A 57671-nucleotide genomic window follows, 5' to 3' on the forward strand; every position below is an offset into this window, starting at 1 on the left:
CATTTGTGGGTGTCTCCTTTGAACGATGATTTGTCAACCGGCCAGTTAACAATCATTATTCTATGGGTGGCACTCATTTTTTGCAAACCGGTTATTTGTTACTTAACAGGAATGCTCCTAAAATACGCTATATGGATCCCCGATACTTAAACAGGTCACTATGTTTGTACCGTTCGGGATTCTGCTACATCGTTTCGTAAATAACTATACCCATACGATCGGATTCACAGGCAGGTGAATGGTGTAGTTATTTCAAAAACGATGTACCCGTATGCATCTCTCCGGTCCTGTCTTAAGATACATCCGTAAAATTTATCATATCATTTGATTAGTTGTAACTAACTTATGTTTATAATAGCTAATCTATTTAGTTTCGTCAAGAAGATTTTTCATATTTTTTATCTTACTTCTTTTTTTGCTAAGAATATGCTACAATGTTGTGCAGAAATCGGTCACTGCATATGCAGCAGACCATCACACAAACAAAAGGAGGTCTATCATGGCTCAAAATCCAATCATCACATTTGAAATGGAAAATGGCGATATCATGAAAGCGGAACTTTATCCGGAAATCGCCCCAAACACTGTCCGCAATTTTATCAGCTTAGTAAGCAGCGGATTCTATGACGGTCTGATCTTTCACCGTGTTATCAACGGTTTTATGATCCAGGGCGGCGATCCGGAAGGAACCGGTATGGGTGGCCCGGGATACAGTATCAAAGGCGAATTTGCACAGAACGGTTTTGCAAATGATCTTAGACATTCTGCCGGAGTTTTATCCATGGCCCGTTCCATGATGCCGGACTCTGCCGGAAGCCAGTTCTTCATCATGCATAAAAATGCCCCACACTTAGACGGTGCCTATGCAGCTTTTGGCAAGATCACAGAAGGTATGGACGTTGTCAATAAGATTGCTGAAACAGCAACAGATTACAACGACCGTCCAATGGAAGATCAGCGTATGAAAAAAGTAACTGTTGAAACATTCGGAGAAGCTTACACAGATCCGGAGAAATGTTAAGATACACACAGGAGGGAGTTTTCAATGAATAACGAAGTCGAACCGATCCGTGATGCCACCACGCTTGGTATTCCAAAAATGTTAATCTTAGGTCTTCAGCATATGTTTGCCATGTTTGGCGCAACCATCTTAGTACCGATCTTAGTCAATACTTATTTTGAAGGCGAAGGATTATCCATTCAGGTTACTCTGTTTTTCGCCGGAGTCGGAACTTTATTCTTCCATCTTTGTTCGAAATTAAAAGTTCCTGCATTTTTAGGTTCTTCATTTGCATTCTTAGGTGGATTTTCTACCGTTGCAAATTTAGACACCGGAATTTTTAAAGATATGACAATGGGTGAAAAATTACCATATGCCTGTGGCGGAATCGTTGTAGCAGGACTGCTTTATCTGATCCTTGCACTTGTGATCAAACTTGTCGGTGTCAAAAAGGTCATGACTTTCCTTCCACCGGCTGTTACCGGTCCGATCATTATCTGTATCGGTTTAAGCCTTGCACCATCGGCTGTTTCTAATGCTTCGACGAACTGGATATTAGCACTCATTGCACTTGCAACGATCATCATCTTTAATATCTGGGGAAAAGGAATGTTTAAGATCATCCCGATCCTGCTTGGTGTTGTGATCTCTTACTGTGCAGCTTTAATTATGAATGCCTGCGGTCTGACAAATCCTGATGGTTCTGCTATTTTGGATTTCACTAACGTCGCTTCTGCATCCATACTTGGTGTTCCACAGTTTCAGATCTGTAAATTCAATCTGACTGCCATCTTAGTCATGGCTCCGATCGCTCTTGCTACCATGATGGAGCATATCGGTGATATGTCTGCGATCTCTGCAACTGTCGGAGAAAACCTGATCGAAGATCCGGGTCTGCACCGTACATTGATCGGTGACGGACTTGCAACTTCTTTCTCCGCATTGTTTGGAGGTCCTGCTAATACTACTTATGGAGAAAATACCGGTGTACTGGAACTTAGCAAGGTATATGATCCCAGAGTCATCCGTTTAGCTGCCGTTTACGCAGTCATTTTAAGCTTCATGCCAAAATTCGCTGAAATCATCGGTTCCCTGCCATCTGCGATCATCGGTGGTGTCAGCTTCATGCTCTACGGAATGATCTCTGCGATCGGTGTACGGAATGTCGTAGAAAATCATGTAGATTTCACAAAATCCAGAAATCTGATCATTGCTGCTGTCATTTTAGTATCCGGTCTTGGATTTGCAAATGGCCTGACATTTACGATTGGTACAACTTCTATCACATTGACAGGTCTTGCCATTGCTGCGATCGCAGGTATTCTTTTAAATGCGGTCCTGCCAGGCAAAGATTATGTATTTGGTGAAGATCCGGAAGCAGATGCTAACCGCGGCTTAGACATGAACCCGATTCCTTTACAAAGGAAATAGGCTGAAATTGTCTATCCTGTCATTTCATATTATGGTGTATTCCTGATGGAAAAACATCAGATAAAAAACCTCCGTCTTATCCTGTTTGAACATGATTCGTTCTTACCGGATAAAACGGAGGTTTTCTCTATTTACTGATCTTTAATGCTTCAATCCCTGCTGCAAGATATGGATTCTCGGTTTCATAGAATTTACCGGCATCCGCTGCTTTTGCAAGTTCCGGCTCGATCGGCAGTTTGCCGAATACCGGGATGGATAATTCTTTTGCCACATCATCCACATGGCTCTCACCGAAAATACGGATCTCTTTTCCACAGTCCGGACATTTTACATAGCTGAAATTCTCTACTAACCCAAGTACCGGAATATCCATCATCGTTGCCATGTTATAGGCTTTCTTTACGATCAACTGTACTAACTCCTGTGGAGAAGTAACGATCACGATCCCATCTACCGGGATTGACTGGAAAACGGTCAATGGAACATCACCTGTTCCCGGCGGCATATCCACAAACAGATAATCTAAATCTCCCCAGATCACATCTGTCCAGAACTGCTTGACAGCACCTCCGATCACTGGACCTCTCCAGATCACCGGTGCTTCTTCATCATCTACTAACAGATTGATCGACATGATCTTTGTTCCGTTTTCTGCTGCGATCGCATACATTCCATCATCTGTTCCATATGCCGGTCCATGTACTCCAAACATCTTTGGAATGGAAGGACCTGTGATATCCGCATCCATGATCCCCACCTGATAGCCCGCTTTCTGCATGGCTACAGCTAGAGATGCTGTCACGAATGATTTTCCGACACCACCTTTTCCACTGACAACACCAATGACTTTTTTTACAGATGAAAGTGGATTGATCGGTTCTACTGCTATCGGAGAACCTGCTGTTTTATTATGACTTGGACAGCCTTCGCAGCTTTCCCTTGAACATGAAGATGCACTGCTGCATGAACTATTTTCTGGCATATTCTATTCCTCTTTTCTTTTAACATTCTCTGCAACTACTCCGTATCTATATCGTTACCCTTTTCGTATCTCAGTTATTCATTACCCTCATAGTTACATCTTTATCATTATAAACAGAATACCTGCTTTTCGCAAGAGAAAAAGGTCACAGTCCGCAGAATACCCGCTGACTGTAACCTTTTTATTTTCGTATAAAAGCTGATCTTATTTCTTGATCTTCACTTTCTTTACCGCACTGTAAGAACCATATACTTTACTATTGGCAGAATCCTTTTTATATGCCCTTACTTTTACATAGTAGGTTTTACCTTTTTTCAGCTTCTTAAATCTTACAGAAGTCTTTGTTGTGGTAGATTTCTTCACATTTTTCTTGAATTTCTTATCTGTAGCGATAATGTATTCGTACCCTGCTGCGCCACTCGTCTTTTTCGCTTTTACAACTAATGTCTTTTTCTTGCTGTTCTTTGCACTACTTAATTTTGCTTTGCTGACAGATACTTTTGCCCATTTTGCTGTAATCGTAAGATCTGCTGTTACAGGTGCTGCAAAATCATATGCTGTTGTTCCTAAATACCAGCCTTTAAATGTGTACTTCTTTCTGGCTGGATCTGCCGGTTTTGCTACTGCTGTCCCTGATGTAACTGTCTGTGTTGCAACGACTGCATTATCTGCTCCTACAAATGTTACTGTGTAGTTTGCCGGTGCCGGCTGGGTGTTATTGCTGTTGTTATTGTTATTATTGTTGTTATTGTCTGTTGGCGGTATTACGACCGGATCTAATGCTTTTACAGTCACTGTAAATGTCTTTGTACAGCCTTCCTGTCTACGCACATCACCATTGCCATTGATCGCAAATACTGCTGTTAATTCTACTGTTGCATCACCTGCAGTTGCTGCCGGTCTTGTTACCTTTCCTGCTGCACTTACGACTGCTTCATTAGAGGATGTCCATGTGATCGCATTTCCTTCTGTTGTTTCAGCCGGAAGTGTGATATCACTTGTTACATTTGAAGTATCAGGTAAGCTGACTGCTTTATCCACTAATTTTTTGATAGCTGCTGTGTATTTCCTGCTGTTATACTTCTTCATCAGGTTATCATATTCTTCTGATGTGATCGGCATAATCGTTCCATGGCTTGCTGCCGGTTCCGGCATGGAATAAAGCGGAGTTCCGTTTATACTTGCATTTGCAGTTGTTCCTAATACATTGAACTGACCGGTTGTGATATCATCAGAAAGCCCAGGGAATATTGTCACACCTGTTGCATCTGCGACCAGTGCAAAGATACGCTCTCCTTTTAATTCATAACCTTTTAATGCTGCGATCTTTTTCGCATTCTCTACATCTTCTGTATTGATCTCAAAGATACATCCGCCTTCGATCTGTCCACCACCTACATTCAGACAGTTGTTATATACTAACTCCCAGTCTTCTGCCGGTGCTGTTAATGATGTGCTTTTTTCACAATAAATCCTCTTGCTCGGTGTACCATAGGTATTCGTATTACCATCTTCATTCTTTGTATAACGATAATACCAATCATCTACTTTGATCACAGTTGTATCGATCACTGATCCGTCTTCTTCGAACCATACCTGTGCATCAGAGAAGGTATAGAAATCTCTTGTGGTCGCATAGTATAATCTCTGTTTTCCACCGGTTTTTAACTTAGATGCCCAGAATACAACATACTGCTCTGTATCATCGTCCCAGTATGCTTCCGGTGCCCATGTACATCCTGCATCATCTGCTGCAACTTTGCACATACGCTGCTCGGACCAGTTCACAAGATCCGTAGATTCCCATACCATGATGCTCTGGCTTCCTTCTGTCTGATTATGATCCCAATTCTGTCCCGGGTAAGTCACACCATCCTGTGTAACACCTGCTACCGTAAGGTCTGTTGCGATCAGATAAAATTTATCCCCTTCATGGGAACGGATGATAAACGGATCGCGGAGTCCATGTGTACCTAATGTAGACTCGATCACCGGTTTGCTGTCATTTAATGCTGTAAAGTTCAGACCATCCTGGCTGATCCCAAAATAGATCCTCTCATCTTTTACTCCTGCATATGGGAAATATGCAAAGAGATAATCTGTTAATTCTACATCTTCTGCTTCTTTGATAACTGTACAATCAAACTTTTTGGTAGTACTTGCTTCACCTTTTGTCAGTGTTGCTGTAAGTGTTACCTTCGTATCTTCTTTCTGACGTGTTACCTGTCCCGGAAGGATATTTCCGTCTGCTGTTGTACGGATCACGTTTTCATCAGAAGATTCCCATGTGATCGTAGAATTCATATCACCTGTGTCCGGTAATGTGATATTTCCTCTGACAGCATCTGCTGTAGGGATATCTAATAAGTCTGCGTCCCATGCAACAATTTTTTCATCAGTTGCATCACCCTTTACGGTGAACTTCAAGTCTTTATCTACGGTACGTCCGTTTAATGTAACAGATGCTGTCATTGTTACATCCATATCTTTGACTAAACGTGTTACTTTACCGTCATCTGTGATCACGTTTGTATTGCTGCTCTTCCAGGCTGTGATATCAGCTTCTTTTGTAATATCTTCTACAGCGATATTTGTCTTTTCCGGAAGTGTCAGATCAGTTGTAACTTCGTCTGCTGATGTATTCTCACCAAGGCAGTCATCTGCTGTCAGTACGATCTCGGATGCACCAAAATCACTTAATTTTAAGTTCTTTAATGTTTCATTGATGCCGGAATAAAGATCTGTGATTTCATCCTGTGTCATTGCTTTTTCATAGATACGGAAATCTGCTACCGCACCCTGGAAATTCGGATCTGCTGAATAGAAAGAATCTCCCATGTAACCGTCTAAGCCATCTCCTGCTGTCATCAGATCCTGTAATGTACAAGCACCTGCAGCACCTGTTGTAACATCAATGGATGCCTGTTTTACACCATTTAAGTAAAATGTATAATCTCCACCTTCTACAAAGGTAACTGTGATATTCTGCCATTCATTGACAGATAACGCCTGTGAACCACCGATTACAGATTCAAAACTCCATCCGTTTCCATTATCATTTGGAACATAGCAGAGTCCACCACGCATCTTGCTGTCCTGATTTGCACATCCTGTCAGATAAATATAACGTTTGTTTGATGTACCAAGACACCACATCCATGAAGATTTTACATTCTGTGGGATCTTCACTAACATATTGATAGTTACTTCTTTTGCACTGGTGCTGATCGATCCATCCGGAATCGTTACTGTTCCACCATTCAGGTTCACTACAGGTGTATGGTCAATGTCTGAAAATTCCACATCACCATTTGCGATACCGTTGTGTCCGTTTCCGGTCACATCCTTTAAAGTTCCGTCTGCATCCTGTGTCATATTCCAATGTAACACCGGATCAAGTGTTGCTGCCGCATCTGTACCTGCATCCTGTGTTTCTGCAAGCAGATTCACCGGTACAGAGGTTGCTGCTACTGCAAATGCCATGACTCCGGCAAATACAGTTTTCATACATTTTGTAAATTTCATATGTATCCTCCCTCTACTTGAATGAAATTTTTACTAAATTTTACCCTGACATCATATCATATTTTATCCTATATATACAATTTATTTTTTTCTTAAATTTGTTCTTTTTCTTACGAAAGTTTTTCAAACTGTTTCTTCACACTCCGGAAAGTTTCAAGCAGTTTCGGTGAAAAAGCACCGCACTCGCCGTTCATGATCATATGGAAGGCTTCTTCCTTAGAATATGCATCCTTGTAACAGCGTTCATTGATCAATGCATCATACACATCTGCAACAGAAACGAGCTGTGCAGAGATCGGGATCTCATCTCCTTTTAATCCATCCGGATAGCCTTTTCCGTCATATCTCTCATGATGGTGGCGGATGATCTCAAGACTGATCTTTTTCATTGCCGGATTCCATTCTACTTTCATGGATTCTAGTATCTCACAACCGCGTATCGTATGGGATTTCATATATTCAAATTCATCTTTGTCTAATCTGCCCGGCTTAAGCAGGATCCTGTCCGGTATTGCGATCTTTCCTAAATCATGCAGCGCACTTGCCGCTACAATCGTATCAATTGTATTTTCTGTCAATCCATATTCCGGATACTGCACACGAAAAGCTTCTGCTAAAATTTTCGTATATCCTTTCACACGCTGGATATGCTCACCACTCTCAACATCCCGGTATTCAACGATTGCTCCTAATACTTCAATGATATCCTGATTTCTTTTTTCAAGTTCTTCTGCCTGCATCTTTACAGTTTCATATGCTTTCCTAAGAACTGCGGTCTGTTCCTGTACTTTTTCCTCTAATCGGTTCTTATAGACATACTGATTGACCATATTTTTTACACGCAGTTTTACTAAAACAGAATTAAACGGTCTTCCGATAAAATCATATACTCCGTAATCAAAACACTTTTTTTCATTCCTGCTCGTATTATCTCCGCTGATCACTAATACCGGTATCTTCCCGACGACTTTCCGTTCCTGCAATCCTGCAAGCACTTCAAATCCATCCATGACCGGCATGACAAGATCTAACAGGATAGCGTGAATGTGCTCCCATTCTTTATCTATGATTTCAAGTGCCATTTTTCCATTATCTGCTTCTAAAACATCATACTCATCCAGCAGCATTTCTTTCAGAATTTCCCTGTTCAGTTCTGCATCATCTACAATGAGGATCTGATACTTCATTTTGTTTCTCCTCCTATCAGTATGCTGCGGACTGCCTTTGTCAATCTGTTATATTCTTTTTCCACTTCCAGAAATAAGGTGTTGCAGCCTTCTGTGATCCGACCATCCCTTAGTGCTTCTGTAATTTCAGCACAGGGTTTATACAGGGTATCAAAACTTAAATTTAAACAAATTCCTTTTAAGGTATGTGCTGCACGAAATGCCTTTTCTCCATCATTCTCCTGCAAGCCGTCCCTTAGTCTTGTAAAACTTGCATCATCTAAAAATCTGATCACAAACTTTTTGATGAGTGCATCACTTCCTAACCTTCCCGATACATCTTCATATCCCATTCCCAGCTGTTCATAAAATGTCTTTACTTCCATATGCCGCCTCCTTACTTATACAGACTGATTGATATTTTGCTGCACAATCTGCTTACCGTTATGTGCTATACCGCATAATTCAGTAAAATCTATAGCTTTTTCTTTTGCTGATGTTTTACGGCTGCGATCAGCATATTCTGTGGGATAAATCTTCCGCATGTGGTTGCTGCTTTTAATGCAAACGTCGGTATGATGATCGTTTTTCTCTTTTTCATCCGGGTAATGGCGTAATAAGCACAATATTCCGGTGTGATGCCGGGAAGTGCAAATTCCACATTTGCAACGTTATTAAATTCCGTATCTACCGGTCCCGGACATAACGCACCGACATAGACATTACTCTCAGACTGTTTCTCCTCTGCTGCAACTGCCCTTGTCAGGCTCGTCACATAAGCCTTTGTTGCATAATAAGTCGCCATATAAGGACCTGCCGGAAGCAGTCCTGCCGAAGATGCTACATTTAAGATATAACCGCCACCCTGTTCTCTCATCTGCAACAGCATCCGTTTCATCAGAAGATGCATGGCTTTGATGTTCACATCGATCATCTCTAATTCTTTTTTGGCATCTGTCTTTGTAAAACTTCCGCAGTCGCCAAATCCTGCATTGTTGATAAAAATGCCGACCGGAAGTTTTTTCAATTCCTCTAATAAACGGAGGCATTCCTCCTTTTTAGACAAGTCTGCGGTGATAATGATACTTTCTGTTCCGTTTTCCCTTAATTTCTGTGCTAATTCTTCTAAACGCTCTTTACGTCTTGCCACAAGTACCAGACGGTAGTCTTCATTTGCCAGTTCTTTTGCAAATGCCCTTCCGATGCCGGAACTTGCACCTGTGATGACTGCATAATGTTTTTTCAATCGTTATTCACTCCTTTTTCGGATTTGTAACTATCCGGTGGATTGCTAATCTTAAAAATATTGTATGCCTTACGCTATGTTTTTACAAGGAAAACCCCCTGTGTTTTTGTTTATGTGCATTAACTATATGACTGTTTACCGGTTTTCTCTTTTTAACAGCTTCTTATAGGTGCTGTCTATTGCCAAAGCTCCAAGCGGTGCTGTCAGTACGATTGCGAGAACTGCAACTGCTAATACGACATCTCCACAGGCAAAACCCATTGCAAGCGGTATCCCGCCAATCGCTGCCTGTACGGTTGCTTTCGGTGTATATGCCAGCATCGTAAAGAGTTTTTCCTTCTTTTCAAATCCGGTATGAAACAGGCATACCAAAACACCTGCCATCCGAAACAGCAATGCGCCACAGATCACAAGGACAGCCTTGATACCTACTGTTCCGATATAATTGATATTGACGGCTGCACCGACTAATACAAATAGGAATACTTCTGCTGCCACCCAGAGTTTTCCATATTTTACAGACAACCGTTCTGCCACTTCCTTACGGTAGTTCTGCAATCCTACCCCGGTAAACATGATCGCGATCAATGCGGAAAAGGTAAGTGGTGTATAAAGTGCATCTTCAATGACTACCAGCAAAAATGAGGCACTTAAGATCAACAGCACTTTCGTAGTGTCCCGTATATGGATTTTTTCAAAATAGACTGCAAAAAACCTGCCTGCAAGCAGTCCGACCGCTATTCCTGCAAAAATGGAAAACGGGATATTGATAAACCGCATCACAGATACCGTTTCTCCCTGCATCATGCCGGTAAATGTGGAAAAAAGCACGATCACATACACATCATCTACCGATGCTCCGGCTAGGATTAACTGTGGAATTCCACTCTTAGTTCCATATCCTTCTTCCATTAACTTCACCATTCTCGGTACGACAACTGCCGGTGATACGGCGGCTAATACAGAACCTAAAATGGCTGCCTCTAATAAAGATAGACCCAGCAGTTTTGGTGCGATCAACATCATACCTGCCAGTTCACAAGTTGCCGGCACAAAACACATCATGACCGCCGGTCTGCCGATCTTTTTTAAACCTGTCAGATCAAGTCCCAAACCTGCCCTTGTCAGGATGATAATGAGGGCGATCTTTCTAAGTTCTGCGGATATGCCAAGAACAGACGCATCGATCAGATTACTGACATATGGACCTAAGAGGATTCCGGTCAGCAACATGCCAAGCAGTGACGGCAATTTTATTTTCCTGCACAGCCACCCCATAAACATTCCTACAACAAGTATCAGTGCAACACTAAGTAACATAAATTTGTTCCTCCTCTATTTTGGATATGGTATACGAACTGCTCTGTTGCTAGGCAACTCCCACAATTCTACACATATGCATTAAAAAAGCTGATGGCATCTGCGTAAATTGCAGAAGTCATCAGCTGTTTCAGCGGTTTTCGTATTTCTACTCTGGGAGAACTTCATTCCCGAAAATCATCTTAACATATTACTTCGTTTGTTTCAACGTTAAATTCCATCGTTCAATTTTGAAAACACTGCATCATTCTTCGCCTCGCTTTCTACAATCTGCTTTACCATTTCTACATATACTTTCTTGATGGGTTCGCGTTTCGGTATTGTAATCGGTCTACAGCCCTGCTTTCTAAAAGTGTAATGACTGCTGTTTATTGTATTACCCTTATGAACGTGTAGTTCTATTTCTCAATTTCAGCCCTTTGGCATGATAATTTCGATCAGATGCTTATCTAACATGATCGTACGGTTCCATGGATTTAAAATAACTCCTTTGATCTCTGGTACCGAAAGTGCTGTCTGAAACAGCTTATCTATATCTGTAAGAAATGTCGATTTGATCTGGTCAGCCCCTTTTAATTCTTCTTCAAAACTTGTAAAAGCTGACCACCAGACTGCTCCATCTGTCGTCTTGACCGTCTGCAGGTTCATCTGGGTTCCCTGCACAGACGGCTCCACTGCAACGATCAGCTGACCGCCTTCTTTCATACGCCGTCGAATGACTGTCAGTGTATGGGCGAGCAGTTCTTCCGTTGCGTTGCTTTGGAGTGCAGCGATCGCATCTTCGATTTTTTCATTGCCTTTTAAGCCTTCGTCCTGATTTTCGTTCTTTGCTGGTGACATGTTTTTATCTCCTCATGTACGAATTTTCCTCTATTTTAACAGACTATTCTCTGATTGTACAAGGATTTCCTTTATTTCCAGCCTCCTCCTATTGTTTAAATATTACACATTTGTTACAATCACTTTGTCGTTAGGAAATATGTTTGTAACATATCACAAACCGCTTTGTAAATACCGGTTAAAAGCACTTCCTTACGGCAAATAAAAATAAGGAGGTCGTTACTATGTGTTTTACAACTAATAATTGCGCTGAATTATTTCATCTTATCTGCAAGTATTTAAAATTCGGTTGTTAATCATTCCAAAATAAAGTTACTTAAAAAATGCGACAGCTTCGGCTGCCGCATTTTTATTGTTATCCTACAGACAGACCATGATCAATTTACCTGCGTATATAAGCATCATCGGCTTTTATTCTTAGTAAAGTCCTGTTTTTTCATTGCATAATTTTTTTTAAGTAGTATACTGCATAATTGAAATACGAATTTACTGAATATTGATTTACTATACGAGGAGGCTTACTTATGCGTCACACATCTAAAAAACAGATGTCCGAATCTTTTCTGACGGCTGCTTTTTTATCGATATCCGGCGGACTGCAGGATGCTTATACCTACATATTCCGTGGTAAGGTATTTGCCAATGCACAGACCGGTAATATTGTTCTTTTAAGTCAGAGCATTACGGAAAGGGACTATGCGAAATCCATTCACTACATGATTCCGCTGTTATCATTTGCATTTGGTATCATCATTGCAGAACTGATCCGCTTAAAATACCAGAAGATCAGACACTTTCACTGGCGGCAGCGTGTCCTTTTGATCGAGATACTACTCTTATGCTTTGTTGGTTTTCTTCCGGTTAAGTATAATGTCCTTGCAAATGCAATGGTTTCTTTTTCCTGTGCAATGCAGGTGCAGACATTCCGGAAAGTAAACGGTTACGCTTTTGCAAGTACCATGTGTATCGGAAATATCCGAAGTGCCATGGAGTCCTTATGTGCCTATGGAAAAACGCATGAGTCACAGACTTTTTTAAAATCACTTTGCTACTTGGGCATCATTCTTATGTTTGCCGTTGGTGCGGGACTTGGCGGACACCTTATTACCCTGTTTGGAATGTATACGATCTGGTTTTCATGCCTGTTTCTTTTTATCAGTTTTATGTGTATGTTTATCAAAGAAGAAGTGGAACATGAAAGCATGGGTTGATTTCCCAACATTTTTCTGCTAAAATCAATGCGGAATAAAAAATCTGAAACAAATCATAACGGAGGTGAATTTTCATGGATAGTTGCGGGAGTATAGGACAAAGTAATCTATATCCGATATGCGATGTACAAGTCTGCAATCTGCGAATGTGGCTGTCTATGAAGATCTGATACTCACATTCTATCTTTGTTGTGCACCTTTTTATACATCGCATGAAACACCGCGATGTATTTTTTATGCCCATTTTTCCATGTACCCCTGGAATTCTTCTAAATAAAGTATTGCAGGAGTACATCTATGTCAAAAAAGGAGGTCACAATGAGAAACGTATTTATTTCCAAAAAAGATTATGTAAAAGAACTTTTAAAGATCATCCGTTCCACCAAAAATGCACAAAAGCTGCAGGATCTGTTATCTGATTACCATGAAAAAGATATTGCAGAAGCGATCACGCATCTGACAAAACCGGAACGGAATACATTGTATCATATGTTAGATCCGCATATGATCGCAGAAATTTTTTCCTATATAGATGATGTAGAACCTTATTTAGAGGAACTGCCATTAGCACAGGCTGCAAAAGTCATTTCCTATATGGATGCAGACGATGCCCTCGATATCCTAGATGAACTCTCGGAAAGCAAGAAGAATGAATTAGTAAACCACTTAGATATCGATGCAAAAAAAGATGTCCAGAAACTGCTCTCCTATGAAGAAGATGAGATCGGAAGCTGTATGACAAATAACTTCATCTGCATCCCTAACCACCTGTCCGTCCGGGAGGCAATGAGTGAACTGATCCGGCAGGCTGGCAGGCATGATAACATTTCCACGATCTATGTTGTAGATGATGATGAAAAATTTGCAGGTGCGATCGATTTAAAAGACCTGATCATCGCAAGGGAAAATGATTCCTTAGAAGATATCATCAGCAGTTCTTATCCATATGTTTTTGAACACGATAAGATCAGTGACTGCATGGAAAAAATTGCTGATTATGAAGAAGATTCCATTCCGGTATTAACCCCTGACGGAAAATTATCCGGTATCCTGACTTCAACCGATATCGTAGAACTTGTTGAAGATGCCATGGGTGATGATTATGCAAAATTAGCTGGTTTAACTTCTGAAGAAGATTTAAAAGAACCAACGCTTGTCAGCATGAAAAAAAGACTTCCATGGCTGATTGTTTTACTGTTTTTAGGGATTGCTGTATCTTCTGTTGTCGGTATGTTTGAATCCGTCGTAGCTGTACTGCCGATCGTGATCTGTTTCCAGTCACTTGTCCTTGATATGGCTGGCAACGTCGGCACACAGTCTTTAGCTGTTACGATCCGTGTACTGATGGACGAAGATCTGACTGCGAAAAAGAAAGTCATGCTGCTCTTTAAAGAAATGAAGATCGGATTTTTAAATGGTGCGAGTCTTGGCATTATGGCACTTGTGATCCTTGGTATCTACATCCATCTATGCAAAAACTATGTCTGGACATCAGCTTTTCTGATTTCCGGATGCGTTGGAATATCCTTAGTCGTTGCCATGGTGATCTCAAGTCTTGTCGGCACGATCATTCCTATATTATTTCACAAGATCCATATCGATCCTGCTGTAGCAAGCGGTCCGCTGATCACAACGATCAACGATCTTGTTGCTGTAATTACCTATTATGGACTCTCTTTAATCTTTTTAATTGAAATTTTTCATATCTAGTGAGATTTTTCTGTCCCTTTCTCTGTCTAATGTATGTAAGGTGGAAATGATAAACAATTTATTTCCACCTGCATATCTCAAGCGCATGGGAGAATACAAAACCAATGAAAACCAAAAAAGAACAATTGGAACTTATCAAAAAGGCAAAAGGGCACGATCCGGATGCATTTACCACATTGATGCAAAGTTACATGAAAGATATGTACCGGACTGCTGTCGCAATCGTTATGAATGATGCCGATGCTGCGGATGCGATCGGAGATACGATCCTTGCATGTTGGGAAAAATTAGAAACGTTAAAAAACAATGCTTATTTTAAAACATGGATGATACGGATCCTGATCAACAACTGCTATGACATCCGAAAGCAGAAAGAGCGGCTGACTTCTATGGACGATTATGAAGAAATGGCTGTAACAGATGAAAGCAATTTAGAATTTAAGGAGCTGTTATCCATCTTAGACGAACGCTACCGGATTCCGATGCTTTTATATTATGGACAGGGATATAAGATCAAAGAAATCGCTGAACTATTACATATCCCCATAAGTACTGTGCAGACAAGATTAGACAGAGGACGGAGTAAGCTGAAAGCTTATTATCAGGCAGAAAGGAATGATCACCATGAAAAAAGATAACAATTTATGGAATGCAGATGTAGAACTTCCTGAGATCGTACTAGAAAAAGCAAATGATGCCTTTGCGAAGATCCAGAGGGAGGAAACATCTACTATGACAAATATCAACTCATACAAAAAAACAAACAGATCAAGAACTTTAAGAAAGTTTACCGCTGTTGCTGCATGTGCAGGACTGTTAGTGGTCGGAAGTGTTGCTTCTGCTGCTGCCATCCGTCATATCTGGGGCAGAGGTATGCAGGGAACTTTACAGTCTACAGACGAACAGCAGCAGAAATTAACAGATCAGGGAATCGCACAAGTCATACCGGAACAGACCGACTATTCTGATCTTGCAGTTACCTCAAATGGTGTGACCGTAGCACCGGACACAGTAATTACAGATGATAAATTTATATATATGTCATTTTGCATATCCGGTTATGATACAGAAGGCAAAGATCCTTCCTTTGAATTCATAAATGTATCTGTAAAAGATCCTTCATCTAATGCATCTATGGATCTTAGCAGTAATTCATGCTTCTATGATGGCATTGTCAGTGATGAAAACGGTAATCTTGAATATGATGACGGATCTGCTCTGGAGTCTGATGAAAATGACACATTAATCAGCCACTATACAGATGAAAATGGTAATCTTGAATATGTGATCACTGCCTTTGTTCAGGATCAAAATGATTCCATCTTAGGAAAAACAGCACAGGTAGACTTTACAAATCTTGGAACCAGTGAAAAAGCAGATTATACAAATGTAATCGATGGAAACTGGAACTTCACCATTCCATTATCTTCTGTAAGTTCTGATAAGACGATCACAGTAGATAAAGCCGTGGAGGGAACTCCTTTTACCGTAAAAGATATCAAGATCTCTCCTGTTTCTATGGAATTGAACTATGCTGTAAGCGAAGAAATTCACTCCTATACAAATACGACTTTACCAGGGTTTATGGGTGTTGTATTAAAAGACGGTACACGTTATCCTTATCTTGCAGACTGTGGTATTGATGGCTATACAGATGATACACTGACAAATGCTTATGAGTTACGTTCCTTTGACCGTGTCATTGATGTTGATGATGTAGCCGCACTCTTGATTATGCCGGCTGACCGCGATGAGATTTTAGAGATTGCTCTGCCATAATCTTTCTATACAAGTACACTAAACATTTTTATATTTCAGACACATATGATCAGGCTGTCGTGTGAAATCATCATTCACATGACAGCCTGATCTGTCTGTTCTATACCTTACTCTCTATTGCATCTCTTATTTCATAATACCCGCTGTCACATCCTTCGGTATCGTAAACTCCACTGTTCCCATCGACATAGGTCCTACATCACCTTCATTAAAGCAGATCACGATCTCCCCATCTTCATTTAAGTAGAACGATGTATCATCTGTGATCGTCTTGAAATTCCATTCTTCCACCTGTGGATCATCTAACCAGTATTTGACACTCTCATCTGCCTGCATCTGTTCTCTCATCTGCTGTTTGATATTTTCACTGATCACGCCCTTATAATCACTGTTTTCCACAAACAGATCCTTTAGCTGCAATCTTTCCCCTGTATTCAGGTCGATCGTGTAAAAATAATCCCATTCGGCACCGCTGCCTGCTCCCTGATAGCAGATCAGCTTTAAGGTAAAATAATCCTCTGTTGTACAAATGACATCTGTTTTTACGACCATCTCCTGAAAACCTTCTTCATTCTGCCGGTTCTCTTTAAACTCGTTTACCAGTTTATCCGTAATATCTGCGATTTCCTGATTGATCTCATCGGTCGTCTTTTTTAATGTTTCACTCTTTTGTGTATCTTCCTGCAATGCTTCTTCGCTAGATACCGTCAGTTTATCGATCTTAACGTCTGCATGATTGCGTTCGTCCTCATACTGATACTCCCGGAAAGTTACTAACTCTACAAGTTTTCCAAGTCCCGGTATCGATGTCATGGCATATGCAATATCTGCAGACGTATTCGGCAGTATCACAAATGTTAAAACTGCTGCGGCTGCTACAAATTCTGCAATCCTTCTCTTTCCTTTTTTTGCGTCTTTCTTCGCTTCTTCCATTCTCTGTTTCATTTTCGTTACCTCCTTTTCATTCATAACCGGCTGGTTATATTCCTCTTGAACCTTTTTTAAATTATTCATATCCTTTCCTTTCATACAGACACCTCTTTTATTCTGCTAAATCATCGTCTTTCAGCTGCAGCCGTAATTTCTGAATACTCCGGTACAGTCTGCTCTTTACTGTACTGATATTTTCCTCTAAGATTTCTGCGATCTCCTCTAACTTACAGTCCTCAAAATACCGAAGTTCTATGACTGCCTTATCTTTTGCAGGGAGTGCATCTAACGCTTTTTTCAGATCAAGACTTTCACTGATTTCTTCCGTAAATTGTACGGATGGCACTGTTATGCTTTCATCTAACGCTGCCGGCTGATCCTGCTTAAAATGCCTAAAGATCTCATTTAACATGATCCGGTATACCCACGTTTTTGCATATTCTATATTGCGGATACTCTCTGCCTTACGGATCGCACGATATGCGCCATTTTGCACAATATCTGCGGCATCGGCTTCATTGTGTACATAACTCATGGCAAGCCTGTAATAGCTGTTATAATTTTCTAGTATGATCTGCTCGATCACATCTCTTGCCTTTATCTTATATGAAAATAATTTCAATGGCTGCGCCTCCTCCTTTGTTTTCTTTCATAGATTAGACCTTTATATCATAAAAAAAGTTTCATTTAAAATCAAAAAAATATCACCCACCCTTAGTATAACAGGATGAGTGATACTCTTTACAATATTTATTGTATTTGATTATTTTACTTTCACTTTTAAGAGTGTAAATTTACCCAACTTTCCATCCGTTCTCTATTTAAATTTTCCCCAATGACGATCATAACTTCCTGTCCTTGCGCAATTTCTGACACAGAAATCCCGCTTTTCGTAGCATTGAATTCTAAAAATGTTCCATCATCTTTCTTTAAAAATCCTTTGATCCGAAAGACTTTTCCACAGGTCTGATCCTGCATGATCTCTTTTGCTGCCTGCTTAAATGCATCTTCTGACAAGTTTACATTCATAAAATATTCGGACTCAAATCCCTGCTGTCCGATCTCATATTTCTTTTCATAGACTGCAGCCACATATCCACAAAAAGCAAGCTTATCAAAATCTTTATCCACAAGTGCAAAGACACCCTGTGTAAAAAAATCTTTATCCGACAATACCCTTTTGCATCCGATCCCTGCAAGTGCCTGATTGATAAATGAAGGAATCCCTTTTATCTGCTCTTTAGAAGCCATATCCACATGGCTTATGACGATCTTTCCGGCACAGGCAGCTTCTGATGCAAGTACATAAGATGCATCTTCGGATAGATTTCTTTCGATCGCCGCATCAACAACAGTGATCACACTTCCGATCTCATACCACCGGTCTAAGGGCTCATCTCTTAAAACATCAAAAAATTCATCCATATCAAACACGCCCGACGGTTCGACGAGCACCCGGTCATACCCGCACATTCCCATTGCGATCAGCTTCGTGCGGAACCGTCTTCTATGTGTTTCCTTATCACAGCCTCCGGAGATCATCTCTAACTCACAGTGTTCACCGGTTAATTCCTGCAACAGCATCATATCCACATTGACTGCACCATAATCGTTTTCCAAAATACCGATATTACAGCCCTGTCTGATAAAATACTCTGCATATCTTTTTAAAAATGTCGTTTTCCCTGAACCTAAAAATCCTGTAATAAGATCGATCTTTACCATTTTACTGCCTCCTGTAATCACACTCTATGATATCCATTATCTGTCACGTAAAAAATGAGGCGTTAGAAGCTTACGCCTCTAACAGCCCCTCAAATTCTTCTCTTGGCACTGGTCTGGAATACAAAAATCCCTGTGCCATGTCACAGCCAATCTGCTTTAAGAAATCTGCCTGTCCGCGGGTTTCTACACCCTCGCATAAGGTTTCAATATTGATCTTCGCTGCCATCTCAACAACCTGTTTTACAATAATACTGCTCTTTTCGGATTCTTCCGTTTCATTTAAAAATTCACGGTCAATCTTAAGAACATCTACCGGAAGTTCTTTTAACAGATTTAAGGAAGAATACCCGCTTCCAAAATCATCTATGGAGATCTGGAAACCTGCCCGCTTACACGAAACGATAAAACTTAAGATATCCTGCCGTTTGCCGCCGAGAACCGTTTCTGTCAGTTCTAATTCTAACCGGTTTCTTGGAACTCCATAGGAATCGACTAATTCTGTCAGTTTTTGTAAGAAATCTGCCGTGCCGATATGTGCCCTTGATACATTCATCGAAACTATGATCGGTCTGCGTCCTTCATTCTGCCATTTGACCATGTCTTTTAATACTTCTTCATAGACAAAGAAATCAAGCTGGATGATAAATCCATCCCGCTCAAATATTGGAATAAATATACCCGGTGACACCAGCCCTTTTTCCGGATCTCTCCAGCGGACTAATGCTTCTGCTCCACTGATCGTTTCTGATCTCAACTGATATTTCGGCTGGTAATAAACAACAAATTCACCGTTTTTCAAAGCTTCATCCATACGTTTTTCGATCCTGCGCTCATTTGAGGTCATTTCTGCCATCTCATCGTCATAATATTCTATCACTTTAGCCGGATCCCCTTTGATCGCTTTACGTGCCATGATCGCCATATCGATATAGTCACCAAAAGCCAGATCGTATTCCTTGAACATACAGATACCAAATTTAAAAAGCGGCTTATACATCTGTTCTACACCATTATTTTCAAACATGACCGGTTCTGCGATCTTATGCAGAAGTTTCTCTAAATCCTCACGTTTTTCGGTCAGTATCCAGAACATATCTGCCATCTCCCTGCCATAAAGTGCATTGCTTCCGAATACTTCACACAGACGTTTTCCGATCATCTTTAAGATTCCGTCTGCTGCCGCTTCACCCAGATCGCTGTTGACATATTTAAAATGTTCAATATCTAAAGATATCAGCTGGTACTCCTTTTTTGGGTTATGCTGTAAGAGCTGTTCTGCTTCTTTACGGAACTTGATGCCATTCCATAATCCTGTCAAAGAATCTGTCATCGCAAGATGCTTATAATGCCGTTCCCTGATCAACAGCAGAGCGACAAAGATGCTGCCTATGAGCAGGATAATTCCTATAATATAAGGAAAATACTGCTTAAAAAGACTTTTTAACGATGGTTGATAAGAAATATTGATCACATTTTCTGTTATACAACGTTCAAAGTTCTCGGATGGGATCGTGTTGATCGCCCGATTTATGATCTGTTTTAACACTTCTGCATTCTCTCCACCTATGGCACAGCGTATCGGCACTGATACTTCATTCATAGGCAGGATCATAAGTGTATCATAATCATTCAGATTATATGCAGTCTGTAAAAAAACTGAATTGATCAATGTACTGTCTGCCTCCTTGTGCTGTACCATCTTCAGGCTTTCAGTAACATCTTTTGCAGAAATGACTTCTGACTCCGGATAGATTTCCCCAGCCAGAACCTGTATTCCGATGTAATTCTGCGGTACTGCGATCCTGGATGCGGCATTAAGCCTTGTATCCCTCCTTCCGATCATTGCATAATCGATCGTCATGTAGGAATCAGAATATGTGATACCATATTCTTTTGCTAACGCATCATTGATGTACATACCTGCCGTCATATCGGCTTTTCCATCTCTTAGCATCTCACCGGATTCACCATAGTTTTTAATCGGGAGCAGTTCAAACTCTAAACCGCTCTTCTCCTCTAATAGTTTTAAAACATCTGCATAGATACCACAATATTCCCCGGTTTCTTCATCTATATAACCTAATGGATAACTTCCGGCATCACATACAACACGCACTTTTATCCCACTATGCAGAAATTCATATTCTTCCCTTGTGACACCTGTAAGCACTTTCGATGGTCTTCCATAATTTTCTTCATAAAGCTTTCCGGTCATAAACGGCTGTCTGACTGTGATCTGCCGGAGGGCATAATCTAACTGTTCTTTCAGATCTTCCCGTTTCTGTGATACTGCAAAAAACTGATTCTTCACACCAACTTTGGCAACATATTTATAATCGGTCAGATTTCTCTGGTTCGAGGCAAGCATCAGGTCGACCTCTCCCTGGTCTAACGCTTCTTTCATGCTCAAAAACGTCGGATAATATACCGGTGTGTAATTGATCTGATGGTCAACGGAAAAATCCATCAGCATTGATTCCATAGAACGGCTGCTGTTTAATGCGATCCGTTTCCCATTCATCGCTTCATAGTCATCAAAAAATACAGATGTATCATCTTTCTTTGCACAGAGCAGTCCATAATACAGACTTGATCTTTCTTCACTAAACAGCAGATGCCCTGTACCGGTCTCATCTTTTGAAACATCACAGAGCAGGTCAATGACCCCATCTTCTAATGCTTTTAAACGGTCTTCTTCCGGTATCATCACATACTCGTACTGCCAGCCGGTATAGTCTGCTATCATGTCAAGATATTCCACACCATATCCGGTATAGGCATCTTCTGTCTGCCGGATCATCTGCCCATCCTGTGTAAAGCCCACCCGGATCACCTGTGCGTCTGCATAGCTGTGTTCTGTACCGGAAATGATAACAGTGATCCCAAACAGGAAAAACAGCAGGAAACGATATAGATATCGTTTTATGATCTCTTTTTTCTCCATAAATACTCCCTCCTGACCGTAAGATGTTGTGCACATGATCTATATGCGTCACTTTTTATCTGGATTTTTCCAGAACTTCCCTAAACTGCACCAAAGATTCCGCCTGTGCAAACAGAAGTTTTTGGGTTTCTTCGTCCGGTTCATCAAGATCCGGGATCATCACCGGCATACAGCCTGCACGGTATGCAGCAAGGATACCTGCCGGCGAATCTTCTAAGACGATACAGTTTTCCGGTTCCAGTCCCAATTGTCTGGCTGCATATACATAAATATCCGGTTCCGGCTTGCCATGTTCTACCATGTAACCGCTGACGATCGCATCAAACTCATTCTCTAAATGGACGGATGCGAGATATTTTTTTGTACGCTTGATCGGAGATGATGTAGCGATTGCTGTCCTTATCTGCTTTTCTTGTAAAAATGCTAACAGCTCCCATATTCCGGGCTTCGTAGTTACTCCCTCTTTTTCGACAAATGCGTCCATCAACTCGATCCTTTTTTCCCTGACTTCTGTATAAGATATCCCCTCTCCAAAATAGGATTTCAGCTTCGCCTCTCCTGCATACCGGTTTAAACTCCTCATGCCAAGTGCCTGCTCCATTGTCATCGGATAGCCGAGTATCCTTGCCGCCTCCTGCCAGAAACGACAGTATAATTTCTCGGTATCTAAGATCAATCCATCCATATCAAATAAAATACCTTTGATCTGCTGTTTGTTTATCATCTGCTTCTCCTATTTAGGAAAAACCAATGAACACTGAAGTTCATTGGCCTTTACTGCTACTGATCCAATGGATGAATCTCATTATGCAGTTCCTGTAAAGATTTTAATTCACTTTCTTCATGTGATCTCACATAATGAATACCTTCTGCGGTAGCCTTTGCTGCTGCAAGCGTTGTAATATATGGTACTTTATGCTTGATCGCTGATTTTCTTAAATAGCTGTCATCTGTGACTGCTTCTTTTCCTGCCGGCGTATTGACAATAAGCTGGATATCCCCATTTGTGATCATATCTGCGATATTCGGTCTGCCTTCGTAGAGTTTATTGACTCTTTCTACCGGAATACCTGCTTCTTTGATCAGCTTACAGGTTCCTTCCGTTGCAACAAGTTTAAAACCATCTTCATGCAGGCTCTTTGCAACTTCTGCAACTTCATCTTTATCACGATTACTTACAGAGATCAATACGGTACCCTCTAACGGCAGTTTCGACTGACACGCCTCCTGTGCCTTATAGAACGCTTCTCCGAAGGATTTTGACAGTCCGAGGACTTCTCCGGTGGAGCGCATTTCAGGTCCTAATACCGGATCGACTTCCTGAAACATATTAAACGGAAATACGGCTTCTTTCACACCGTAATTTGGTATTTCCTGCTCTTTTAATTCTAAGATCGGTGATGGTCTGCCTGTGATCTCCGAGGTAATGATATCAGTAGCTAACGGCACCATACGGATATTGCATACTTTTGATACCAATGGTACGGTACGTGAAGCTCTCGGATTTGCCTCTAATACATATACTTTGCCATTTTCGATCGCATACTGCATATTCATCAGTCCTTTGACATGCATCTCTTCTGCGATCTTTCTGGTATATTCTTTGATGGTTTCCACATTTTCTGCTGAAATATGTACAGATGGAATGATACATGCAGAATCTCCAGAATGTACACCTGCTAATTCTATATGTTCCATGACTGCCGGTACAAATGCCCTTGTGCCGTCACTGATCGCATCTGCTTCACACTCTAAAGCATGGTTTAGGAAACGGTCAATTAAGATCGGACGGTCCGGTGTTACGCCAACAGCTGCTTTCATATAACCTGTCATGCTCTCATCATCATAAACAACTTCCATTCCACGGCCGCCAAGGACATAAGACGGACGTACCATGACCGGATACCCGATACCGTTTGCAATGCCAATGGCTTCTTCTACTGTTGTTGCCATTCCTGATTCCGGCATTGGGATCTCTAATTTTTCCATCATCTCACGGAAAAGATCACGGTCTTCTGCAAGATCAATGACAGATGGTGAAGTACCTAAGATCTTAACGCCGTTTTTCTCTAATTCTGCTGCAAGATTTAATGGTGTCTGACCGCCAAACTGTGCAATGACACCTATCGGCTGCTCTTTTTTGTAGATACTTAATACATCTTCTAATGTCAGTGGTTCAAAATACAGCTTATCCGAAGTATCGTAATCAGTAGATACGGTTTCCGGATTACAGTTTACAATGATCGTTTCAAATCCGAGTTTTTTCAATGCTACGGCTGCATGTACACAGCAGTAGTCAAATTCAATACCCTGTCCGATACGGTTTGGTCCGCCGCCTAAGATCATAATCTTTTGTTTGTCGGTATTGACCGGATTTTTATCTTTTGCATTATAAGTAGAATAATAATATGCTCTGTCCTTCGTTCCGCTTACGTGGACACCTTCCCATGCTTCTTCCACACCAAGTGCGATCCTGCGGTTACGGATCTCATCTTCCGGTATCTCTAACAACTGGCTTAAGTATTTATCCGAAAATCCATCTTTTTTTGCTGTGACAAGCATCTGATCTTCCGGAAGGCTGCCCTTATTGGCAAGCAGTGCTTCTTCTTCCTCAACGAGTTCTTTCATCTGCTCGATAAAGTAATGTTTTACCTTTGTGATCTCATGGATCTCATCTACAGAAGCCCCTTTTCTAAGGGCTTCATACATTAAGAAATGACGTTCACTTGATGGTGTTTTCAAACGTCTTAAGAGTTCCTCTTTATCTAAGGAATCAAAATCTTTTGCATGTCCCAAGCCATATCTGCCGGTTTCCAAAGAACGGATCGCTTTCTGGAATGCCTCTTTATAAGTCTTACCGATACTCATGACTTCGCCGACTGCACGCATCTGTGTACCTAATTTATCCTCTACACCCTTGAACTTTTCAAATGCCCAGCGTGCAAATTTGATCACGACATAATCGCCATCCGGTACATATTTATCTAAGGTTCCATATTTTCCACATGGAATGTCTTTTAAAGTCAGTCCTGTCGCAAGCATTGCAGATACCAATGCGATCGGGAAACCTGTTGCTTTCGATGCCAGTGCTGAGGAACGTGAAGTACGCGGGTTGATCTCGATAACGATGATACGGTCTGTGACCGGATCATGTGCAAACTGCACATTTGTCCCACCGATCACCTGTACAGATTCCACAATCTTATATGCCTGTTCCTGTAAACGTTTCTGACACTCCTCTGAAATCGTAAGCATTGGTGCAGAACAGAAAGAATCTCCTGTATGCACACCCAACGGATCGATATTTTCAATAAAGCAGACAGTAATGATATTATTATCTGCATCACGTACAACTTCTAACTCTAATTCTTCCCAGCCGAGAATAGATTCTTCTACTAATACCTGTCCAACAAGACTTGCCTGTAATCCTCTTGCGCAGACAGTCTTTAATTCTTCTTTATTATAAACGAGTCCGCCACCGGCTCCACCCATGGTATATGCCGGACGCAGTACTACCGGATAGCCTAATTTATCTGCGATAGCTAATGCTTCCTCTACAGAATAAGCCACTTCACTTCTTGCCATCTCGATGCCGAGTTTATCCATGGTCTTTTTAAATTCGATACGGTCTTCTCCACGCTCTATTGCATCTACCTGTACACCGATCACCTGTACTCTATACTTATCTAAGATTCCTGCCTTATTTAATTCTGCACATAAATTAAGACCCGACTGCCCGCCTAGATTTGGAAGAAGCGCATCCGGACGTTCTTTCGCAATGATCTGTTCTAACCGTTCGACATTGAGCGGTTCAATATATGTTACATCTGCGGTTTCCGGATCTGTCATAATGGTTGCCGGATTGGAATTGACAAGCACGATCTCATATCCTAATTTTTTTAATGCTTTACACGCCTGTGTTCCTGAATAATCGAACTCACACGCCTGACCGATAATGATCGGTCCTGAACCTATGATCAGCACTTTATGAATATCTGTTCTCTTTGGCACTAAAATCTCCTCCTGATTATGTAGATTTTTACATCAATTTTTTATATCTTACCATTATTTATAAAGGGCTGTCAAATCGGAGAAAGAGTAAATGTGACTGTTCACCGGTATGCCAGTGAACAGTCACACAAAAAAAATTGCCATCGGTATAAACCGATAGCAATTCATAAAATTCAATATCTTATTTGAATGGATTCTCTGTTGGGTACGGAAGAGATGCCGGCTGGTTGTAGTTGATATCTTCAAGTGGTACTCCGATATATTTGAATACTTCATATAAAGCTTTTCCGAAGTGACCAAATGCAACTGCTCCGTGATGAGGATAATTCTTCTCGATCAATACGTGACGATAGAATCTTCCCATTTCGTTGATAGCGAAAATACCGATACCACCGAAGGAACGTGTTGCAACCGGAAGGATCTCACCTTCTGCTAAGTATGCACGAAGTTTGTTGTCTGCTGTAGACTGTAAACGGAAGAATGTGATATCTCCAGGAGCGATATCTCCCTCTAATGTTCCGTTTGTTACTTCGATTGGAAGGCTTCTAGCCATGATCTTCTGATATTTCATCTCGAAGCTTGAAAGTTTCTTAGAGCATGTATTTCCACAATGGAAGCCCATGAATGTATCTGTAAGTGTGTAATCAAATTTGCCTTCGATAGACTCTTTGTACATATCCTTTGGTACAGAGTTGTTAATGTCTAATAATGTTACAGCATCTTCGCTGACACATGTTCCAACGAACTCACTTAATACACCATAGATATCTACTTCACAGGATACAGGGATTCCTCTTCCTGTTAAACGGCTGTTTACATAACATGGAACGAATCCGAACTGTGTCTGGAATGCAGGCCAGCATTTTCCGGCGATAGCAACATATTTGCGGTATCCTCTGTGCTCTTCGATCCAGTCTAATAATGTTAATTCGTACTGTGCTAATTTCTCTAAGATCTCTGGTTTCTTATTACCTGCACCAAGTTCTGCTTCCATATCTGCAACAACTTCCGGGATTCTTTCATCACCGGCATGTTTGTTGAAGGCTTCGAAAAGGTCAAGTTCTGAATTCTCTTCGATTTCAACGCCGATGTTGTAAAGCTGTTTGATCGGTGCATTACAAGCTAAGAAGTTTAATGGTCTTGGTCCGAAAGAAATAATCTTTAAGTCAGAAAGACCGATGATTGTTCTTGCGATCGGTAAGAAGTCATGGATCATATCTGCAACATCTTCTGCATCTCCTACAGGATATTCAGGAATGTATGCACCTACATTACGAAGTTTTAAGTTGTAGCTTGCATTTAACATACCGCAGTATGCATCTCCACGTCCATCCATCAGGTTATCCTGGGATTCTTCTGCTGCTGCAACAAACATCTTAGGTCCATCAAAATGTTTTGCTAATAATGTTTCTGAAATTTCTGGTCCAAAGTTTCCTAAGTATACACAAAGTGCATTACATCCGGCTTTCTTGATATCCTCAAGAGCCTGTACCATATGTATTTCACTTTCTACGATACAGACTGGACATTCATAAATGTCTGCTGCACCAAATTTGTCAGTATAAGCCTTTACTAATGCTTTTCTTCTGTCTACGGATAAAGATTCCGGGAAACAGTCACGGCTTACTGCCACGATACCCACTTTTACTTTTGGAATGTTGTTCATTTACGTTTCCTCCATTTGTTATTTTATATCCGGAAAAATCTCTTTCAACGCCGGATAAATTTTCGTGAACTTAGTATAACACTGTTCGTATTTCTCTGTCAATTCTACTGTTGGCTCAACTGTATCGATAACGTGTACTATTTTAGATGCAGCCTCCTCTACGGATGCATATTCGCCACAGGCAACAGCCGCTAACATGGCTCCACCTAATGATGGACCTTCTTCTGTTTCTAAGATGTCTACCGGAATACCGAGCACATTGGCAACGATTGTTCTCCAGAGAGGGCTTTTTGCACCTCCGCCGCAGATCTTCGTCCGCTCTAGCGGAATCCCTAATGCTTTTGCGATCTCAAATGAATCTCTCAATGCAAATGCCACGCCTTCTAAAACTGCCTGTGTCATATCTGCCCTTGTCGTATCCATAGTCATACCGATAAAGGCTGCTCTAGCATCAGGATTATTATAAGGGGAACGCTCACCCATCAGATATGGCAGATAAAAAACATGGTTCTCACCTAATTTTGTGATCTGTTCCTGCTCTTTGGCATAATCTTTTGATCCGATGATTTCATCCATCCACCACTTATTACAGGATGCTGCACTTAACATACAGCCCATCAGGTGATATTTTCCATTAGCACCGCAGAAAGCGTGCAAGGCGTTGTTATCATCTACCCGGAATTTATCGGAAGAAATAAAGATCGTTCCGCTGGTGCCTAAAGAAATATTGCATTTTCCTTCTCCGACAGTTCCAGTCGCAACGGCTGCCGCTGCATTATCTCCGGCTCCTGCTGCCACTTTCACCTGTGTGGACACACCAAGCTCTGCTGCCACATCTGCTTTTAATGTACCGATCGCTTCATAACTTTCAAAAAGTTCCGGCAGCTGTTCTATCGAAATATGGCAGATATCGCACATTTCCTGTGACCATTTCCTGTTTTTCACATCTAAAAGCAGCATACCGGATGCGTCGGATACATCGGTAGCATGAACTCCGGTCAGCCTGTATGCCAGATAATCCTTTGGCAGCATGATCTTATCTATTTTTGCAAAATTGTCCGGTTCATGTTTGGAAAGCCATAATAACTTTGGTGCTGTAAATCCGGCAAATGCAATATTTGCAGTATACTCTGAAAGTTTGTCTGTTCCGATCGTATGATTTAGATAATCACATTCTTCAGTCGTTCTTCCATCATTCCAAAGGATTGCAGGCCGGATCACATTGTCTTCTTTATCTAAGATCACAAGTCCATGCATCTGTCCGCCAAAACTGATGCCTGCCACCTGACTCTTATCTGCTTCCTGCAATAACTCTTTTAAGCCATCCATTGTCTGGGTGTACCAGTCGGACGGATTCTGTTCCGACCAGCCCGGCTTTGGAAAAGACAGCGGATATTCTCTTGATACGATCTTTTTGACTGTTCCATCACCTTCCATCAACAGAATCTTTACAGAAGAAGTTCCTAAATCAATACCGATGTATAACATATTGTCCTCCTTTTTTCGTTCATATGAATCTGTATGCCTGCAACGGTTGTTACTTGTTCCATTTGCTGTGTATATCTATTGCGTGCACGAGCACGTTTTCCTTTTATTATAACTTGAATCCTATTAGAATCAATATACGATTTTCACATATTTGGTGACCGATTTTTGTACACTATTGCCTATGTCTGATGGGGAAATTGACTTTTAAATATGCCGCCTCTATAATGATATGATGATACTAGGGTCAAAAGGTCGGAAAGACGATGCAAGCTTGCTTGCAAGAGGATTTTTGACCTTTTGACCCGCCCACACATGAGAAAGTAGTGATTTCCCTTGGAAATCAACGGATTTTGAATGTGTGTAGAATTGTGGAAGTTGCACAGCAACGGAGCAATCCGTGTATCATAACATTAACTAATCAGAAACGGAGTATATCACATGGCAACCATCAAAGAAATCGCTGAACTTGCGGGTGTATCAAGGGGAACTGTAGACCGGGTATTAAATAACCGCGGTGCTGTCAATGCTGACACAAGGGAAAAGATCCTTGAAATTGCAAAACTGTTAGATTACCAGCCAAACAAAGCGGGTGTTGCTCTTGCGGCACAGAAAAAGCACTTTAAGATCGGTGTTCTGCTGTTTAGCAAAGAAAACCCATTTTTTGACGATATATTTGAAGGTTTATATGAGAAATTAGAGGAATTATCTGTCTATGGATGCAGTATCACAAAACGCCAGATCCCATTTGACCTTAATATGCAGCTTACTGCGATCGATGATTTTTTACAGGAAGGGATCCATGGACTGATCCTTTCTCCTTATGATGATATATCTGTTGCAGAAAAAATCAATGCTCTTTCTGACATGGGGATTCCCTGTATTACAGTCAATACAGATCTGCCGGATTCCGCAAGGATCGCCTATGTAGGCAGTGATTACAAAAAATGCGGACAGACTGCTGCCGGACTTCTGCGTCTTTTGACAAATGGAACTGCAAAAGTTGGTATCGTTACCGGTTCTGATCATATTTTATGCCACAAAGAACGTGTTTCTTCTTTTATAGAATATATCCATGTCCATGCCCCGCAGATTGAGATTGCAGATATCAAAGAAAACCATGATGATGATAAGAAAAGCTATGAAGCAGTATCTCTGTTATTACAACAGCACCCGGATATCAATGCCTTTTATTTTACGGCTGCCGGTGTCTGTGGCGGCTGTCGTGCGATCATCGATGCAGACCTGCCACATCTGCCAAAGGTCATTACGTTTGATGATGTCCCGAAAACAAAAGAACTGCTGAGAAATGGTATCATTTCTGCTACCATCTGCCAGCAGCCCAAACGGCAGGGTTCACTTTCCCTTGCTTTATTAGTAGAATATCTCCTCACTAAAGAACTTCCGAAAACACAATTACATTATACAGATCTTCCGATCAAGATACGGGAAAACTTATAAGCATTATTTTTCCCATCTGCGGCAGATCTCACACATTCTATCCCACTTTTTTTCCATATCCAAAACAAGTGCAAACTGCGTTCTGCTGCGGTCAAGATTGTGTGTATCTCTTGCAGTCTTAAAATAAATATCTCCCTGCAGATAATCTGCTAAAAATCTCATTCCACATTCTAGTGTCATCATTTTCGCTCCCATCGGAAGCATTTCGATCTCTGTTTTTGTCAGTCTGCCATCGCAGCCTTTTAAAAATCCCTTTACATAGACTTCAAACAATTCCAACGAAAGTGACACCTTAGAAAGATCTGTTTCATCTTCTGCTGCGGTATTTGCCCCAAAGCGGATCGCATCACCAAAATCATGCATTGATAGCCCCGGCATCACCGTATCAAGATCTATCACACAGACTGCCTCATGTGTCATATCATCAAACATAATATTGTTCAGTTTTGTATCATTATGCGTGACACGAAGCGGCAGTTCTCCTCTCTTCTGCATATCGGATAACAGCGGCATTTCCTCTTTTCTTGCCCGCACAAAAGCGATCTCCTCTGCAACAGATGATGCCCGATGGCAGACATCTTCTGCAACCGCTTTTTCAAAATCTTCATAACGCTTTTTCGTATTATGGAAGTCCGGGATTGTTTCATGTAATTTTTCTGCCGGATAATCGGCTAACATGGACTGGAACCTGCCAAAAGCAAGACCTGTCTGGTAAAAATCTTCTGCACTTTTAACTGCATCAAATGCAGATGCACCTTCAATAAACGGATAGACTCTCCATTTATTGTGATCAGGATCTGTAAAATAAAGTTTTCCATCTTTTGTAGGGATCACTGTCAATGTTTCCCTGTCGGGATCTCCACCCTGACGGATGATCTCCTTCTTTAAAAAGCCTGTCACACCTGCAATATTTTCCATCAGGGCATCGGTATCACGAAAGATCGTACTGTTGATCCCCTGCAAAATATATTTTTTCTGCTCTTTTGTTTTTGCTAAAAATGTGTGGTTGATATGTCCGCTGCCATATGCTTCTACTGACGTAAATTCTCCCTCAATACGAAAGTGCCCTAAAATATCTTTCTTCTCCATTGCATATCCTCCCAATATTCGTAATGTACTTTTCGCATCTTTGAAACCGATCATCCTAAGACTGTTCCTGATCTTCTCATTCCCACAGTTTATCAGGATATACGTTTTTTGCTTTCAAGTCAGCGATTGCCTGCATAACTGTTTCTTTATCTTCTTTGTAAGTCACTCCATACCAGCGGTCTTCGGATTTTAATACAGATACTTCGGCTTTTTGTTCTTCCATCAGTTCCTGTACGACAAATGGTAAAAAGAACTCACATTTTAATGGATTCTTTTCTAAATTTTCCTCTAAAAATACCGGAAAACGTTTCTCTAATTCTCCCATGAGATTTTCTTCAAATCCCCACATATTCATAGATACGGTACTTCCTGCCGGAATGGTCACCCATGTTGTGCCATCATCTTCTGTATAGGCAGTTTCTCCATTTCGTTTTTCGATCCTGGTACGCTCGTGTATATCAACTAAATGTCCCTCTCCGTCGATCTTGCAGACACCTCTTGCTACATAACCATTGTCTGTCAATGTATTTTCGATGATATATCCTACCATCACATACTGATATTTGTCTTCTGTCTTTGGCTTGCTTAACTGATCATAGATCATCTGAAATGCGTGTCTGCCATAAAAATCATCTGCATTGATAACTGCAAATGGACCATGGATCAGATCTTTACAGCTTAATACGGCATGACCTGTACCAAAGGGTTTTACCCTGCCTTCCGGAACCGTAAATCCTTCCGGAATTGCAGTTAATTCCTGAAATGCATATTCTACCTGCATCTTTTGTGCGATGCGGTTTCCGACACATTCTTTAAAAACGGCTTCGTTTTCTTTCTTTATGATAAATATTACTTTCTCAAATCCTGCAAGCATTGCATCGTATACTGAAAAATCAAGGATCGCATGACCTTCCTTATCCATTGGGTCCATCTGTTTTAATCCGCCGTAACGGCTTCCCATCCCTGCTGCCATAACAACTAAAACCGGTTTTTCCATATCCTTATCCATCCCTTCTTAAATAAACTATCCTGTAATAATTTCATATCTCTATAATCAAATAATAGGCTGCAATTCATAAGATATTCATGAACTGTAACCTATTATAACAGATTTTTATTCTTGTATCAGTATCTTTTTTGCTCTGGATTTGCAGATTATTGCTACGCCCGTATCTTACGCAAAAGATTGATCATCTCGATCGCACCTGTTGCACACTCAAATCCTTTATTACCGGCTTTGCTTCCGGCACGCTCGATCGCCTGCTCGATATTATCGGTTGTTAAAACTCCAAACATAACCGGAATCTCTGACTGTAAGGATACCTGTGCGATCCCTTTTGAAACTTCATTGCATACATAATCATAGTGGGAAGTTGCTCCTCTTATGACTGCTCCAAGGCAGATGACTGCATCATATTTTTTACTCTTTACCATTGCCTGTGCAATGAGTGGTATTTCAAATGCTCCCGGCACCCATGCAACGTCGATCTGATCCTCTTTTACGTCATGCCGTTTTAATCCATCGATTGCGCCGCCTAATAATTTTGATGTGATAAATTCATTAAACCTTGCTGTTACAATTCCGATCTTTACGTCCTTTGCTACTACGTTTCCTTCAAATGTGTTCATTTTTATTCCTCCTGTTATGATATATAATGGTGTATACGGATTGCTCCTTTGCTGTGCAATCTATACTTTTGACACTGATGTCATATACTGTTTTTATCATTCAAATTGCAGCATATGTCCCATTTTCTTCTGCTTCGTTTTCATGTAATAGGTATCAAACGGTGTTAATTCCATCTGTATCGGCACACGTTTTTCGATGCTTAGACCAAATTCTGTCAGTCCTTCGATCTTCTGTGGGTTATTGGTCAAAAGTCTAAGGCTCTTTGCTCCTAACTCCCGTAAGATCTGTGCTCCGATATAATATTCACGCAGATCTTCTGCAAATCCGAGTGCAAGATTTGCTTCTACCGTATCCATTCCCTGATCCTGCAGTTCATAGGCTCTTAACTTATTGATCAGTCCGATGCCTCTGCCTTCCTGTCTAAGATACAGTAAAATTCCCCGTCCTTCTGCTTCGATCTGCTTCATTGCAGATGCAAGCTGTTCTCCGCAGTCACATTTCATGGAACCAAATGCATCTCCTGTCAGGCACTCAGAATGTACCCGGCATAAAATACTCTCTCCATCCCCGATATCACCTTTTACAAGTGCTACATGATGCTCCCCATTTAATTTATTGACAAATCCATGTGCGGTAAACTGTCCATATTTCGTCGGCAGTTTTGTAACTGCTACTTCTTCTACTAATTTATCATGTACTTTCCGGTATTCTTTTAACGCCTGGATCGTGATCATTTTGATCTGGAATTTTTCTGCTAATTCAAGCAGCTCTGCTGTCCGCATCATCGTTCCATCTTCCCGCATGATCTCACAGCATAAGCCACATTCTTTTAATCCTGCAAGACGCATCAGATCGACCGTTGCCTCTGTATGTCCTTCCCGTTCTAAGACACCATTCTTTTTTGCCAATAGCGGAAACATATGTCCCGGTCTGCGGAAATCTTCCGGCCGTGCTGTTTCTGATACACATTTTCTAGCAGTAAATGCACGCTCTTTCGCAGAGATCCCTGTCGTTGTTTCTACTGCATCGATCGATACGGTAAAGGCTGTTTCATGGTTATCGGTATTGTGACTGACCATCTGTGGCAGCATCAGTTTTTCTACAAGAGCCTGCCCCATCGGCATACAGATCAGTCCTTTTCCATGTACTGCCATAAAATTTACGTTTTCTGTCGTCGCAAACTCTGCCGCACAGATAAAATCGCCTTCATTTTCCCGCTGTTCATCGTCTGTCACCATGACGATCCTGCCTGCTTTGATATCAGCGACTGCTTCTTCCACTGTACTAAATGTATACATCTTTTTTCCTCCTTAATGTGTACTCTTAGGATCTTCTTAAAACCCTGCCCGCATCAAAAAATCCATTGTGATCGTCGATTCTTTTTGATCCTGTTTTTCTGCTTCTGCCGGAAATGACAACAGGCGTTTGACATATTTTCCAATGATATCTGTTTCTAAATTGACAACCGCACCTTCTCTTTTATCTGCTAAAATCGTTTCCTGTAATGTATGGGGAATGACAGAGATTTCAAACTCTTTATCATTTACCGATGCAACTGTCAGGCTGATCCCATCGATTGCGATCGAACCTTTTTCTACGATTCCCTGCAAGATGTTTTCTGATGCTGATATCTGATAACGGATAGCATTTCCGTCTTTTTCTATATGCTTTATTGTCCCTGTCCCATCTATATGACCGGAAACCATGTGCCCGCCAAATCGTCCGTCTGCTGCCATTGCCCGTTCTAAATTCACACGACTGCCGCTTTTTAATGCTCCCAGTGAACTGCGATGCACTGTTTCAGGCATCACATCTGCCACAAAACGATCGGATTTTAATTGTGTAACGGTCAGGCAGACACCATTGACTGCGATACTGTCACCAACCTTTGTTCCTTCTAACACTTTTTTTGCCTGAATATGCAGTTTTCCATAGTCTGTACTAAAATCCATGAAAAGAACGGTTCCTGTTTCTTCTACGATTCCTGTAAACACTGTTCCACCTCCCATGTGATCAGAATATCCTCTCCTATCTGTTCGATCTTAGGATTTTTTAACTCAAAAGCATCGGCTGCCTTGGCAATTCCCTGTCCTTCAACCGGTGTTTTTGCCAATTCACCGCCAAAGATCTTTGGTGCAATATACATTTCCACTTCCTGTACGATACCGCTCTTTAAAGCACTGTAATTGAGTGTTCCACCGCCTTCTAAAAGAATACTGTCTATGCCGGCTTCGCCTGCTTTTTTCATCAATGCCTTTAGATCTATGTGTGTTTTATCTGCCGGAACTGTCCATACCTGACAGCCAAGATCTGTATAGGGTTTCTTTTTTTCTTCTTCCTCTATGATCGTTGCTATGATCGTAGGTACTTCTGATGCCGTCTGTACGACCTGTGCACTAAGCGGTGTCTTAAGATGGGTGTCACAGATGATACGGATCGGACTTTTCATGCCCTCTATACGGCAGGTTAATTTTGGATCATCCATGAGTACTGTGTTTACACCTGCCATGATTCCCATATATTTATGCCGGCTTCTCTGTACACGCTCCCTTGCCATTTCTCCGGTGATCCATTTAGAATCCCCTGTATGCGTTGCGATCTTGCCATCTGCGGTCATTGCATATTTCATAACTACGTAAGGCGTTTTTGTCTGGATATAGTGGAAAAAAATCTTATTTAATTCCTGACATTCCTTCTCGCAGATTCCTTCTACCACTTCTATCCCATGTTCCCTTAAAATGGCAGCACCTTTTCCTGCTACTAAGGAATTTTTGTCCATGGTCCCGATATAGACTTTTTTGATTCCGCTTTCTATGATGATCTCTGTACATGGCGGTGTCTTGCCATAATGACAGCATGGCTCTAATGTGACGTATAATTCTGCGCCATGCATATCCTCCCTGCAGTTTAAAATGGCATTCCGTTCTGCATGATATCCGCCATATTTTCTGTGATAATCTTTGCTTATGATACGTCCATCTTTTACGATAACTGCTCCGACCATCGGATTCGGATTTGTGAACCCTTCGCCCTTTTTTGCTTCCTCGATTGCTAATTTCATATATGTTTCTGCATCCATCTCTTACCGCTCCTTTCTGTCAGATAATGAAAAACAGCCCGTAAATCTTCGGGCTGTTTTTCGTTGCTGTTTTGTATCTATGCTGTATTGTTTTTATTTTACGGATACGTTTTCAAAAACAAAAATGCTCTGAAATAGAATCCTATTCCAGAGCATGTCATCGCATATATATAAACTGTTATGCCATCTTCTTTCATCCAGACTATACTGTCGGCTTCGGAATCTCACCGAATCATGCCTTACGGCTCGTGGGCTGTACCACCGGTAGGGAATTTCCTGCTGTTATGCATAATCACCCTGCCCTGAAGATCTTTATTGAATTGTTATGTCTGTTATCTTTGTGCAGATCTGCATTTATATCTGCCTGCACAAAAGATTATACCGCAGGATGGGGAATTTGGCAAGATGGATTTTTCATCCCCTACATCGCTTTCACTTTGATCTTTTTATTCAACCCTTTCTTCTGTAAGATCTTCTTATACTTCTTCACCAGTTTCTTCGGCACTTTGACAACTGCATTCTTGCTGATCCCCTTAAATGCATCTGCACCGATTGAACTTTCTTTTAACTTCTCTGTCTTAATAATGATCGTCTTGATATTGCTGCAGCCATAAAAAGCACGTTTTCCGATCTTCTTGACATTCTTGCCAATCACTAATTTTGTGATTGTCTTATCGTTTGCATAGGCTTTTGCAGAAACGGAAGTAACTTTCTTTTTCTTTCCTTTTACTTTCTTTACAGCCGGAATTGTGACGGTTCTTGTTTTTACTTTCACTGTCTGGCTGCCATCTGTATCTGTGGTTCCATTGGCTGTATGATCCTGATCAACTGTGTTTACCGTACCGCCCTGCTGGTCTGGATTCTTCACGCTGTTCTGATCTCCACCGGATGGAGTATCTATACCGGATGCTGCCTGTGCAGTCACTTTTGTATGGACAGTGATCGTAAAGTCTGCATAATTCTCTGTACTGACACTTATCTGGATCGTCCCTTCACTTTCTGTGCTTCCCTGTCCTACAGTATAACTTAATACCCCGTCGGCAACTGCCGGTGCCACAGGATATGTCACATTCCCTGTGATAACAGGTGCTTCATAAACAGCTTCCCCGCAATCTGCCGGCAGCAATGTCTTAAGATCAATGCTTTCTGTATGTCCACTTTTTTCTGTATAACTGCGGTCAATGGTTTCTACCGTATATCCTTCTTTCTTTTTCACATTTATCCGGATCAGCTTAGATGTTGTTGCCGCATCATAATTTTTACTTTCCGGTAAAGATACGCGCACACGGGCTTTACCGGCTTTCTTAATTGTTACCACTCCATTTTCTATGGATATTACATCACTGCCTTCTTCAATGGCATAGGTAACATCGATATCTGTGTTTGTATCCGTTACTTCTAATGGAAATGCCTCATCTCCATAATTCTTATCATAATCATCTGATCCAGCTATAATTTCAGCGCCTATCTTAAAAATTATCACACCGGATGAAAGTGTTACCGGTCCCGTCGGCTGTATCAACGTATAATTTGCTGCATCTTCACCGGTTAATGTAAGTTCCGGCAAAGTTACTTCTGTATAAGTACCTGCATCCGGACTGCTTAATTCTGCCATCAAACGACTGCTTTCATCATCCCGATCTGTCAGTTTAACAGATACATCATCTCGTTCTTCCACTCCTGATAATGCAATGTCTGTTATTTCCACCTGCTTAGAACTGCTGTCATAATCCCGGTTTTTTGCGTTTGCATCCATTACCGTTAGTTCTGCTGGCATGATTGTAAGGGTTGCAAGGTCTAGTTCAGCACTCACATGCTCCTCTGTTTCTTCTAAATATGCCTTGATGAAATATTTTCCGGCATTGACAGGTGCTCTTTCAAGTTCTGTTCCCTTGCTGTCATAATAACGAACTGCTACATTGTTGTCACTATATGGGGCATCACTCTTTACAGAAACCGGGAAACTCCGTTCACCACCATCATACGTCATTGCAGGTGGAATAAAAAAATTCAGATCTGCTTTTACCGGTTTATATAAAAGTTCTTTCTTTGTGCTGCTATACTTATAAGATACACTCTTATCATTGACGGTATGTTTACCTTCTGTAAGATACACATATAAATATGGATCTTCTGTACCCTGATTTTTGAATGGATACGTCACACTGTCAACTGTAATTTCCTGCTCTTTCGTATTCTCAATTTTACGCAGAAAAACTTTTTTTCCATTTTCATTATGTGGTGCCCCGACGATTGAAGTCGTCCTGATCGAACCACCGCTTATGGTAACATCTGTTTCGACATTTGAAATACATCCGCCGATTCCGGCTCCCTGTGTACTTGTTGCAATGATCTTTCCTCCACTTATCACGATTTTCATCTTTTTATTCAAAGCAGCAAATCCACAGCCGATCCCAGCCCCCTGATTACTAGATGCGGTGATCGATCCGCCAGTAATATAGATGCCCGATCCATTATTAAAGGATTGTCTTCCATCTCCGATTCCGGCTCCATCTTCTGAATAAGCAGAAATCACACCGCCTGCAATCACAAGATCTCCGGTTATTTTGCCTGCAATTCCACCAATTCCGGCTCCATATCCATTTCCTTTTGCCATAAGTGCTCCACAAGTCTTATCACAATCATGAAATTCTTTTGCATGTTCACAGGTAACTGTCAGTTTTCCACTGCTGCTTGTTTTCTGTATGGCCGCTTTGTTATTTCCACTGACTAAAGAATTTTTTGTATTGTCGGCCAAAATGATCGTTACATCTGCACTGCTGTCTTCTGCGATCACTATTGCTGCATTCTCAGCTTCGATATTGACACCTGCAAGGGTGATATTTGCTGCAACATCTTTCTGTATGCTGATCGCATCTGCACTTGCCACTTCACTATCCACATTTTTCACAGTGATCCCTTTTTCCGTTTTTACAACAAGAGCACCTGCATAATAGCTATAATCCGTTCCTTCTATTAAAGTATCATTCGTATCTGTTGGTGAAATTTCAAAATCAGTTCCTTTTACCTTTGGAACAAACTGACCTTCACTCAAAGTATATTCCTGAATGGTATCACCAATCTTTATTGTATGTTCTGTTCCTGAAAGATACAGATATAATTTTGCATCTGATGTGCTATGCTGTCTGATCGGATATTCAACGCCATCTACATAGACACTCTCGTTATTGTTATTTTCAAATGTAGTCAGCAGATACAGTTCTTCATTATCATTATTCTTCGGCGTACAGCCAATCGCCTTTCCCTTCTGGGAAGATGCATTGACAGAACCGCCCGTGATATAGATCGCAGATGCAGAACCATATGAACTTGCACCGATCCCAGCCCCGCTATTCCCAGATGTCGCCTTAACACAGCCACCGGAAATATAAATATCAGATACTTTTTTACATACATAACCGCCACCGATTCCGGCTCCGCTATTTAAAGAATACGCATCAACACAGCCACTGGAGATATAAATATGTGACAGAGGAGAAAGAAGAGTACCTTCTCCAGAGGAATATCCCCCACCAATTCCGGCTCCGTTATTGCTAGAAGCACTGATATTACCGCCTTTAATGTAGATATTTGCAGTTGTCTTATTATTGGCGCCACCGATCCCGCCTCCATTATCAATTCCGATCTGCGCCTCTGCAGTCAAAGAACCACAGCTTTCCGTACAGATATGACCTTCTCCGGTATGCTCACACCGGATCGTCAGCTTCCCAAGTGTGTCTGAATATTCACCATTTTTCTGTAATGCTGCACACTGCGGTTTATCATAGGAAACTAAGACTGTTCTTAACTGGTTTTTGGTATTATCTGCGAGTGTGATCGTAACATCTCCTGTACTATCGTCTGCAATTTGAAACGGTGCGGTTGTATCCGCACTGCCGACCTTGATATTGACACCTGCAAGTGTCACATTCGCTGAAACACCGTCATCTACATAGATGCGGTCCGTTGTTGCTGTATCAGGATCTGCATTCTTAATCGTCAATGCTGTATCTGTCCTGATCGTAAGCAGTCCATTTGCATAACTGTAATCGGTATCCTTCGTACCCCCCGTAACTTCAAAAGCTCCGACACTCACTGCTTCCTCTGCATATGCTGCGATACTTCCCCATCCGCTTACATCTACTGCAGACATGGTCATAAAAAATGCAAGTGTCCATGACATGATCCGTTTTCTGATTCGTTTTCTTTCTGATTTTTCCATCTCTTCCTCCTTTTATTTTGCCTTTTTCTTTTATAGACAGGTTTCCTGTATTTTTACATCGTATCGGATAACCTGCTGCAAGTCAATAATATAGAAGAAAAATGCTGCAATACCTTGATTCGGGTGTCAAAAGGCGGCTCATAACTTAGTGGATGGCAGATCGCACAAAGCCGAGTCTGTTTTGTGACTTTGGGAGAAAATTAGTAAATCTTAGTCCGCCTGTTCATGTATAGTGTTTTGCTGCCATGGACGGCAGCAAAAGTCTTAATGCCCCATGGATGGGGCGTTTAAGACGTACACGTCACTTTGTCACAATCTAATTCAGGCAGACTTAGATTTTCTTATTTTCGTACAACGGAACAAAATAGACTCGGCTTTGTGCAATCTGCCAGTCAAAAAATTTGAAGCCACCTTTTGGCACCCGAATCATACCTTGACGAAAAGCCATATTCGGAAATCCCCGAATACGGCTTTTCTAATAAAATGAAGCATCCTACATTGCTACCACTTTGATCTTCTTATTCAATCCTTTTTTCCGTAAGACCTTCTTATACTTCTTCACCAGTTTCTTCGGCACTTTGACAACTGCATTCCTGTTGATCCCCTTAAATGCATCTGCACCGATTGAACTTTCTTTTAGCTTCTCTGTCTTAATGATGATCGTCTTGATATTGCTGCAGCCATAAAAAGCACGTTTTCCGATCTTTTTCACATTCTTGCCAATCACTAATTTTGTGATCGTCTTATCGTTTGCGTAGGCTTTTGCAGCAACAGAAGTAACTTTCTTTTTCTTTCCTTTTACTTTCTTTGTAGCCGGAATTGTAACTGTTCTTGTTTTTGTCTTTACAGTCTGTGTATTATCTGCTGTGCCGGCATTATCTTCAGGCTTTGTTATTGTACTGCCGCCACCTGTGCCTGTATTGGTATTACCACCCGTAGATGTGGTTCCACCTGTTGTGGTATCCTGCTTATTATCGTTATTGTTCGAAGGATCTTTCTGATCATTATCATCCTTCTTATCAGTATCATCTTTTGTATCCGGCGTCTGTGCCTTTTTCACTTCAAAACCAACAACACCGCTCTCTGATACGATCCACTGTGAAAGTTCCTCTCCATCATAATAGCAAACCTGTGTAAATCCACGATCCTGCAGAGCTGTAAGGAATTTTCCTACTTCGCCTTCTTCGGAAAGCTGTTCTGTCACATGTTTTGCATTTTCATTTAAAGTATCTGCAAATTTCTGTTCTGTCATTTCTTTTGCGGATACGCCTTCTGCGGATACGAATGCACTGTCATTTGCATTGACTCCTACAGCAATATTTGTTTCGTTGACAGTATTACCGTTTTTCTGGACTGCATCCGTATTATAATAGCAGTTCATATCTGCTGCGATTCCACCGGAACGTCCATTGATCCCACCAACATCTGATGTTGTCTTTAAGGAAATGATATCTCCTTTTGCATAACAGTTGATCTGGACACCGCCTGCCTGACCGGTAAGACCACCTGCATGAACTTTATTGTTGTTTTCAGAATTTGCTGTGACATTTCCTAATGCATAGCTGTTTACAACGGTTACACGGTTTGTCATACCAAACAGACCACCTGCGTAGGTATGGGATGTTCCTGTTTCTGCTGTAATCTCTACATCTGCACTGGAATTACGCACCTGTCCGCGAAGTACACTACCTGCAAGACCACCTGCACGGTTAAAACTTTCTTCAGTCGTAACATGGATCATTCCCTGCACATGGCAGTTGTTGATATAGAATCCATTCTGGCTGTTTCCTGTCAGACCACCTGCAAACATTTCATAACGTGTACCTGCATAAATATTGATTCCCTTAAGATTGATATTGCTTAAAGTAACTGTATTCTGATTTTCTGTCGGTTTTTCATTGGTACCACATTCACCTGCTGTTACACCAAACAGACCTGTCATTGCACGGTCTGTCGGGTTTTCTGCACTACCCATTGTAAGTCCGCTGATCGTATAATTTCCACCGTCATAATTACCACAGAACGGATATGCACCCACCTGTTTCTTCTGACCGTTTACTTCTGCAAAGATTACGCTTCCGATCGGTTTGAAATCGATACCGGAAAGATCGATATCTGCTGTCTGTTTAAAGTAAATACCTTTCCATGATTCATCTGCATTTACAGAAGAAGAAAGGTAAACAAGCTGATCTTTATCTGCGATCCGGTACGGATCTTCTTTTGTTCCGCTTCCACCTGCAAATACAGAGGTATCTCCACTTCCATAACCGGTATCATCACCGTAAGATGCTTTTGTCTTTGCCTTTTCGACTGCGCTGTTATAAGCATCTCCGTCAGATCCACCTGAAACTACAGTTGTTTCTGTAACTGCATGATCTTTTACTGTAATCTTTACAACAGATGTTTTCTCATCATTGCGTCCATACCATGTGCCATCTTTCATAACGGCTTCTTCTTTTACAACCTTCTCACACTCCGGCTGTACATAAATGACTTTGGAATATTCCTCACTATAAGCGAGTTTTTCCTCACTCATCTGCCATTTTTTCAAAGCATTGCTGTCTAATGCGTAAAGGGCAATGTCGATTGGGAATTCATCTGTTTTATTTAAACTTTCTACCGCCTTTGCAAAATCTGCTTTTTTATAGCCGATATTTGCATCTGCTAAACCACCTGTATAAATCTCACCTTCATCATTGACACCGGAAGAAACTTTTGTTCCGATTGCTTCTACCGGATCAACGATCTGTTTTGCAGAAGTATCTTCTCCGATGATCATTGTTCCATCCAGGGAATATCCACACTGATACGTTTTTCCAACACCAGTGATCCAGCCGGATACCATACCTGCATAAGTAGAATACTCTTTTGTTGTAACATTTCCCTGGGCAAAGCAATGTACCAGATCACCTGCCTGAACAGCGATCAGATTGCTGACAACTGCCATTCCTTCATTGCCATTATCTCGGTTTCCACTTCCATAGATATCTGCCTTTGTATGACAGTTTGCAACTAAACCACGGTTATTCAATCCGACTAAACCGCCTGCTTCTGCTAAATCTCCTGCTTTTACCACACAGGAAACATTTCCTTCAAAATAGGAATTGATCAGCGCACCTTTGTACTGATATCCGATCATACCGCCTGTAAACTGGTTTCCTTTTTCTGCTGTATGGGAAACTGTTCCTTTTACTGTACAGGAATCAATGACTGCACCATTTCTGCCTGTATCTGTGCTATGTGTATATCCGGCGATCGCACCAACATAATCACTTGCAAGACCTTCTGTATCAATGCATACATCTGTAAGTGTCAGATCTTTAACTGTTGCACTGCCGCCTAACACACCAAAGAATCCCATATATACTTCATCTTTGCTAAGGCTCTTAGGTGCATCTTTTGTTCCGATCGTCATACCGGAAACTGTATGGCCTTTACCATCGAATGTTCCTGCAAATGCATGATCACTCTTACCTACCGGAATCCATTCTTCATCGGAAATATCAATATCATCTGTTAAGGCAATGTTGATATCCTGATAGTCGATCTTGCTGTTTAAGGATATTGCAAACGCCCTTAACTGCTCTTTATTGCTTATTGTATACGGATCTTCACTTGTTCCGTTTCCACCTGCGAAAACAGAAGCATCGATTTCTCCATCTACCCATTCTTCACCATTCGGTAATACCAGTTCATCCGCTGATGTCCATTCTTTAAATGTAACACCCGGTATCTGATAAGCTTCAAGATAAGAAATACTCGCTTTGATGTTCTTATTTAAAATTTCTGCAAAAGCCTCTGTGGAAAGATCATCTGTCTTTACAGCCTCTGCCGGAAAGATTGTATCACAATTTATCTTAGATGACTTACCTGTTGCCTGTGGATCAACTGTTTTCTCTTCTTTTACAGTAGTTCCATTATAAACGATCTCTTTTAACACTGCATTTGATCCATAATAGCCAAATGCCCTGTATGGACCTTCTTCTTTATAGCCATAGGTTCCGTCTGTTCCTTTTTGCATACCGGAAGTCGTACAGTAACCTGCAATAGCACCGATCCACTGTTTATCGGAAAGACCACCGTTACCCACAGTCACTTCTGCGTTAGAATATACATTATAAAGGATACCTGCGTGCATACTTACAATACCACCGGCAATACCGCCCATGTTCGTACTGCGTGGTGCAAATGCTTTGATCTTACCGGATGTCCCACAGTTTACGATCGTAGTATAGTTTCCTGTTGTACCTACGATACCAGCAGCATAAGCAGAATTAGAACCACCTAAAGACTGCGAATCAATATCTGCACTGCTGTAACAGTTTTCGATCAGTGTACAAGTCTGTGCCCTTCCTAAAATTCCGGCTGCCCAGTTCAATACTGCTCCTGTTGCAACGGTACGGATACTTCCACCATCAACGATACAGTGATCGATGATCGTTCCCTTAACACCTGTATAAGAATTATCTACTTTCTCCGGTGCTGTCGTGATTCCTGCAACGGCTCCTGCAAGCACCTGTCCTTTTGCTGTTGTGGATATATTCTCAATGGAGATATCCGGTGCCGAGATTATGATATTTTTTACAACTGCTGTTTTATCCAGGGTTGAAAAAAATCCCCATGAACTAAGAACAGTAGATGAAGTATCTGATGGGATCTCTACAGTTTCTTTGATCTTTAAACCACTTACCGTATGTCCGTCACCGTCAAATGTTCCTGCAAAGATCTTTCCTTTGCTCCCATCTTCCTGTCCGATCGGATTGAAGTTATCGATAGAAGACAGATCGATATCACTGTCTAATTTTACATATTGCCCGGCATAAGAAGTTCCATCATCTACAGATGCAGCAAACTTTGTAAGCTGTGCTGCTGTATGAATGATATATGGATTGCTTTCTGTTCCATCACCTTTGGAAAAAGCAGCATTTTCATCTACAATGCCTGCCTTTTCCAAAGCATCATTAACTGCCTGAAATACTCCCTTGGAACTTAAGGTTGCTCCTGAAATGGCATCCACACCATCTGTACTATTCTTTTCTTTGATCGCTTCATACAGACTCTCAATATCAAAAGTGTCCCAGTAACTCTGTTTCTCCTTTGAAACGGTTTCGATCTTATCAATCTTATCATTCGAAACAGTTATCTGCACTTTAATCGTTCCATTCTGATAACCTGTTCCACTTCCTGTGAAAATTCCGTCATTCCACGTCGCAGCCGATACCGGTATGCCCGTAGCGATCAGGCTTGCACAGAGAGCCATACTGCCAATCCGCACTGCCAGCCGGTTCTTAGATTTTCTTAGCATAATTCTCCTCCTCATTTTGTTTGTATGTTGTTGCTTACTTCAGTTAGATGCTTCTAACTCTCTTTTTATACCTAAAGAGGAAAAAATTGTCAAGGATAAAATTTCTCAATATAAAGTTCCCGGCTTATGTGCAGATGCTGATTTTCCGGCACAAAACATACGGTCTGATGTACTTTTGTTACTGTTCACACAGTAGCCAGACATTTACTGTCTGGCTGCGTAAGAAAGTGATTCAGGTGGTGATTTTTGCTTCGCAAAGCGAACTTTCATGCAAAAATCACGCGTTACTGGTCACGGAGTGAACAGTAATGCACTTTTGATTAAACACATTTTTATCTTAAGAATGGGTATTCTATTTTATTTTAAAAAATGGTAAAATATTGTTGGTTGTTGAGAATCCATGCGATTTTTAATATTAAGAAAGACAAGGAGATTTTTATGAATAATTTTACTTATTATACTCCAACGAAAGTTGTATTTGGAAAAGACAGTGAATTACAGCTTGCTTCTCTTTTAGAAGAATTTCACTGTAAAAAAGTACTTCTTCATTACGGTGGCGGCAGTGCAAAGCGATCCGGTCTGCTCCCCCGTATTGAAAACATTTTATCTGAAGCAAATATCGGATATGTATCCTTAGGCGGTGTAAAACCGAACCCACGCCTTTCTCTTGTATATGAAGGAATCGATCTTTGCAGAAAAGAAAATGTCGACTTTATCTTAGCTGTCGGCGGTGGAAGTGTTATCGATTCTGCAAAAGCGATCGGATATGGTCTTGCTAATGAAGGCGATGTCTGGGACTTCTATAAAAAGGTGCGTATGCCAAATGCCTGTATGCCGATCGGCTGTATCTTAACGATCGCTGCTGCCGGAAGTGAAATGAGCAATTCTTCTGTTATCACGAACGAAGATGGCTGGTTAAAACGTGGATGCAATACGGATTACTGCCGCTTAAAATTTGCGATCATGAATCCGGAATTAACCTATACACTTCCAGAATACCAGACTGCCAGCGGATGCGTTGATATCATCATGCATACGATGGAACGTTATTTTAATCAGGCTGAAAATATGGAACTGACAGACGGTATCAGCGAAGCTTTGATGCGTACAGTTATGGAAAATGCAAAGATCTTAAAGAAAGATCCTACCAACTACAATGCAAGGGCAGAAGTCATGTGGGCAAGTTCCCTTTCCCACAATGGTCTGACCGGATGCGGTACCGATGGTGGTGACTGGGCTTCCCACCAGTTAGAGCATGAATTAGGTGGTATGTTTGACGTTGCACATGGTGCAGGTCTTTCTGCGATCTGGGGAAGTTTCGCAAGATATGTCTACAAAGATAATCTGCTGCGTTTTGCAAAATTTGCTGTAAAGGTACACAAGATTGCAGCATCCGGCAAGGATCTGACATCACTTCCGGAAGAAGAACTCGATGCACTTGCACTTGCCGGTATCAAGGCAATGGAAAACTTCTATCATTCCATTGACATGCCTACTTCTCTCCATGAATTAGGTGTCGATGTTACTGACGCACAGATTGAAGAACTTGCTGAAAAATGCAGTTTCCATCAGACTAGAACGATCGGTATCGTAAAGAAATTAGACAAAGCAGATATGATTGAGATTTACAAAGCTGCCAGATAGGTTATAACGACAATATCATCAAGAAAAGTGAGGACAAGATTATGAATATCATCAGTACTACAAAAGCACCGGGAGCAATCGGTCCATATTCCCAGGGATACGAAGCTAATGGATTTGTATTTACTTCCGGACAGATTGCGATCATTCCGGAAACAGGTGAGATTGCAGAAGGCATCAAAGCACAGGCTGATCAGTGCTGTAAAAATATCGGTGCCATCTTAGAGGCTGCCGGTGTCAGCTATGACAACGTTATCAAAACTACCTGCTTTTTAGCAGATATGGGCGATTTCGCTGTATTTAATGAAATCTATGGTGGTTACTTTACTTCAAAACCTGCAAGAAGCTGTGTTGCAGTCAAAGAACTGCCAAAGGGTGTACTTTGTGAAGTAGAGGCGATCGCTGTAAAATAAGACCGCACCGGATAATGAAATACCTGCTCAAAAAAAGGGACTGTTGATAAAACAGTCCCTTTTCTCATATCTATACGATTCTATATACTCACACAGATATATTATAAATTATACTTTCTGTTATATGCGTTACAAATTCTGTTACTATTTTTGATCAAAATGTTCATAGCAATGAACGGTCCGATTCCACATAACAGTGCACCAAAAACGAACCATAATAATACAGTTGTTCCATTTTCCTGAAAAGACAAACCATATCTTGGTGCATTTGCTGCAAGTCTGTTTCCTAATTTGTAATACCACACCCAGCTATAGATTCCACATGTGATGATAGATAACAAGATAAATGCTACCAGTCCTGAAGTCTGCTCTCCATCACCCTCACAGGCAATATTTACATCATGTGCCATTTTATAAATAAAATAATAGCTGTAAATACCACATGTGATAATGCTCAACAGAATGTAAGACAATAAACCTCTGTCATCTTTCAGACGTGTTCCACAACCATATGGCGGAGTCTGTCCTCCATTATTGAATGTCTGATGAACTTCATTGATCGCACTTCCTAATTCCTGTTCTGTTGCCTGAAAGGCATCATTTGCCATCTTAGAAAACTGATTTCCAATGGAACAAGGCTCTCCACATGACGGGCAAAACTTTGTATTATCAGGAATCTGTGCCCCACACTTTTGACAAAACATCTGCTCTTCCCCTTCCTCTAAAGTATTTTGCTTATAATTCGAAAGATAAACCCATTTTCAGGATGAAATACAACTATATCATCTTTTAAAATTATAAGTCTTACAAAATATACACTAACATATAGGACTATCATTGTAAATATAAAATTTTTATAAACTTTTTCTTTTATATGCCCTTTTTGCATCCATACAATCATAAATATTGGAGGAGTAAAAAAAAGCGGATGGTATGCAAATGCTTTTCGGATATCTAAGTGTAGTAATGCAAGCCATGCTCTTGACATTCCACAGCCTGCACAGGAAATACCTGTCAGAAATTTAATTGGACAGGTAATTCCGACTAGTTCCATGATCAGATAGAATGCTGCCACAACAAAAACTGCCGGCAAAATCTCTGTTACTCTGTCCCATGCAGCATAATTGTATATTTCTAAGTGTATATCCAGACGTCTGCCCTCCTGCTTAAATCTTCGCATTCACAGTAAGTCCCTTCAAATCTTCCTCTAACAGTTTTTCTTGTTCTAACACTTTCTTGATCTCGCTGTCCATATCCCTTGTGATGTCTTCGCTGTCTGTAAACTGTTTTGTCATATCGGCAATCTTTTCACGATTCTTTTCAACAGCAACTTCTACTTCGCTCTTGTTCTCCTTGGCTGCTTCGACACGCTTTTCTTCCTCTTTCTGTTCTTCCTGACGCTCTTTTGCTGCCTCCTGTACTTCCTCTGCCTTATCGTCGATCTGCTGTTTCGCATCATCTACTAACATACCAATCGCTTCCTGTGATGCAGCATCCATGATTTCTTCTTTGGCTCTCTGTGCCTCTGCCATTGCCTGTGATTTTAAACGTTCTACCCTGACATTACGGATCACACCGGTACTCTGGCTGATCTTATCCTGATTATCCTGCATCTGTGTCTTCCAGTAATCAGCCTGTCCATATAATTCCATGGATCTTTTCTGATACTCTGTCAGTTCGCCCATATTATCAAGGCGTTCCTGTTCCTCTTCGGTTAAAGTTTCCATGGAACCATGCTTCATCATATCATACTGTTTCTGTAACAGTTCTAAATCTTTCTGTTCCTGACTATCATCCTCTACCTGATAATAATCTTTGACCTCCGACATCTGATTATTAATATCTGTCAGAAATTTGTTTGCCTCGTCATTATCTTTCTGATACTGTTTGATCTGTCCCCTGATATCATCAAGACTGTCATCGATCTTTTTTTCACCATTTCTTGCAGATGTCACCACATGCATGGCTTCTTTGAAACGCTGCTGTTTTTTTGAAGCGATCTTCTCTTTGGCATCCATATCCTGGTTCCGGAAAAAATCACTGCCAAAAAATATATTTTTCCGTTCATTTGAAATCTTCATAGCTGATTCCTCCCCGATGCTTATACATACTCTCCTGACGTTAAAACGACAGTTTCTCTGATCTGTATGAAATATTACTAAAATATCTTAGTACTTATATCGGTATCTTCCCTGATTTTCTAAATATAAACGCCTGTTTTTTTATTTTTGGACTTGAGTTTACAATGCATCATGCTATAATTAGCGTAAATTATGATCAAAAGCAACTATTCAGAACCACCCGGAATATATGAGTGGAGTTATGGATCGTTATAAGCAAAAAATACAACGAGGTGATAAATTATGTACCAGTTTACAGATGACTGCCGGATCGGCATTCCACAGATCGACGATGAACATGCACAGCTCTTTTCCCTGATCAATGAAGGCTACGCCCTGTTAGCTGCAAAAGATACCGACCTGCATCTTACAGCAAAGCACCTGATCGCCCATCTGCGGGAATATGCAGATACACATTTTACACATGAAGAAGCCTATATGAGATCGATCGGTGATCCCGAACTTAGTTCCCAGCAGCAGGAACATCAGGATTTCATCGCATATTTAGATTCCCTGCACTTAGAAAAATTAGATAATGTGCGTATCCGCCCTGCCTTAGAAAGCCTGTTAAACTATCTTTCACACTGGCTGTTCCATCATATTATCGGAAGTGATACGCTGATCGGAAAATTTGAATCTCCATTTTCATTTACATCTAAATACCTGACAGATATTCCGCTGATCGATGACGAACATAAGCGGCTCTTTGAGATCATCAAAGATGCTAATGATGTGATCCATGCAGAACTGCTCCATGATAAATATGATGAGATACTTCATATTATATCTGATCTGAAAGACTATACTGCGGTACATTTTGCCGATGAAGAAACCTATATGGGAAAGATCGGCTACCCTGAACTAGAGAGCCAGAAAAAGGCTCATACTGCTTTTATTGACAAACTTGCTGAAATCAACTTAGATGATCTTGATGCACACCAGCAACATTACTTAGAAGATCTGATCAGTTTTCTTTTAAACTGGCTGTCTGTACATATTCTGCATATGGATAAAAAAATCGGGGAATTTGTTGCTAACTTAAAATAATCAGTCTAAAAAAGCTGTTGTACTGCTTCAGATAACGGATATCCATTTGCAGTACAACAGCTTTTCTGATCTTCTATACTTCTGTTTTAAAGATCACATGTCTGTATTTTTCCAAAATACTAAGTAATATCATTCCTAACACACCACAGGAGATCACTTCTCCGATACCGACTGTCAGCATAAAATACGGGATTGTTCCCTCTGCCATGTAGACATAGGCAAGAACAAACGGCACGATGATGGTATTTGCAATGATCGGTGGCAGTGGCGCTGCCCATTTGTACTTTCTTAGAAGGTAAGTACCGACCGCCCCTAATAATGTGGCACAACTTCCAAATACAACATCAAGCGGCATACAGCCTGTCAGCAGGTTACTGATCACGCATCCGATCGTAAGTCCCGGGATTGCTGCCGGTGTAAAATACGGCAGGATCGTCAGTGCCTCTGAAAACCGCACCTGAATGGCATGGTTTGCAAGTCCGAGTGCATTTGCAAGCATTGTCAGAACGACATACAAAGCAGCGATCATGGCTGCCTGAGTGGTAAATAGTACTTTTTTGTTTCTCATATTTAGTTTTCTCCTTTAGTTTTGTTTTACGAGTGGAAGGTCACGAACACTCGATTCATTTTACGCCGGGAATCGGCGGCAAGCCCTATACGACCTTGTTTTTATGGGCATTGCAACGCAAAGAGTATAGCACATAATTTTTCACTCCGCAATTCTCTTTTGAAATTTTCCCTATACAAACGGCTATATTTTTTTTATAATGATACAAAGAAATTGCCCGGCAACAGAACAATTTGTGTATCATCTGATGGGCAAAACACTTACATCACACAAACATATTGGGGATAAGATACAAATGAAAGAATTGAACCGGACTCAGTTAAAGCTGATCGCCATCTGTGCCATGGTATGTGACCATCTGGCATGGGGATTTTTAGATTTTTACACACCACTTGCACAAATTCTGCACATCATTGGCAGGCTTACGATCCCGATCATGTGCTTTTTCATTGCAGAAGGATACCGCCATACTTCAAATCTGCGTAGATACATCCACCGCATGATCTGTTTCTGGCTGATCTCCATCCTGCCTTTTTATCTGTTTTTCGGAGATATGTACGAATACCGGCAGAATATTATCTTCGACCTGTTACTAGGTCTTTGTACATTGACCGTCCTAAATGCATCAACATTCAAAAAATGGCAGAAAGGCCTCCTTACCGCTGCCATTTTCTTTCTATCAGCTGCTGTAGGAGGATGGCCTATTATGCCAATACTGTTTATCCTGATATTTTATTATGTTCCTGACTTTAAAAAACAGGCTCTGTGGTTCTGTACCCTGACGGTACTGCTGGTCATATTTTTAGCTGTCACAAGCTCATTGAACCAGACTTACCATTTCTGTCATTATAGCTGGATGTGGTATGACAGATTGTATATGCTCGGATTTATGCTGTCTCTTTTATTCTTAAAGCATTATAATAGGGAAAAAGGACAGACACCTTTCACATCCTATTTCTTTTATATATTTTATCCGGCACATTTTTTGCTGCTTTATATGGTGCAAAAACTGATCGCCGGTGTTTCCGCCGAACAGATCTACACCTGTATGTTTGCTATGCTGCGATCAAAGTAGAGTATCTTGGTGAAGTTCTGCTGATCGCAGCATTTACGCTGTTTATCAAAGAACTCTGCCACCGGAAAATTCCTATTTTTATCTATATTTTAGAAATTCTGGTTGGTATGATCACCCTGTGGTGCATTTTTACCGTAGAACAGAACCACTTCTTCTATAGTAATATCGGCAGGGATTCCAGCGGATCCTTTCCACGGCTGTCTCTGACATATAATACCGGTTTTTACCTGTTTGCGGTCTATCTTGCTATTTACTGTATGGCTGGGATACTCCTCTGCCTTCATACTGCCAGACACTGTACCGGCATTGAACGAAAACGTCTGTATTGCTGTATCTGCGGAATCATCTGTCCATGGATACCGATACTTTTACGATCCTTAGGATTGACCGGCGGCTATGAAATGCGTCTGGAACCACTGATGGAATCCGGTTATTTGCAGGGATATATGCTCTGGGCGATCAATATGACGGAACATTATAAACATTTAATGAAAATTGAAGACATTGCAGACTTTAAGGAAAGCCTTTCCCATACGAAATATGCAGATGTAACTGCTGTATCGATCGGAATTGCGATCTGCAGACCTGTGGAAAATGAGCCTGCGATCAGTTATGCCAAACTCTACAGCAGAGCAGACAGAGCCTTATATATTTCTAAGAATAACGGCAAGAATACCTGGTATTTTTATTCATAGTTACGATGCCGCTGCTTATCTTCCGTTTGCCGGTTCTACGTGAATGGCTTTTCCCTTGATCTTCACGTTCTTCATGGCAGATAGCACTTTACTGCCGTATTCTGCCGGAACTTCCACAAATGTATATTTATCATACATATCGATCACTCCGACTAAATCACCGGATATCTTAGATTCTCCTGCAATTGCCCCTAAGATATCTCCCGGTTTTACCTTCTGTTTCTTGCCGATATTGATAAACAGACGTACCATTCCGTCTTCTGCGCCGGTATTTCCAAAGTCATACATACTCTCATTACTGTAATTTCCGGTATTTGTTTCTCCTGTACCTAATGCCTGTTTTAAAAATGCGGCTGCAATATCCATCGCTGTATAATCGGACTCATTGATCTGTTTTTCGATCATATTGATCATATCATGCAGATCTTCTCCCTCTATGATCTCTGCTAACTTATCCATGATCTTCTCTGCTTTCATCTGTGCCACATCTTCTGAGGATGGGATCGGCTGTGCATAGATCTTCGTCTTGCAGTAACGCATGATATCTTTTAATTTATAGACTTCCTTACCCTTGACAAAACTGAATGCCTTTCCGGTTCTTCCGGCACGCCCTGTCCTTCCGATACGGTGTACATAGTATTCGTCATCCTGCGGAATATCAAAGTTGAAAACTGCCTCAACATCGTCTACATCAATTCCTCTTGCTGCAACATCTGTTGCGATCAGGATATCCGTCTTGTCTTTTCTGAAATTAGCCATGACACGGTCTCTCTGTGCCTGTTTCATATCTCCATGCAGACCTTCAGCAAAATATCCGCGCACACTGAGTTCATGTGCTAATTCATCCACCATTTTCTTGGTATTACAGAAAACGATCGATACTTTCGGATTGTAAAAATCCAAAAGCCTTGTTAAGACTTCTACTTTGTCTTTTCTTCTGACGTCATAGTAATACTGTTCAATATTCGATACAGTCAGTTCTTTCTTTACGACTTTGATCGTAACAGCATCATGCTGGTATTTTTTTGTGATCTCTAAGATTGGCTTTGGCATGGTTGCCGAAAATAGTACCGTCTGGCGTTCTTCCGGTAAATATTCCAAAACAGTTTCGATATCTTCCCGAAATCCCATATTTAACATTTCATCTGCTTCATCAAGTACGATCGTATGCACATGATCGCACCGGATCGTCTTTCTGCGCAAATGATCCATCACTCGTCCCGGTGTACCTACAATGATCTGTACTCCACCTTTTAAGGAGCGGATCTGCTTGGTGATATCCTGTCCGCCATAGACCGGAAGGATTTTGATCCCATGCATATATTTACTTAAGTTCCGCAGTTCTTCTGCTACCTGTATCGCTAATTCCCTTGTCGGGGATAAAATAATGACCTGTGTCTTTTTTAAAGATGGATCGACTTTCTGCAGCATCGGGATTCCAAATGCTGCTGTCTTACCGGTTCCGGTCTGTGCCTGTCCGATCACATCCCTGCCACTCATAACGACCGGGATCGCCTGTGCCTGGATCGGTGTCGTTTCTTCAAATCCCATCTCCTCTATTCCACGTAAAATCTGGGGCATCAGCCCTAATTCATCAAATCTGATCGTTTCCATATATTTCCTTTCTTACCTGTTCCTGTTGCTGTCTATCAGCTTCTCTTTTTCCTGTCTGCTCAACTGCTTGATCTTCGCTTCTCTGCTCATTGCCTGCTGTTTCGTATCGGATTCCTCTAAATAGACCAGTTTTACCGGTTTCCGGCAACGGGTATATTTCGCTCCTTTTCCTTCATTATGCGCTTTGAGCCTTTTTTCAATATCATTTGTCCAGCCTGTATACAATGTACCATCGCTGCATTCTACTATATATGTGTAATTCTTATCTTTCTGCTCACTCATATAAGCCGCCCGCTAACAGATCATTTCTGCCTTTCTTTTTCACCTGATAAAGCATATCATCGGCAAAATGCAGATATCCTTCGACCGAATCATCCACCTGCGGCACATCTGCCCATGCTCCCTGTGAGATTGTAACAACTTCGCATACCTGTGAAAACTGATGCTCGATCTGCAGTTCTAAAATACTGTCTTTTAATTCCTGCATAAACGTCTTCACCTGTAATCTGGTATACCCCTCGAAAACAACCGCAAATTCGTCACCGCCATAACGGAATGCAGTGATCCCATCATGCTTTTCTAACATTTTCAGCCGGTCTGCGACCTGTTTTAAGCAGACATCTCCTGCCTGATGTCCATAATTGTCATTATACTGTTTAAAATAATCGACATCTAACATCTCAACTGCAAAACATGATTTCTGTTCCTTTGCCCGAAGAAGTGCTTCTCTGGTATATGTATTTAAGTGCAGACGGTTATACAGTCCTGTCAGTGCATCCGTTTTGGATTTTTGCATCAAGATCTGTTTTTCCTGTTCTGCCTCTATACGCATTTTTGTTTCTGCATCTAAAGTCTGTCTGACATTTAACATAGCAGAGATCATATAACTGGTTTCTTTTTCCATAATACTTGAAAGTTCGTAATAAATTCCTGCTTCCATCAAATATTTTTCCCGCTCCTGCATCAGTTTATAATATTCTAACTTAAGGGAAATCAGCTTTCTCTGCAGATTGATAAGATTTGCATGTTTTACCGGTGTTTCTAAGACTTTTACCATGTTTAAAAATTCCTGATAACGTCCAATGTCAAAGAGCATTTTACTATATTCATATAATTCATCAAACACATCCATGACCGCAAACTGGTCTAACGTATGTTTCCTGATCCTCTCGATACAGATATCTCTCTGGTGGAATTTTTCTTCTGCATGATAAAGATTCGCCTGATAGATCAAAAAGAACAGTTCGTCTGTTTCTTCCATATGTAAGTAACATTCCTGCTTTATCTTTTCCATATATTCTCTGGCTTTATCTATCTTTCCTAACCGGATACAGCATTTTCCCATGCTGATATAAATAGACGTTTTATAAGAATTATAATTTCTGCATTCTTTCTGTTCTAAAAGCATCTGATAACTGTCTTTTAAATACTGCTGTGCAAGTGCATACTCGCCTACAGATAAATACAGTGTTCCGATATTCAGATTGATCATACAGCCTTCTTCATAAAGATGGTATTTACTGCAATAAAAAAGACCATTCAGGTAATAATCCATGGCAAATGGTGCATTTCCGCGATTGAAAGAAGTGATTGCTAACAGATTATATGCGCGTGCAGATAATCCCCACTGTCTGGTCTGTTCTAAATAGCCAATAGCTCTTGTCATATTATGAAAGAGATGCTCGATACTATTCAGTACATAATAGGTTTCTCCGGCATAATAGTAAGCAAATCCCAACAGCTTTTTATCATTTACCTGTGCAGCATACTGTTTGATCGATTCACAGTTTTCTAATGTCTTATCTGCATGGATGCCCCGGTTTTCCATTACCAGACGAATCCATTCCTGAACCTGTTGACTGTATTCCCTGTAGTCCATTCAAGCCGCCTTTCTTTCGATGCATCATATAACTGTTCAACAGCATTTTTATCCGTTACCGTCTTATTATACGGTCGCTCCTATAAAAATTCAAGAAAAACTCATTTAGGAGCATTCCTAAATGAGTTTTTTGGATTACAGTTCACACAGCAGCCAGACATTTACTGTCTGGCTGCGTAAGGAAGTGATTCAGGTGGTGATTTTTGCTTCGCAAAGCGAACTTTCATGCAAAAATCACGAGTTACTGCTCACGGAGTGAACAGTAACGTTTTTTGGTTACTGGAAAAATTCCACCGGATCGACCGGTTCTCCATCTTTTTGCAGTGCAAAATACAGATTGCTTCCTTCTAATGCAAAATACTTCGTAGGCTCACTCACAAATCCGATCGTATTGCCCATTTCCACATAAGCACCTGTTTCATAAGGAACTTCCTTAAGTTGTCCGTAAATCGCCGTATAACCATCTCCGATATCCATCGTAACAGTATATCCGGTCACTTCATTTGTGGAAATATCAACGATCTTCCCGCTTGCGGCTGCTTTTACTTTGTCATTTACATTTCCCGAAATGATGACCGCCGGATTGTATTTGTACTGGTCTAAGGTTGTAAAATAAACCGTCTGATCCATACTGTAATCTAAGATGACCGAACCGCTGACAGGCCAGAGCAGTCCGGTTTCTGTATCAAAATGCAGTTCTCCTGCTGCCGGCTTTTTTGCTGCTGTTTCTGCTGTCTGTGTGTCAGCTTCTACGGCTGCATCTTCTTTTGCGATCGTTGCTGTTTCGGTATCTTTCATTTCACTGCTCTTAGGTTCGATCACTGCAGACGCCCTTGCTGTCTGTTCTTCTGTGTCCTCCTCT

Annotated in this window: 43 protein-coding genes and 2 riboswitches (1 of these 45 running past the window's edge); of the genes, 12 read left to right on the forward strand and 31 right to left on the reverse strand. The window is 41.0% G+C overall.

Translation table 11 applies throughout. The features are described from left to right. Window positions 1-499 precede the first annotated feature (499 nt). Together H8S17_RS08455 and H8S17_RS08460 are read left to right on the forward strand one after the other, a co-directional pair. Complete coding sequence (locus H8S17_RS08455; RefSeq protein WP_186866972.1) at window positions 500-1021, forward strand: peptidylprolyl isomerase; 522 nt, start codon at window positions 500-502, stop codon at window positions 1019-1021. 24 nt (window positions 1022-1045) lie between these two features. Then, window positions 1046-2431, forward strand: a complete 1386-nt coding sequence (locus H8S17_RS08460) for a uracil-xanthine permease family protein (protein ID WP_186866973.1) — start codon at window positions 1046-1048, stop codon at window positions 2429-2431. Between the two features lie 127 nt (window positions 2432-2558). Here the strand turns inward: H8S17_RS08460 and H8S17_RS08465 are convergent, their stop codons facing one another. From H8S17_RS08465 to H8S17_RS08495, 7 genes are all read right to left on the reverse strand, one after another. Further along, window positions 2559-3413: an Mrp/NBP35 family ATP-binding protein gene (locus H8S17_RS08465; protein ID WP_186866974.1), complete on the reverse strand. Its 855-nt coding sequence runs from the start codon at window positions 3411-3413 to the stop codon at window positions 2559-2561. 204 nt (window positions 3414-3617) lie between these two features. Continuing rightward, window positions 3618-6938, reverse strand: a complete 3321-nt coding sequence (locus tag H8S17_RS08470; protein ID WP_186866975.1) for an immunoglobulin-like domain-containing protein — start codon at window positions 6936-6938, stop codon at window positions 3618-3620. Window positions 6939-7048: 110 nt separating this feature from the next. After that, a complete protein-coding gene (locus tag H8S17_RS08475; protein WP_186866976.1) occupies window positions 7049-8125 on the reverse strand; it encodes an HD-GYP domain-containing protein in 1077 nt (358 codons plus the stop codon). Further along, window positions 8122-8490 carry an Hpt domain-containing protein gene (locus tag H8S17_RS08480; RefSeq protein WP_186866977.1) on the reverse strand — a complete coding sequence of 123 codons (369 nt, stop codon included), beginning with the start codon at window positions 8488-8490 and terminating at the stop codon, window positions 8122-8124. Before H8S17_RS08480 ends, H8S17_RS08475 begins: the two co-directional genes overlap by 4 nt. 89 nt (window positions 8491-8579) lie before the next feature. Continuing rightward, the gene (locus H8S17_RS08485; protein ID WP_186866978.1) at window positions 8580-9350 is read right to left on the reverse strand and encodes an SDR family NAD(P)-dependent oxidoreductase; all 771 of its coding nucleotides are present in this window, start codon (window positions 9348-9350) and stop codon (window positions 8580-8582) included. A gap of 135 nt (window positions 9351-9485) precedes the next feature. Continuing rightward, a complete protein-coding gene (locus tag H8S17_RS08490; RefSeq protein ID WP_186866979.1) occupies window positions 9486-10670 on the reverse strand; it encodes a cation:proton antiporter in 1185 nt (394 codons plus the stop codon). A gap of 105 nt (window positions 10671-10775) precedes the next feature. Next, a riboswitch (Fluoride riboswitch) is annotated at window positions 10776-10851 on the reverse strand. A 230-nt stretch (window positions 10852-11081) separates the two neighbouring features. After that, complete coding sequence (locus tag H8S17_RS08495) at window positions 11082-11510, reverse strand: SseB family protein (protein WP_186866980.1); 429 nt, start codon at window positions 11508-11510, stop codon at window positions 11082-11084. A gap of 524 nt (window positions 11511-12034) precedes the next feature. Between H8S17_RS08495 and H8S17_RS08500 the strand changes: the two genes are divergently transcribed. The 4 genes from H8S17_RS08500 (at window position 12035) to H8S17_RS08515 (ending at window position 16210) form a co-directional block, all read left to right on the forward strand. Beyond that, entirely contained in the window at window positions 12035-12721 is a 687-nt protein-coding gene (locus tag H8S17_RS08500; protein ID WP_243238023.1) for a YoaK family protein, read from the forward strand. Window positions 12722-13039: 318 nt separating this feature from the next. Then, window positions 13040-14431 (forward strand): magnesium transporter, encoded by a 1392-nt coding sequence (mgtE, locus tag H8S17_RS08505; protein ID WP_186866981.1) that lies wholly within the window; start codon window positions 13040-13042, stop codon window positions 14429-14431. 104 nt (window positions 14432-14535) lie between these two features. Further along, window positions 14536-15069: an RNA polymerase sigma factor gene (locus H8S17_RS08510; protein ID WP_186866982.1), complete on the forward strand. Its 534-nt coding sequence runs from the start codon at window positions 14536-14538 to the stop codon at window positions 15067-15069. Then, on the forward strand, window positions 15056-16210 hold the full coding sequence (locus H8S17_RS08515; protein ID WP_186866983.1) for a DUF4179 domain-containing protein: 1155 nt from the start codon (window positions 15056-15058) through the stop codon (window positions 16208-16210). The genes H8S17_RS08510 and H8S17_RS08515 overlap by 14 nt, the downstream gene beginning before the upstream one ends. A 126-nt stretch (window positions 16211-16336) precedes the next feature. Here the strand turns inward: H8S17_RS08515 and H8S17_RS08520 are convergent, their stop codons facing one another. From H8S17_RS08520 to xylB, 8 genes are all read right to left on the reverse strand, one after another. After that, the gene (locus H8S17_RS08520; RefSeq protein WP_186866984.1) at window positions 16337-17239 is read right to left on the reverse strand and encodes an RsiV family protein; all 903 of its coding nucleotides are present in this window, start codon (window positions 17237-17239) and stop codon (window positions 16337-16339) included. Window positions 17240-17252: 13 nt separating this feature from the next. Then, on the reverse strand, window positions 17253-17762 hold the full coding sequence (locus tag H8S17_RS08525) for an RNA polymerase sigma factor (RefSeq protein ID WP_186866985.1): 510 nt from the start codon (window positions 17760-17762) through the stop codon (window positions 17253-17255). Between the two features lie 158 nt (window positions 17763-17920). After that, window positions 17921-18865 carry a GTP-binding protein gene (locus H8S17_RS08530; protein WP_186866986.1) on the reverse strand — a complete coding sequence of 315 codons (945 nt, stop codon included), beginning with the start codon at window positions 18863-18865 and terminating at the stop codon, window positions 17921-17923. Window positions 18866-18935: 70 nt separating this feature from the next. Continuing rightward, on the reverse strand, window positions 18936-21809 hold the full coding sequence (locus tag H8S17_RS08535) for an EAL domain-containing protein (RefSeq protein ID WP_186866987.1): 2874 nt from the start codon (window positions 21807-21809) through the stop codon (window positions 18936-18938). Between the two features lie 55 nt (window positions 21810-21864). Continuing rightward, window positions 21865-22533 (reverse strand): HAD family hydrolase, encoded by a 669-nt coding sequence (locus tag H8S17_RS08540; RefSeq protein ID WP_186866988.1) that lies wholly within the window; start codon window positions 22531-22533, stop codon window positions 21865-21867. Window positions 22534-22589: 56 nt separating this feature from the next. Next, a complete protein-coding gene (gene carB / locus H8S17_RS08545; RefSeq protein ID WP_186866989.1) occupies window positions 22590-25820 on the reverse strand; it encodes a carbamoyl-phosphate synthase large subunit in 3231 nt (1076 codons plus the stop codon). Window positions 25821-26001: 181 nt separating this feature from the next. Continuing rightward, window positions 26002-27486 carry an L-fucose/L-arabinose isomerase family protein gene (locus H8S17_RS08550; protein ID WP_186866990.1) on the reverse strand — a complete coding sequence of 495 codons (1485 nt, stop codon included), beginning with the start codon at window positions 27484-27486 and terminating at the stop codon, window positions 26002-26004. A gap of 18 nt (window positions 27487-27504) precedes the next feature. After that, complete coding sequence (gene xylB, locus H8S17_RS08555; protein ID WP_186866991.1) at window positions 27505-28974, reverse strand: xylulokinase; 1470 nt, start codon at window positions 28972-28974, stop codon at window positions 27505-27507. A 438-nt stretch (window positions 28975-29412) separates the two neighbouring features. Between xylB and H8S17_RS08560 the strand changes: the two genes are divergently transcribed. After that, window positions 29413-30432: a LacI family DNA-binding transcriptional regulator gene (locus H8S17_RS08560; protein ID WP_186866992.1), complete on the forward strand. Its 1020-nt coding sequence runs from the start codon at window positions 29413-29415 to the stop codon at window positions 30430-30432. 3 nt (window positions 30433-30435) lie between these two features. Here H8S17_RS08560 and H8S17_RS08565 read toward each other — a convergent pair whose 3' ends face one another. The 8 genes from H8S17_RS08565 to H8S17_RS08600 form a co-directional block, all read right to left on the reverse strand. Then, the gene (locus H8S17_RS08565; RefSeq protein ID WP_186866993.1) at window positions 30436-31521 is read right to left on the reverse strand and encodes a phosphotransferase enzyme family protein; all 1086 of its coding nucleotides are present in this window, start codon (window positions 31519-31521) and stop codon (window positions 30436-30438) included. A gap of 76 nt (window positions 31522-31597) precedes the next feature. Further along, window positions 31598-32518, reverse strand: coding sequence for a nucleotidyltransferase family protein (locus H8S17_RS08570; RefSeq protein WP_186866994.1), 921 nt, complete (start codon window positions 32516-32518; stop codon window positions 31598-31600). Window positions 32519-32682: 164 nt separating this feature from the next. Beyond that, complete coding sequence (gene ribH / locus H8S17_RS08575) at window positions 32683-33150, reverse strand: 6,7-dimethyl-8-ribityllumazine synthase (protein ID WP_178051980.1); 468 nt, start codon at window positions 33148-33150, stop codon at window positions 32683-32685. Window positions 33151-33246: 96 nt separating this feature from the next. Further along, on the reverse strand, window positions 33247-34449 hold the full coding sequence (locus H8S17_RS08580) for a bifunctional 3,4-dihydroxy-2-butanone-4-phosphate synthase/GTP cyclohydrolase II (protein WP_186866995.1): 1203 nt from the start codon (window positions 34447-34449) through the stop codon (window positions 33247-33249). Between the two features lie 36 nt (window positions 34450-34485). Further along, the gene (gene ribE, locus H8S17_RS08585) at window positions 34486-35145 is read right to left on the reverse strand and encodes a riboflavin synthase (protein ID WP_186866996.1); all 660 of its coding nucleotides are present in this window, start codon (window positions 35143-35145) and stop codon (window positions 34486-34488) included. After that, a complete protein-coding gene (gene ribD / locus H8S17_RS08590; protein ID WP_186866997.1) occupies window positions 35127-36230 on the reverse strand; it encodes a bifunctional diaminohydroxyphosphoribosylaminopyrimidine deaminase/5-amino-6-(5-phosphoribosylamino)uracil reductase RibD in 1104 nt (367 codons plus the stop codon). Before ribD ends, ribE begins: the two co-directional genes overlap by 19 nt. Window positions 36231-36411: 181 nt before the next feature. Further along, window positions 36412-36544: riboswitch (FMN riboswitch) on the reverse strand. A gap of 107 nt (window positions 36545-36651) precedes the next feature. Beyond that, window positions 36652-40452: a YDG domain-containing protein gene (locus tag H8S17_RS08595; protein WP_186866998.1), complete on the reverse strand. Its 3801-nt coding sequence runs from the start codon at window positions 40450-40452 to the stop codon at window positions 36652-36654. 493 nt (window positions 40453-40945) lie between these two features. Beyond that, on the reverse strand, window positions 40946-45757 hold the full coding sequence (locus H8S17_RS08600; protein WP_186866999.1) for an FMN-binding protein: 4812 nt from the start codon (window positions 45755-45757) through the stop codon (window positions 40946-40948). A gap of 438 nt (window positions 45758-46195) precedes the next feature. Between H8S17_RS08600 and H8S17_RS08605 the strand changes: the two genes are divergently transcribed. Further along, window positions 46196-47401, forward strand: a complete 1206-nt coding sequence (locus tag H8S17_RS08605; RefSeq protein ID WP_186867000.1) for an iron-containing alcohol dehydrogenase — start codon at window positions 46196-46198, stop codon at window positions 47399-47401. 41 nt (window positions 47402-47442) lie between these two features. After that, window positions 47443-47811, forward strand: a complete 369-nt coding sequence (locus tag H8S17_RS08610) for a RidA family protein (protein ID WP_178051043.1) — start codon at window positions 47443-47445, stop codon at window positions 47809-47811. A gap of 101 nt (window positions 47812-47912) precedes the next feature. Here the strand turns inward: H8S17_RS08610 and H8S17_RS08615 are convergent, their stop codons facing one another. Genes H8S17_RS08615 through H8S17_RS08625 form a run of 3 tightly spaced genes read right to left on the reverse strand, consistent with a single transcriptional unit; the run spans window position 47913 to window position 49892 of the window. Continuing rightward, on the reverse strand, window positions 47913-48515 hold the full coding sequence (locus H8S17_RS08615) for a DUF4234 domain-containing protein (protein WP_186867001.1): 603 nt from the start codon (window positions 48513-48515) through the stop codon (window positions 47913-47915). Window positions 48516-48532: 17 nt separating this feature from the next. Further along, window positions 48533-48991 (reverse strand): DUF2752 domain-containing protein, encoded by a 459-nt coding sequence (locus H8S17_RS08620; RefSeq protein ID WP_243238024.1) that lies wholly within the window; start codon window positions 48989-48991, stop codon window positions 48533-48535. Continuing rightward, window positions 48978-49892 (reverse strand): coiled-coil domain-containing protein, encoded by a 915-nt coding sequence (locus tag H8S17_RS08625; RefSeq protein ID WP_186867002.1) that lies wholly within the window; start codon window positions 49890-49892, stop codon window positions 48978-48980. The genes H8S17_RS08620 and H8S17_RS08625 overlap by 14 nt, the downstream gene beginning before the upstream one ends. Before the next feature lie 282 nt (window positions 49893-50174). Between H8S17_RS08625 and H8S17_RS08630 the strand changes: the two genes are divergently transcribed. After that, window positions 50175-50978, forward strand: coding sequence for a bacteriohemerythrin (locus H8S17_RS08630; RefSeq protein WP_186867003.1), 804 nt, complete (start codon window positions 50175-50177; stop codon window positions 50976-50978). A gap of 73 nt (window positions 50979-51051) precedes the next feature. On the opposite strand, the gene H8S17_RS08635 is transcribed toward H8S17_RS08630, so the two are convergent. Beyond that, on the reverse strand, window positions 51052-51546 hold the full coding sequence (locus H8S17_RS08635) for a QueT transporter family protein (RefSeq protein ID WP_186867004.1): 495 nt from the start codon (window positions 51544-51546) through the stop codon (window positions 51052-51054). Between the two features lie 295 nt (window positions 51547-51841). On the opposite strand from H8S17_RS08635, the gene H8S17_RS08640 reads away from it, so the two are divergent. Both H8S17_RS08640 and H8S17_RS08645 read left to right on the forward strand, forming a co-directional pair. Continuing rightward, window positions 51842-52621, forward strand: a complete 780-nt coding sequence (locus H8S17_RS08640) for a TraX family protein (RefSeq protein ID WP_186867005.1) — start codon at window positions 51842-51844, stop codon at window positions 52619-52621. 44 nt (window positions 52622-52665) lie between these two features. Continuing rightward, complete coding sequence (locus H8S17_RS08645; protein WP_330595705.1) at window positions 52666-53316, forward strand: histidine kinase N-terminal 7TM domain-containing protein; 651 nt, start codon at window positions 52666-52668, stop codon at window positions 53314-53316. Window positions 53317-53331: 15 nt separating this feature from the next. On the opposite strand, the gene H8S17_RS08650 is transcribed toward H8S17_RS08645, so the two are convergent. The 4 genes from H8S17_RS08650 to H8S17_RS08665 all read right to left on the reverse strand — a co-directional run. After that, window positions 53332-54930 carry a DEAD/DEAH box helicase gene (locus H8S17_RS08650; protein ID WP_186867007.1) on the reverse strand — a complete coding sequence of 533 codons (1599 nt, stop codon included), beginning with the start codon at window positions 54928-54930 and terminating at the stop codon, window positions 53332-53334. 12 nt (window positions 54931-54942) lie between these two features. After that, complete coding sequence (locus H8S17_RS08655) at window positions 54943-55212, reverse strand: GIY-YIG nuclease family protein (RefSeq protein WP_178051052.1); 270 nt, start codon at window positions 55210-55212, stop codon at window positions 54943-54945. After that, entirely contained in the window at window positions 55205-56809 is a 1605-nt protein-coding gene (locus H8S17_RS08660; RefSeq protein WP_186867008.1) for a GGDEF domain-containing protein, read from the reverse strand. Before H8S17_RS08660 ends, H8S17_RS08655 begins: the two co-directional genes overlap by 8 nt. Before the next feature lie 276 nt (window positions 56810-57085). Then, window positions 57086-57671: the 3' portion of a M23 family metallopeptidase gene (locus H8S17_RS08665; RefSeq protein WP_186867009.1), read on the reverse strand. Its footprint extends 203 nt past the window's final position; 586 of the gene's 789 nt are visible here — the last part of the coding sequence; the start codon falls outside the window, past its right edge; it ends in the stop codon at window positions 57086-57088.

The sequence above is a fragment of the Roseburia zhanii genome, from assembly GCF_014287635.1.
GTDB classification, from domain to species: Bacteria; Bacillota; Clostridia; order Lachnospirales; family Lachnospiraceae; genus Roseburia_B; species Roseburia_B zhanii.

Bases quoted from the DNA above. Each gene is read 5' to 3' on its own strand.
- H8S17_RS08455 (WP_186866972.1), top strand. From the start codon at position 500: ATGGCTCAAAATCCAATCATCACATTTGAAATGGAAAATGGCGATATC.
- H8S17_RS08460 (WP_186866973.1), top strand. From the start codon at position 1,046: ATGAATAACGAAGTCGAACCGATCCGTGATGCCACCACGCTTGGTATT.
- H8S17_RS08465 (WP_186866974.1), bottom strand. From the start codon at position 3,413: ATGCCAGAAAATAGTTCATGCAGCAGTGCATCTTCATGTTCAAGGGAA.
- H8S17_RS08470 (WP_186866975.1), bottom strand. From the start codon at position 6,938: ATGAAATTTACAAAATGTATGAAAACTGTATTTGCCGGAGTCATGGCA.
- H8S17_RS08475 (WP_186866976.1), bottom strand. From the start codon at position 8,125: ATGAAGTATCAGATCCTCATTGTAGATGATGCAGAACTGAACAGGGAA.
- H8S17_RS08480 (WP_186866977.1), bottom strand. From the start codon at position 8,490: ATGGAAGTAAAGACATTTTATGAACAGCTGGGAATGGGATATGAAGAT.
- H8S17_RS08490 (WP_186866979.1), bottom strand. From the start codon at position 10,670: ATGTTACTTAGTGTTGCACTGATACTTGTTGTAGGAATGTTTATGGGG.
- H8S17_RS08495 (WP_186866980.1), bottom strand. From the start codon at position 11,510: ATGTCACCAGCAAAGAACGAAAATCAGGACGAAGGCTTAAAAGGCAAT.
- H8S17_RS08500 (WP_243238023.1), top strand. From the start codon at position 12,035: ATGCGTCACACATCTAAAAAACAGATGTCCGAATCTTTTCTGACGGCT.
- mgtE (WP_186866981.1), top strand. From the start codon at position 13,040: ATGAGAAACGTATTTATTTCCAAAAAAGATTATGTAAAAGAACTTTTA.
- H8S17_RS08510 (WP_186866982.1), top strand. From the start codon at position 14,536: ATGAAAACCAAAAAAGAACAATTGGAACTTATCAAAAAGGCAAAAGGG.
- H8S17_RS08515 (WP_186866983.1), top strand. From the start codon at position 15,056: ATGAAAAAAGATAACAATTTATGGAATGCAGATGTAGAACTTCCTGAG.
- H8S17_RS08520 (WP_186866984.1), bottom strand. From the start codon at position 17,239: ATGAAAGGAAAGGATATGAATAATTTAAAAAAGGTTCAAGAGGAATAT.
- H8S17_RS08530 (WP_186866986.1), bottom strand. From the start codon at position 18,865: ATGGTAAAGATCGATCTTATTACAGGATTTTTAGGTTCAGGGAAAACG.
- H8S17_RS08535 (WP_186866987.1), bottom strand. From the start codon at position 21,809: ATGGAGAAAAAAGAGATCATAAAACGATATCTATATCGTTTCCTGCTG.
- H8S17_RS08540 (WP_186866988.1), bottom strand. From the start codon at position 22,533: ATGATAAACAAACAGCAGATCAAAGGTATTTTATTTGATATGGATGGA.
- H8S17_RS08550 (WP_186866990.1), bottom strand. From the start codon at position 27,486: ATGAACAACATTCCAAAAGTAAAAGTGGGTATCGTGGCAGTAAGCCGT.
- xylB (WP_186866991.1), bottom strand. From the start codon at position 28,974: ATGTTATACATCGGTATTGATTTAGGAACTTCTTCTGTAAAGATTCTG.
- H8S17_RS08560 (WP_186866992.1), top strand. From the start codon at position 29,413: ATGGCAACCATCAAAGAAATCGCTGAACTTGCGGGTGTATCAAGGGGA.
- H8S17_RS08565 (WP_186866993.1), bottom strand. From the start codon at position 31,521: ATGGAGAAGAAAGATATTTTAGGGCACTTTCGTATTGAGGGAGAATTT.
- H8S17_RS08570 (WP_186866994.1), bottom strand. From the start codon at position 32,518: ATGGAAAAACCGGTTTTAGTTGTTATGGCAGCAGGGATGGGAAGCCGT.
- ribH (WP_178051980.1), bottom strand. From the start codon at position 33,150: ATGAACACATTTGAAGGAAACGTAGTAGCAAAGGACGTAAAGATCGGA.
- H8S17_RS08580 (WP_186866995.1), bottom strand. From the start codon at position 34,449: ATGTATACATTTAGTACAGTGGAAGAAGCAGTCGCTGATATCAAAGCA.
- ribD (WP_186866997.1), bottom strand. From the start codon at position 36,230: ATGGATGCAGAAACATATATGAAATTAGCAATCGAGGAAGCAAAAAAG.
- H8S17_RS08595 (WP_186866998.1), bottom strand. From the start codon at position 40,452: ATGGAAAAATCAGAAAGAAAACGAATCAGAAAACGGATCATGTCATGG.
- H8S17_RS08600 (WP_186866999.1), bottom strand. From the start codon at position 45,757: ATGCTAAGAAAATCTAAGAACCGGCTGGCAGTGCGGATTGGCAGTATG.
- H8S17_RS08605 (WP_186867000.1), top strand. From the start codon at position 46,196: ATGAATAATTTTACTTATTATACTCCAACGAAAGTTGTATTTGGAAAA.
- H8S17_RS08610 (WP_178051043.1), top strand. From the start codon at position 47,443: ATGAATATCATCAGTACTACAAAAGCACCGGGAGCAATCGGTCCATAT.
- H8S17_RS08615 (WP_186867001.1), bottom strand. From the start codon at position 48,515: ATGTTTTGTCAAAAGTGTGGGGCACAGATTCCTGATAATACAAAGTTT.
- H8S17_RS08620 (WP_243238024.1), bottom strand. From the start codon at position 48,991: ATGCGAAGATTTAAGCAGGAGGGCAGACGTCTGGATATACACTTAGAA.
- H8S17_RS08625 (WP_186867002.1), bottom strand. From the start codon at position 49,892: ATGAAGATTTCAAATGAACGGAAAAATATATTTTTTGGCAGTGATTTT.
- H8S17_RS08630 (WP_186867003.1), top strand. From the start codon at position 50,175: ATGTACCAGTTTACAGATGACTGCCGGATCGGCATTCCACAGATCGAC.
- H8S17_RS08635 (WP_186867004.1), bottom strand. From the start codon at position 51,546: ATGAGAAACAAAAAAGTACTATTTACCACTCAGGCAGCCATGATCGCT.
- H8S17_RS08640 (WP_186867005.1), top strand. From the start codon at position 51,842: ATGAAAGAATTGAACCGGACTCAGTTAAAGCTGATCGCCATCTGTGCC.
- H8S17_RS08650 (WP_186867007.1), bottom strand. From the start codon at position 54,930: ATGGAAACGATCAGATTTGATGAATTAGGGCTGATGCCCCAGATTTTA.
- H8S17_RS08655 (WP_178051052.1), bottom strand. From the start codon at position 55,212: ATGAGTGAGCAGAAAGATAAGAATTACACATATATAGTAGAATGCAGC.
- H8S17_RS08660 (WP_186867008.1), bottom strand. From the start codon at position 56,809: ATGGACTACAGGGAATACAGTCAACAGGTTCAGGAATGGATTCGTCTG.